The sequence below is a fragment of the Stutzerimonas urumqiensis genome (assembly GCF_003640395.1).
Classification (GTDB): Bacteria; Pseudomonadota; Gammaproteobacteria; order Pseudomonadales; family Pseudomonadaceae; genus Stutzerimonas; species Stutzerimonas urumqiensis.
This window is the reverse complement of the sequence record NZ_RBZQ01000003.1, coordinates 280883-336869: the sequence shown is the minus strand read 5'-3', so window position 1 is coordinate 336869 and position 55987 is coordinate 280883. Positions and strand designations below refer to the sequence as shown.

General features: G+C 65.7%; 51 protein-coding genes (1 of these 51 only partly in view). 21 read left to right on the top strand and 30 right to left on the bottom strand.

What is annotated here, in order from left to right; all coding sequences use genetic code 11:
- Window positions 1-11: 11 nt before the first annotated feature.
- Both D7325_RS07575 and D7325_RS19045 read right to left on the bottom strand, forming a co-directional pair.
- Window positions 12-719: a succinate dehydrogenase iron-sulfur subunit gene (locus D7325_RS07575; RefSeq protein WP_120994938.1), complete on the bottom strand. Its 708-nt coding sequence runs from the start codon at window positions 717-719 to the stop codon at window positions 12-14.
- A 104-nt stretch (window positions 720-823) separates the two neighbouring features.
- Window positions 824-964, bottom strand: coding sequence for a hypothetical protein (locus tag D7325_RS19045; protein ID WP_162988016.1), 141 nt, complete (start codon window positions 962-964; stop codon window positions 824-826).
- Here D7325_RS19045 and D7325_RS07570 point away from each other — a divergent pair.
- Window positions 963-1403: an HPF/RaiA family ribosome-associated protein gene (locus D7325_RS07570; RefSeq protein WP_120994937.1), complete on the top strand. Its 441-nt coding sequence runs from the start codon at window positions 963-965 to the stop codon at window positions 1401-1403. The genes D7325_RS19045 and D7325_RS07570 overlap by 2 nt on opposite strands.
- A 218-nt stretch (window positions 1404-1621) precedes the next feature.
- Here the strand turns inward: D7325_RS07570 and serA are convergent, their stop codons facing one another.
- On the bottom strand, window positions 1622-2851 hold the full coding sequence (serA, locus tag D7325_RS07565; RefSeq protein WP_120995117.1) for a phosphoglycerate dehydrogenase: 1230 nt from the start codon (window positions 2849-2851) through the stop codon (window positions 1622-1624).
- 191 nt (window positions 2852-3042) lie between these two features.
- On the opposite strand from serA, the gene D7325_RS07560 reads away from it, so the two are divergent.
- The 4 genes from D7325_RS07560 to D7325_RS07545 all read left to right on the top strand — a co-directional run bounded on the left by D7325_RS07560 (window position 3043) and on the right by D7325_RS07545 (window position 7132).
- Window positions 3043-4440 (top strand): FAD-binding oxidoreductase, encoded by a 1398-nt coding sequence (locus D7325_RS07560; protein ID WP_120994936.1) that lies wholly within the window; start codon window positions 3043-3045, stop codon window positions 4438-4440.
- A 103-nt stretch (window positions 4441-4543) separates the two neighbouring features.
- Entirely contained in the window at window positions 4544-5209 is a 666-nt protein-coding gene (locus D7325_RS07555) for a fumarylacetoacetate hydrolase family protein (RefSeq protein ID WP_120994935.1), read from the top strand.
- 41 nt (window positions 5210-5250) lie between these two features.
- Window positions 5251-6132, top strand: a complete 882-nt coding sequence (locus D7325_RS07550) for an SdiA-regulated domain-containing protein (RefSeq protein WP_120994934.1) — start codon at window positions 5251-5253, stop codon at window positions 6130-6132.
- Between the two features lie 88 nt (window positions 6133-6220).
- The gene (locus D7325_RS07545) at window positions 6221-7132 is read left to right on the top strand and encodes an SdiA-regulated domain-containing protein (protein ID WP_120994933.1); all 912 of its coding nucleotides are present in this window, start codon (window positions 6221-6223) and stop codon (window positions 7130-7132) included.
- Window positions 7133-7135: 3 nt separating this feature from the next.
- Here D7325_RS07545 and rpiA read toward each other — a convergent pair whose 3' ends face one another.
- The 8 genes from rpiA to D7325_RS07510 form a co-directional block, all read right to left on the bottom strand.
- Window positions 7136-7807 (bottom strand): ribose-5-phosphate isomerase RpiA, encoded by a 672-nt coding sequence (rpiA, locus tag D7325_RS07540; protein WP_120994932.1) that lies wholly within the window; start codon window positions 7805-7807, stop codon window positions 7136-7138.
- A gap of 170 nt (window positions 7808-7977) precedes the next feature.
- On the bottom strand, window positions 7978-8217 hold the full coding sequence (locus tag D7325_RS19040) for a hypothetical protein (RefSeq protein ID WP_162988015.1): 240 nt from the start codon (window positions 8215-8217) through the stop codon (window positions 7978-7980).
- A 283-nt stretch (window positions 8218-8500) separates the two neighbouring features.
- A complete protein-coding gene (locus tag D7325_RS19260; protein WP_245962040.1) occupies window positions 8501-9610 on the bottom strand; it encodes a DUF6708 domain-containing protein in 1110 nt (369 codons plus the stop codon).
- The gene (locus D7325_RS19255; RefSeq protein WP_245962039.1) at window positions 9603-10652 is read right to left on the bottom strand and encodes a DUF6708 domain-containing protein; all 1050 of its coding nucleotides are present in this window, start codon (window positions 10650-10652) and stop codon (window positions 9603-9605) included. Before D7325_RS19255 ends, D7325_RS19260 begins: the two co-directional genes overlap by 8 nt.
- Complete coding sequence (locus tag D7325_RS07525; RefSeq protein ID WP_177431781.1) at window positions 10645-14079, bottom strand: toxin VasX; 3435 nt, start codon at window positions 14077-14079, stop codon at window positions 10645-10647. Before D7325_RS07525 ends, D7325_RS19255 begins: the two co-directional genes overlap by 8 nt.
- Window positions 14080-14904 (bottom strand): DUF4123 domain-containing protein, encoded by an 825-nt coding sequence (locus D7325_RS07520; RefSeq protein ID WP_245962038.1) that lies wholly within the window; start codon window positions 14902-14904, stop codon window positions 14080-14082.
- 52 nt (window positions 14905-14956) lie between these two features.
- Complete coding sequence (locus D7325_RS07515) at window positions 14957-17005, bottom strand: type VI secretion system Vgr family protein (RefSeq protein WP_120994930.1); 2049 nt, start codon at window positions 17003-17005, stop codon at window positions 14957-14959.
- Between the two features lie 174 nt (window positions 17006-17179).
- The gene (locus D7325_RS07510) at window positions 17180-17695 is read right to left on the bottom strand and encodes an Hcp family type VI secretion system effector (RefSeq protein WP_120994929.1); all 516 of its coding nucleotides are present in this window, start codon (window positions 17693-17695) and stop codon (window positions 17180-17182) included.
- Window positions 17696-18091: 396 nt separating this feature from the next.
- Between D7325_RS07510 and ilvA the strand changes: the two genes are divergently transcribed.
- From ilvA to D7325_RS07495, 3 genes are read left to right on the top strand one after another with little or no spacing between them, the layout of a single operon-like run.
- Entirely contained in the window at window positions 18092-19606 is a 1515-nt protein-coding gene (ilvA, locus tag D7325_RS07505) for a threonine ammonia-lyase, biosynthetic (protein WP_120994928.1), read from the top strand.
- 3 nt (window positions 19607-19609) lie between these two features.
- Window positions 19610-20878: an SDR family oxidoreductase gene (locus tag D7325_RS07500; protein WP_120994927.1), complete on the top strand. Its 1269-nt coding sequence runs from the start codon at window positions 19610-19612 to the stop codon at window positions 20876-20878.
- The gene (locus tag D7325_RS07495) at window positions 20875-21345 is read left to right on the top strand and encodes a DUF2269 family protein (protein ID WP_120994926.1); all 471 of its coding nucleotides are present in this window, start codon (window positions 20875-20877) and stop codon (window positions 21343-21345) included. Before D7325_RS07500 ends, D7325_RS07495 begins: the two co-directional genes overlap by 4 nt.
- Before the next feature lie 18 nt (window positions 21346-21363).
- Here the strand turns inward: D7325_RS07495 and D7325_RS07490 are convergent, their stop codons facing one another.
- The gene (locus tag D7325_RS07490; protein WP_120994925.1) at window positions 21364-22017 is read right to left on the bottom strand and encodes a histidinol-phosphatase; all 654 of its coding nucleotides are present in this window, start codon (window positions 22015-22017) and stop codon (window positions 21364-21366) included.
- Window positions 22018-22196: 179 nt separating this feature from the next.
- Here D7325_RS07490 and D7325_RS07485 point away from each other — a divergent pair, with 179 nt between their 5' ends.
- Window positions 22197-22676: an RNA pyrophosphohydrolase gene (locus D7325_RS07485; protein WP_120994924.1), complete on the top strand. Its 480-nt coding sequence runs from the start codon at window positions 22197-22199 to the stop codon at window positions 22674-22676.
- 19 nt (window positions 22677-22695) lie between these two features.
- A complete protein-coding gene (gene ptsP, locus D7325_RS07480) occupies window positions 22696-24975 on the top strand; it encodes a phosphoenolpyruvate--protein phosphotransferase (protein ID WP_120994923.1) in 2280 nt (759 codons plus the stop codon).
- Window positions 24976-24977: 2 nt separating this feature from the next.
- On the opposite strand, the gene D7325_RS07475 is transcribed toward ptsP, so the two are convergent.
- On the bottom strand, window positions 24978-25718 hold the full coding sequence (locus D7325_RS07475; RefSeq protein ID WP_120994922.1) for an NRDE family protein: 741 nt from the start codon (window positions 25716-25718) through the stop codon (window positions 24978-24980).
- Window positions 25719-25847: 129 nt separating this feature from the next.
- Between D7325_RS07475 and D7325_RS07470 the strand changes: the two genes are divergently transcribed.
- From D7325_RS07470 to D7325_RS07460, 3 genes are read left to right on the top strand one after another with little or no spacing between them, the layout of a single operon-like run.
- Window positions 25848-26630 (top strand): sulfite exporter TauE/SafE family protein, encoded by a 783-nt coding sequence (locus D7325_RS07470; RefSeq protein ID WP_120994921.1) that lies wholly within the window; start codon window positions 25848-25850, stop codon window positions 26628-26630.
- Between the two features lie 9 nt (window positions 26631-26639).
- A complete protein-coding gene (lgt, locus tag D7325_RS07465) occupies window positions 26640-27440 on the top strand; it encodes a prolipoprotein diacylglyceryl transferase (RefSeq protein ID WP_120994920.1) in 801 nt (266 codons plus the stop codon).
- Window positions 27441-27474: 34 nt separating this feature from the next.
- Window positions 27475-28269, top strand: coding sequence for a thymidylate synthase (locus tag D7325_RS07460; RefSeq protein ID WP_120994919.1), 795 nt, complete (start codon window positions 27475-27477; stop codon window positions 28267-28269).
- Between the two features lie 4 nt (window positions 28270-28273).
- On the opposite strand, the gene D7325_RS07455 is transcribed toward D7325_RS07460, so the two are convergent.
- Entirely contained in the window at window positions 28274-29188 is a 915-nt protein-coding gene (locus D7325_RS07455; RefSeq protein ID WP_120994918.1) for a LysR family transcriptional regulator, read from the bottom strand.
- 90 nt (window positions 29189-29278) lie between these two features.
- Between D7325_RS07455 and D7325_RS07450 the strand changes: the two genes are divergently transcribed.
- Together D7325_RS07450 and D7325_RS07445 are read left to right on the top strand one after the other, a co-directional pair.
- Complete coding sequence (locus tag D7325_RS07450) at window positions 29279-30199, top strand: DMT family transporter (RefSeq protein WP_120994917.1); 921 nt, start codon at window positions 29279-29281, stop codon at window positions 30197-30199.
- An 87-nt stretch (window positions 30200-30286) separates the two neighbouring features.
- On the top strand, window positions 30287-31060 hold the full coding sequence (locus D7325_RS07445; RefSeq protein WP_120994916.1) for a ParA family protein: 774 nt from the start codon (window positions 30287-30289) through the stop codon (window positions 31058-31060).
- Window positions 31061-31131: 71 nt separating this feature from the next.
- On the opposite strand, the gene D7325_RS07440 is transcribed toward D7325_RS07445, so the two are convergent.
- From D7325_RS07440 to D7325_RS07410, 7 genes are all read right to left on the bottom strand, one after another.
- Window positions 31132-32151 carry a branched-chain amino acid ABC transporter permease gene (locus D7325_RS07440; protein WP_425452272.1) on the bottom strand — a complete coding sequence of 340 codons (1020 nt, stop codon included), beginning with the start codon at window positions 32149-32151 and terminating at the stop codon, window positions 31132-31134.
- 1 nt (window position 32152) lies between these two features.
- Window positions 32153-33040: a branched-chain amino acid ABC transporter permease gene (locus D7325_RS07435; RefSeq protein WP_120994915.1), complete on the bottom strand. Its 888-nt coding sequence runs from the start codon at window positions 33038-33040 to the stop codon at window positions 32153-32155.
- Window positions 33037-33747 (bottom strand): ABC transporter ATP-binding protein, encoded by a 711-nt coding sequence (locus D7325_RS07430; protein WP_120994914.1) that lies wholly within the window; start codon window positions 33745-33747, stop codon window positions 33037-33039. The genes D7325_RS07435 and D7325_RS07430 overlap by 4 nt, the downstream gene beginning before the upstream one ends.
- Complete coding sequence (locus D7325_RS07425; RefSeq protein ID WP_120994913.1) at window positions 33740-34534, bottom strand: ABC transporter ATP-binding protein; 795 nt, start codon at window positions 34532-34534, stop codon at window positions 33740-33742. The genes D7325_RS07430 and D7325_RS07425 overlap by 8 nt, the downstream gene beginning before the upstream one ends.
- Window positions 34531-35736: an ABC transporter substrate-binding protein gene (locus tag D7325_RS07420; protein WP_120994912.1), complete on the bottom strand. Its 1206-nt coding sequence runs from the start codon at window positions 35734-35736 to the stop codon at window positions 34531-34533. The genes D7325_RS07425 and D7325_RS07420 overlap by 4 nt, the downstream gene beginning before the upstream one ends.
- Before the next feature lie 562 nt (window positions 35737-36298).
- Window positions 36299-37672: a GTPase/DUF3482 domain-containing protein gene (locus tag D7325_RS07415; protein ID WP_120994911.1), complete on the bottom strand. Its 1374-nt coding sequence runs from the start codon at window positions 37670-37672 to the stop codon at window positions 36299-36301.
- A gap of 150 nt (window positions 37673-37822) precedes the next feature.
- A complete protein-coding gene (locus tag D7325_RS07410; protein WP_120994910.1) occupies window positions 37823-39223 on the bottom strand; it encodes a DUF2868 domain-containing protein in 1401 nt (466 codons plus the stop codon).
- Between the two features lie 188 nt (window positions 39224-39411).
- Between D7325_RS07410 and D7325_RS07405 the strand changes: the two genes are divergently transcribed.
- On the top strand, window positions 39412-39651 hold the full coding sequence (locus D7325_RS07405) for a DUF4282 domain-containing protein (RefSeq protein WP_120994909.1): 240 nt from the start codon (window positions 39412-39414) through the stop codon (window positions 39649-39651).
- Window positions 39652-39733: 82 nt separating this feature from the next.
- On the opposite strand, the gene D7325_RS07400 is transcribed toward D7325_RS07405, so the two are convergent.
- Genes D7325_RS07400 through D7325_RS07390 form a run of 3 tightly spaced genes read right to left on the bottom strand, consistent with a single transcriptional unit; the run spans window position 39734 to window position 42722 of the window.
- The gene (locus D7325_RS07400; protein ID WP_245962037.1) at window positions 39734-41206 is read right to left on the bottom strand and encodes a tripartite tricarboxylate transporter permease; all 1473 of its coding nucleotides are present in this window, start codon (window positions 41204-41206) and stop codon (window positions 39734-39736) included.
- Window positions 41207-41239: 33 nt separating this feature from the next.
- Window positions 41240-41734, bottom strand: coding sequence for a tripartite tricarboxylate transporter TctB family protein (locus D7325_RS07395; RefSeq protein WP_120994907.1), 495 nt, complete (start codon window positions 41732-41734; stop codon window positions 41240-41242).
- Between the two features lie 13 nt (window positions 41735-41747).
- Window positions 41748-42722: a Bug family tripartite tricarboxylate transporter substrate binding protein gene (locus D7325_RS07390; RefSeq protein ID WP_120994906.1), complete on the bottom strand. Its 975-nt coding sequence runs from the start codon at window positions 42720-42722 to the stop codon at window positions 41748-41750.
- A 207-nt stretch (window positions 42723-42929) separates the two neighbouring features.
- On the opposite strand from D7325_RS07390, the gene D7325_RS07385 reads away from it, so the two are divergent.
- The gene (locus D7325_RS07385; protein ID WP_120994905.1) at window positions 42930-44123 is read left to right on the top strand and encodes a CaiB/BaiF CoA transferase family protein; all 1194 of its coding nucleotides are present in this window, start codon (window positions 42930-42932) and stop codon (window positions 44121-44123) included.
- 482 nt (window positions 44124-44605) lie between these two features.
- On the opposite strand, the gene D7325_RS07380 is transcribed toward D7325_RS07385, so the two are convergent.
- Entirely contained in the window at window positions 44606-45763 is a 1158-nt protein-coding gene (locus tag D7325_RS07380) for a glycerophosphodiester phosphodiesterase (protein WP_245962036.1), read from the bottom strand.
- Window positions 45764-45911: 148 nt separating this feature from the next.
- Here D7325_RS07380 and D7325_RS07375 point away from each other — a divergent pair, with 148 nt between their 5' ends.
- Window positions 45912-46424: a dihydrofolate reductase gene (locus D7325_RS07375; protein ID WP_120994904.1), complete on the top strand. Its 513-nt coding sequence runs from the start codon at window positions 45912-45914 to the stop codon at window positions 46422-46424.
- Here D7325_RS07375 and D7325_RS07370 read toward each other — a convergent pair.
- The gene (locus D7325_RS07370) at window positions 46421-46891 is read right to left on the bottom strand and encodes a metallophosphoesterase family protein (RefSeq protein ID WP_120994903.1); all 471 of its coding nucleotides are present in this window, start codon (window positions 46889-46891) and stop codon (window positions 46421-46423) included. The genes D7325_RS07375 and D7325_RS07370 overlap by 4 nt on opposite strands.
- Before the next feature lie 121 nt (window positions 46892-47012).
- Between D7325_RS07370 and D7325_RS07365 the strand changes: the two genes are divergently transcribed.
- On the top strand, window positions 47013-47648 hold the full coding sequence (locus D7325_RS07365; RefSeq protein ID WP_120994902.1) for a YitT family protein: 636 nt from the start codon (window positions 47013-47015) through the stop codon (window positions 47646-47648).
- A 61-nt stretch (window positions 47649-47709) separates the two neighbouring features.
- Window positions 47710-48798 carry an NAD(P)/FAD-dependent oxidoreductase gene (locus D7325_RS07360; protein WP_120994901.1) on the top strand — a complete coding sequence of 363 codons (1089 nt, stop codon included), beginning with the start codon at window positions 47710-47712 and terminating at the stop codon, window positions 48796-48798.
- On the opposite strand, the gene D7325_RS07355 is transcribed toward D7325_RS07360, so the two are convergent.
- Window positions 48787-50163: a nucleobase:cation symporter-2 family protein gene (locus tag D7325_RS07355; RefSeq protein ID WP_120994900.1), complete on the bottom strand. Its 1377-nt coding sequence runs from the start codon at window positions 50161-50163 to the stop codon at window positions 48787-48789. The genes D7325_RS07360 and D7325_RS07355 overlap by 12 nt on opposite strands.
- Before the next feature lie 786 nt (window positions 50164-50949).
- Window positions 50950-52788, bottom strand: a complete 1839-nt coding sequence (gene ilvD, locus D7325_RS07350; RefSeq protein ID WP_120994899.1) for a dihydroxy-acid dehydratase — start codon at window positions 52786-52788, stop codon at window positions 50950-50952.
- Between the two features lie 481 nt (window positions 52789-53269).
- Between ilvD and D7325_RS07345 the strand changes: the two genes are divergently transcribed.
- Window positions 53270-54115 carry a poly(ethylene terephthalate) hydrolase family protein gene (locus D7325_RS07345; protein WP_120994898.1) on the top strand — a complete coding sequence of 282 codons (846 nt, stop codon included), beginning with the start codon at window positions 53270-53272 and terminating at the stop codon, window positions 54113-54115.
- A 66-nt stretch (window positions 54116-54181) separates the two neighbouring features.
- Here D7325_RS07345 and D7325_RS07340 read toward each other — a convergent pair whose 3' ends face one another.
- Both D7325_RS07340 and D7325_RS07335 read right to left on the bottom strand, forming a co-directional pair.
- Window positions 54182-55375, bottom strand: a complete 1194-nt coding sequence (locus D7325_RS07340) for a class I SAM-dependent rRNA methyltransferase (protein ID WP_120994897.1) — start codon at window positions 55373-55375, stop codon at window positions 54182-54184.
- Between the two features lie 175 nt (window positions 55376-55550).
- A protein-coding gene (locus tag D7325_RS07335; protein WP_120994896.1) for a type 1 glutamine amidotransferase domain-containing protein crosses the window boundary here: on the bottom strand, window positions 55551-55987 show its 3' portion. The gene runs 103 nt beyond the window's last position; 437 of the gene's 540 nt are visible here — the last part of the coding sequence; its start codon lies off the right edge, out of view — the gene reads right to left on this strand; the stop codon is at window positions 55551-55553.

Here is a 55987-nt window from a genome sequence, read left to right as displayed (position 1 = left end):
CGGGCATAGGGTCATGTGCCCTGCTGGGTGAGTTCGCGACGAATATGGCCGATCGCGCCCATCGGATTGAGGCCTTTGGGGCAGACCCAGCTGCAATTGCCGATGCTGCGGCAGCGGAACACGCTGAACGGATCGTCGAGATTCGACAAACGCTCGCCCGTTGCGGTGTCTCGGCTGTCAGCGATGAAGCGCCAGGCTTGCAGCAACCCTGCCGGGCCGATGTATTTCTCAGGATTCCACCACCAGGACGGGCACTGCGAGGTGCAGCAGCCGCAGAGGATGCACTCATACAGACCGTCGAGCCGAGCGCGCTCGGCGGGGGATTGCAGCCGCTCGATGCTTGGCGCCGGCTGGTCATTGATCAGCCAGGGTTTGACGCGTTCGTACTGCTTGAAGAACAGGCTCTGGTCGACGACCAGGTCCCGGATCACCGGCATGCCGGGCAGCGGCCGGATCACCAGCGTGCCGGAGTCATCCAGCGCCTCGGAAACGGGGGTGATACAGGCCAGCCGATTCTTGCCGTTGATGTTCATGCCATCCGAGCCGCAAACGCCTTCACGGCAGGAGCGGCGATAGGCCAGGGTAGGGTCGGTCTCACGCAAATATTCCAGTACATCCAGCACCATGCGCTCGCGAAACTCTTCGGGAACCGGCATCGATTGCATGACGGGCCTCGGATCCCGTTCCTCGTTGTAGCGATACACCCGTACGTCGAGCATGAAACCTCCTGCATGTTGCGCCTGTATCGACGCGCTCAAGTGCGCGTCGAGTTCCAATCCGCCAAGGGTTTTCCGGTAAACCTTAGCCGCTGACGGGGATTGCTTCAGTCCCGTCGTCGAGCGATGACCTGGATCAGTTGGCCTTTTGTGTCGATGACGGCGATCCAGTCAGAGAGACGCCGCTGAACCTCGGCGGTGCAGGCGCCTCGAATCCAGTAGGCGTCATCAATCAGGAGTAGCCGCATGCATGTTCAAGTCAACAGCCATCACATCCCCGGTAGCGTCGCGTTGCACGAGTGGGTAGGGGCGGCCGTGGAGGATCGGCTGGAGCGCTTCGACGATTTTCTTACGCGCATCGAGGTACACCTCAGCGACGAGAACGCACAAAAGGCCGGTGCCGATGACAAGCGCTGCCAGATCGAGGCGCGACCCAAGGGGCATCAGGCCATTTCCGTCACGCACAAGGCCGAGTCGCTGCAGTTGGCGGTGGAAGGCGCCGCGGAGAAGATGCATCACGCGCTGGACCATCTGACGGGCCGACTGGAGACCAAGGTGCTGTCCGGCGGCGAGCTCAACGATCCCTTGCTCGAGGAACAGTCCCAGGCCGCCAAGGACGCCATGCTCGAAGAGGACTTCCTGGCGAAACAGGGCGAGCTGGCGAAACAGGACGAGCTCGACAAGTGAGCCTTCCGGAGGACTGACCGCCCGACGCGGCCCCTGTCAGCGGGAAGGTGTGCCGGGCGAGCGCCATCGGCCAAAACACCAACAAAAAAGCCCCAGGTTTTCACCTGGGGCTGATCCGCTCTTTTGGGGCGGGGTTTGTCGTGCTTGCTCCGGTTCCCGTCCCCGCCGCGGTCCGCCGCGGGCGCTTGGCGAGCCTCGTCGAGGGCGGCTGCCTGTGCTTAGAACAGCACGCGGCTGCGGATGGTGCCGGTGACGTGCTGGAGTTTTTCCAGCGCCAGGTCGGAGTATTCCTTGTCGACGTCGATGACGACGTAACCGACCTTCTCGTTGGTTTGCAGGAACTGGCCGCAGATGTTGATGCCGTTGTCGGCGAACACCTTGTTGATTTCGCTCATCACGCCCGGGATGTTCTGGTGGATGTGCAGCAGGCGGTGCTTGCCCGGGTGCGAGGGCAGCGCCACCTCAGGGAAGTTGACCGAGGACACCGAGGTGCCGTTGTCGCTGTACTTGACCAGCTTCTCGGCCACTTCCAGGCCGATGTTGGCCTGCGCTTCGGCGGTGGAGCCACCGATGTGCGGGGTCAGGATGACGCGATCCAGGCCACGCAGCGGCGTCTGGAATTCTTCGTCGTTGGACTTCGGCTCGACCGGGAACACGTCGATGGCGGCGCCCAGCAGGTGCTCGTCCTTCACGGCCGCGGCCAGGGCATCCAGCTCGACCACGGTGCCGCGTGCGGCATTGATCAGGATGCTGCCCTTCTTCATCGCGCGAATTTCCTTCTCGCCGATCATCCACTGGGTTGATGGCAGTTCCGGGACGTGCAGCGTGACGATGTCGCATAGGCCGAGCAGCTCGTAGAGCGAGCCGATCTGCGTCGCGTTGCCCAGCGGCAGCTTGGTCACCACGTCATAGAAGAAGACCTGCATGCCGAGCGCTTCGGCCAATACCGAGAGCTGGGTGCCGATCGAGCCGTAGCCGATGATGCCCAGCTTCTTGCCACGGATTTCGAAGGAGTTGGCCGCCGACTTGATCCAGTCGCCGCGATGGCAGGCGGCGTTCTTCTCCGGAATGCCGCGCAACAGCAGGATCGCCTCGGCCAGCACCAGTTCGGCGACCGAGCGGGTGTTGGAGTAGGGCGCGTTGAACACGGCAATGCCGCGCTCGCGGGCGGCGTTGAGGTCGACCTGGTTGGTCCCGATGCAGAAGCAGCCGACCGCGATCAGCTTGCCGGCCGCATCGAAGATTTCTTCGGTCAGCTGGGTGCGCGAGCGGATGCCGATGAAATGCACGTCGGCGATCTTTTCCTTGAGCTCATCACCCGACATGGCGCCCTTGTGGTACTCAATGTTCGTGTAACCGGCAGCCTGGAGCGTGTCCACCGCATTCTGGTGAACGCCTTCGAGAAGAAGGAACTTGATCTTGCTCTTGTCGAGAGAGGTTTTGCTCATCTGCATACACCTATAGGCCAGGGGCTGACTGGCGTGTCCAGCGGCTTGCGGAGCGGGCGGAGCGCCGTTCCGAGGGGCTGCCGAGGCACGTCGAAAAGGGTGCGTATGCTAGCATACGGCCCCCGCTGGAAACCCCTTCCCTGAGCTGAAGCGTACTCAGGGTGACCATGAATCCTTTGAGAGTTCCGACGATGACCGATAGCGCCCTGATCGACGAGCTGAAGACCCTGGTCGAGCCTGGCAAGGTGTTGACCGACGCCGATTCGCTCACTGCCTACGGCAAGGACTGGACCAAGCAATACGCACCCGCGCCGAGCGCTGTCGTCTTCCCGAAGACGATCGAGCAGGTGCAGGCCATCGTGCGCTGGGCTAATCAGAACAGGGTGGCGCTGGTGCCGTCGGGCGGTCGCACCGGGCTCTCGGCCGCGGCGGTGGCGCCGAATGGCGAGGTGGTGGTGTCGTTCGACTACATGAACCAGATCCTCGACTTCAACGCGACCGATAGGACGGTCGTCTGCCAGCCGGGCGTGGTCACCGCGCAATTGCAGCAGTTCGCCGAAGACAAGGGGTTGTATTACCCGGTCGATTTCGCCTCGGCCGGCTCCAGCCAGATCGGCGGCAACATCGGCACCAATGCCGGTGGGATCAAGGTGATCCGCTACGGCATGACTCGCAACTGGGTGGCGGGGCTGAAGGTCGTCACCGGCAAGGGCGACGTGCTCGAGCTGAACAAGGACCTGGTCAAGAACGCCACTGGCTACGACCTGCGCCAGCTGTTCATCGGTGCCGAGGGGACGCTGGGCTTCGTGGTCGAGGCGACCATGCGCCTGGAGCGCCAGCCGACCAACCTCACCGCGATGGTGCTGGGCACGCCGGATTTCGATTCGATCATGCCGGTGCTGCATGCGTTTCAGGACAAGCTGGACCTGACCGCTTTCGAGTTTTTCTCCGACAAGTGCCTGGACAAGATCCTCGCGCGTGGCGACGTCCCCGCGCCGTTCGAGACCCGCGCGCCGTTCTATGCGCTGCTGGAGTTCGAGGCCACCACCGAGCAGCGCGCCGAGCAGGCGCTGGCGACCTTCGAGCACTGCGTGAACGAAGGCTGGGTGATCGACGGGGTGATGAGCCAGAGCGAGCAGCAACTGCAGAATCTGTGGAAGCTGCGCGAGTACATCTCCGAAACCATCTCGCACTGGACGCCCTACAAGAACGACATCTCGGTCACCGTCTCCAAGGTGCCGGCCTTCCTGGCCGACATCGATGCGATCGTGACGAGCAACTACCCGGATTTCGAGGTGCTCTGGTACGGCCACATTGGCGACGGCAACCTGCACCTGAACATCCTCAAGCCCGAGGCGCTGTCGAAGGACGAGTTCTTCGAGAAGTGCGCGTCGGTCAACAAGTGGGTGTTCGAAACGGTCCAGACGTACAACGGCTCGATTTCTGCCGAGCACGGCGTCGGGCTGACGAAGCGCGATTACCTGACGTACAGCCGCTCGGAGGCCGAGATTGCCTACATGAAGGCGATCAAGGCGGCGTTCGATCCCAACGGGATCATGAACCCGGGCAAGGTGTTCACGCTCGACTAAGCCTTAGGTCCAAGCGACAGCCAGCGCGGCGCGGCCTCATGCTCGCCGTTTGCCTCGCTGTGTATCGATCGCGGCCATTGCGCGGCCGCCTCAGGAGAAGCCGATGAGTTACCAGCACCAGTACACCGACGGTACGCCGATCCACTTTCCGCTCGGCAAAGCCGTGTGCATCGGGCGCAACTACGCCGAGCACGCCAAGGAACTGAACAATCCGGTCCCGACCGAGCCGCTGCTGTTCATCAAGACCGGTAGCTGCGCCGTACCCTTGGCCGGTGGCTTCAGCATTCCGCAGGACCGTGGCGGCGTGCATTTCGAGGCGGAAATCGCCGTGCTGATCGGCAAGCCGTTGTCTCGCAAGCCCAGCGAAGAGGAAGTACGCGACGCCATCAGCGGCTTCGCGCCGGCGCTGGACCTGACCCTGCGCGACGTGCAATCGCGCCTCAAGGAGAAAGGCCAGCCGTGGGAGCTCGCCAAGAGTTTTGACGGCGCGCTGGTGCTGGCGCCTTTCGTGCCAGGCGATGCGATTACCGACCTGACAGACATCGGAATCCGCCTGACCATCAATGGCGAAGTGCGCCAGGACGGCAACAGCAGCGACATGATCAACGCGATCCTGCCGCTGATTCAGCACATCAGTGCGCACTTCAGCCTGCAGCCCGGCGATGTGGTGCTCACCGGTACGCCGGCCGGCGTCGGCCCGCTGGCTAGCGGCGATGCGCTGACGATCGAGCTCGTCGGCATCTCCCGCTTCGACAGTCGCGTGTCCTGATCGCCAGCCGGGGCAGGGTCGCACCGCGCAGACGCCAGGTTTTGCGCGGGTGCGGCCTCTTCCTGGCGATAGCGGTGGCCATCGGGCTGGTGCGTTACCACCACCTCGACGATCGCCTCGGCTACCTGGTCGCCGAACACTTCACATCGGACGCCGAGCGCAAGGCCAGCATCTGGCTGCCGGGCTATCGCGCCGTGATTCAGGCCAAGCCATTGCGCGGGCTGGACGGCGACGAGCCCTCCGATCTCGCATACAACCCTCGCACCGGTACGCTGTTCACCGTCACCGGACGCGACCCTCAACTGGTCGAGCTGACCCGTTACGGGGAAGTGCTGCGCAGCATCCCGCTGATCGGGTTCGCCAATCCCGAGGGCGTTGCGGTGCTCGAGGATGGCCGGATGGCGATCGTCGACGAGCGCCGCCGTTCGCTGTCTTTCTTCACGCTCGATCCGCATACCGATCGCCTCAGCGTGTTCGACACCGTCGAGCACGATCTGGGTTTTCCCGAGGCGGGCAACAAGGGGTTCGAGGGCATCGCCTGGGACGGACGTAGCGGCAGGCTATTGCTCGGCAAGGAGCGCAACCCGCGCGGCTTGTTCAGCTGGGTGCCTGGCACGGACGGCGACAGTCTGCGGCCTCTGCAGGGGCCGGGCCTGGAAATGCGCAACCTTTCGGCGCTCAGCATCGATGGAAGAACTGGGCATCGCCTGGTGCTGTCGGCACAATCGAATCTGCTGCTGGAGCTGGATGAACGGGGCGAGCCCGTGAGCTTCATCAGCCTGTTACGTGGCTTCAGTGGGCTCAAGGCTTCCATTCCACGCGCCGAGGGCGTGGCGATCGACGAGCAGGGCACGCTTTACATTGTCAGCGAGCCCAACCTGTTCTACGTCTTCATGCGTGAAGACGCCGCCGATGAACCATGAGCCCGGTCCGCAGTCCCATGCGCGCCGTTCAGCTGCGGTTAAGGCCGTTCGGCGAGGCTACCCGCCACTCCCACATGGATATCGACCAATGATTCGCTCGCGCAAGCTTCGTTATTCGCTGCTTCTGTTGGGTTCGGTGATGGCCTTGGGCGCGATCATCGCCGAGGACCGTACCCGTCTGCTTGAGCGCAGCCTCTTCCAGGCCAACCAGGCACGTGAGGACAAGGCCCCCGACGGTTCCCTGTGGCTGGCCGATTACCACGCCGTGCGCCAGGCACAACCGATCGAAGGCATTTCCGACGACCTGTCCGCGCTGACCTACGACCCGCAAAGCAAGACGCTGTTCAGCCTGACCAACCAGCGCGAAAAGCTTGTCCAGCTGAGTCTGGATGGCAAGGTGCTGCGGACCATTCCGCTGAGCGGTTTCGATGATCCTGAAGCGGTCGAATACGTCGGTCCTGGCACGTTCGTGGTGGCGGATGAGCGCAATCTGCGGCTGCATCTGATCAAGGTTGGCGACGATACCCGTGCCATCGACGCGGCGCAGGGCCGGCAACTCACCCTGGAGGGCGACTCGGGCGGTAACAAGGGGCTCGAGGGCTCGGCTTACGATCCGTCGACGGACACGCTCTTTCTCGCGAAGGAGCGCGACCCGCTGCAGATCTTCGAGGTCAACGGCTTCACCCGCGACGGCCAGGCCGGGCAGGCGAGCGTAACGGCGAACCCGGCGCGCGACGGTGGGCTGTTCGTCAGCGACCTGTCGAGCCTGTTCTTCCACGCGCCGACCGGGCACCTGTTCGCGCTATCGGATGAATCGGGCGTGTTGCTCGAGCTGGACGAACACGGCCAGCCGGTGAGCAGCCTGTCGCTCAGCGAGGGCGAGCACGGCCTCGACGAAGACGTCCCCCAGGCTGAGGGCGTGACCATGGACGCTGAAGGCAATATCTACCTCGTCAGCGAACCTAACCTCTTCTACGTCTTCAGCAAGCGCCAGGGCTGAGGCTCAGCGACCGAGCCGCAGAACGCCCTGCTCGGTGCCCAGCAACAGCACATCGGCCGGCCGCGCGGCGAACAGGCCATTGGTCACCACGCCGACGATGTTGTTGATGCGCTCCTCGAGCTGGGTCGGGCTATCGATGCGCAGGTTGTGCACGTCGAGAATGATATTGCCGTTATCGGTGGTCACGCCTTCACGGTAGACAGGATCGCCACCGAGCTTCACCAGCTGCCGCGCCACATGGCTGCGCGCCATCGGAATGACCTCCACAGGCAGCGGGAAGCCGCCGAGCAGGTCGACTTTCTTGCTGGCATCGGCAATGCAAACGAACTGTTTGGCCACTGCGGCAACGATCTTCTCGCGGGTCAGCGCGGCACCACCGCCCTTGATGAGTTCGAGGCGCTCGTTGGCTTCGTCGGCACCGTCCACATAAAACTCCAGCTCGCTGACCGTATTGAGGTCATACACCGGAATCCCGTGCTGCTTGAGCCGCTGCGCCGTGCCTTCGGAACTGGCGACGGCGCCATCGAATGCCGTCTTGTGCTGCGCGAGCAGATCGATGAAGAAATTCGCCGTCGACCCCGTGCCGACCCCCACGATGCTCTTCTCGTCCAGATGCGGAAGGATGTAGTCGACCGCGGCCTGTGCGACGGCTTGCTTGAGCTGGTCCTGGGTCATGCGAGGCTCCGAGTCGGTAGAAGACAGGGTGCGGAGTATAGCGGGCGGCGGCGGGGTGGGTTGTCTGATAGGCATGGCGTGCTAAGGCTTTGGCTGGAAAGATTGCTTGGAGTAGCTTCAGATCAGGGGCTAGCTAGCCGACATGCTTGATTACAGATCCAGCCCTCACTTCAACTTAGATTGATCAATCGCGTCGTCTGGCCGCTGCGACGCAGGCGCTCAGGATAAGCTGAGGCCCTTGGAGCTTGGCTGGTTTCAGATGAACTCTGTAACCAGCTGAACAGTAAAAACATGTCCAGCAGTGAGGCCACATTTGTCCCGTTGAGATAGTTTTTTCCACCCGCCGCAGCTCTTCTCAAGTGCCCAGGGAAAGCTTGCTGGGTTTCAATATCGAATTTATTGAACTGCATGGGCTGAACTCCACGCTGAGCAAAAATGGCGCAAATAGATAGAAAAGTGGCTAAGGTGCGCTCACAACTATTAGCTTTTTGAAGTATTGCCAAACAGAAAAAATCCGATAACGAGAAGGGGCAATATATTCACTGGCGGTTTCTCGGCAACTGAAGTCGAGTTATCGCTTTCGTCCATATCTTTGTCAGTCATTAAGGGGCTCTGAGTCGGATACGTTAATCACGCTATATCTGTAAGCAGGCCAGCAAACGTTATTTTCATCACTCACCCATAGAATAATCATCAAGTGCCAGGCAGACTTTCGCGTACTTCAGGCTCGGGCTTGCTCAATGGCACCTTGAAGTACTCCAGCAGGGTTTGCCCCTTGGTGAAGGCTTTGCGGATGTCGGCGCTTTGTTTCTTCAGCTCTTCGCTGGGCACGGCCCATTGTTCGGGTGGCAGGGGTTGCGACCAATCCAGTACTTCCCTGGGGAAGCTGGCCTTGGGCCGGCGGTTGACCCAGGCGGAGATATGGCACGGCAGGTGCCAACCGCTGAAGAACTGGATGGCGAGGAAGCCGAACAGATAGCGCAGGTACGAGTGTTCCGTGCGGTAGACCTGCCGGCAGAGGTTGAAATAGGCCACGGTACCTTCCTCGTACTCTTCCGGCTGCGGCTCGGGCAGGGCCGAGGGGCCTTCCTCCATATAGGCGCGAATGGCCTCCCACTCGCTGACGGCCAGGCCCAAGGTGGCGGTGGGCACGGTGACCCAGAGCACGTCACCGGTGTTGGCATCGCGCAGGCCGATCATCAGGGCAAAGCTGGGGGTAACGGCGTACTGGGTGACGGTCTGGCCGACGGAGACGCAGGCGATCACCTCCTCCCAAGGGACATAGCGGGGAGCCTCGCCTTTTTTGAAGACGAAGGCGACTTCCCGACGCTGGCGGTTGAAGCGGATGGGGGGACGGATGCTGACCTGGCGGACGAAGTAAATGAAAATGCTGCCGTACATCGTTACCAGGAAACCTACGATTCCCCACATATACCAATTGGGAAGGACGAGGGTCAGGATGATCTCGAAGATCGGATCGCCGTATTGTATATGTTCCGCGACCCCCAAACCGAAGCCAACTAAGAAGAAGATCACAATGAACATGACTGAGCCGATACTTCCCCGTGAGGCGAACTCAAACGTCCCCCTGCTCACGGCATAATCTAGAAAAACTTCATTGCTTTCGCGGTGCAATTGCCGAGAGCTGAAAGCCGGCGTTCCTGTCGGAAACGGTTTGGGCGAGAGATAGAACACTTCCATCCCCGACTCGCGTTCGAAGTCTCCGGCCTGGGGCAACCGGTCGTATTTATTCTCAGGCATATATATGTTCGCCATCGCTTGCAGCGCAGGGCGCTCAAGCATCGGCTGGGGCTCCTTCCGCCTGGCTGAGCTGCACCTTGAAGTAGTCCAGCAGGGTTTGCCCCTTGGCGAAGGCTTTGCGGATGTCCGCGCTTTGTTTCTTCAGGGCTTCGCTGGGCGCGGCCCATTGTTCGGGTGGCAGGGGTTGCGACCAGTCCAGTACTTCCTTGGGAAAGCTGGCCTTGGGCTGGCGGTTGACCCAGGCGGAAATATGGCACGGCAGGTGCCAACCGCTGAAGACCTGGATGGCGAGGAAGCCGAACAGATAGCGCAGGTACGAGTGTTCCGTGCGGTAGACCTGCCGGCAGAGGTTGAAGTAGGCCACGGTGCCTTCCTCGTACTCTTCCGGCTGCGGCTCGGGCAGCGCCGAGGGTCCTTCCTCCATATAGGCGCGAATGGCTTCCCATTCGCTGACGGCCAGGCCCAGGGTGGCGGTGGGCACGGTGACCCAGAGCACGTCGCCGGTGTTGGCATCGCGCAGGCCGATCATCAGGGCAAAGCTGGGGGTGACGGCGTACTGGGTGACGGTCTGGCCGGCGGAGACGCAGGCGATCACCTCTTCCCAGGGGATATAGCGGGGGGCTTCGCCTTTCTTGAAGACGAAGGCTATTTCCCGACGCTGGCGGTTGAAGCGGATGGGGGGGCGGATGCTGACTTGGCGGACGGCGTAGAAAAATATACTGCCGTAGAGAGTGATTAAGAACACAATAAAGAGCCAATTGAAAGGCATTAGGAAGTAGTTGAACCAACTGGCCCAGAAGGGTTCTTGGTTCATTCGGATCCATGCAGCGAGGCCAGTACCGAGCAAGAAGAAAATCACTATAAAAATTACCGAGCCGATTCCCCCTCTCGACATAAATTCGAACGTTCCCCTGCCCACCGCGAAATCCAAAAAGACTTCATTGCTTTCGCGGTGCAATTGCCGAGAGCTGAAAGTCGGCATACCTGTCGGAAGCGGCTTGGGCGAGAGATAGAACACTTCCGTACCGGACTCGCGCTCGAAGTCTCCGGCCTGGGGCAATCGGTCGTATTTATTTTCAGGCATGCAGGTGCTCCGGTTTGACTTCTATCCATCTCAAGGGGGTGCCGCTGGGCTTTATTGAGGGCTCGCCTTTGGTGGACTTGGCGATGGAGGCCATCTCCAGTGGAATCCGATAGTACAGGTAAGCGTCGCTGGCCTTGAGGGGTTGGTTGGCGAGCTCCGGTTGTACGGCCAGTCGCAACATCAGCAGGCACTGCGAGCCGCACCAGTCGGCCGGCAGTTCCAGGGCCAGGGTCAGCGGCTGGGTTTCGGCGATCCGCAGGTTTTCGCTGATGACCGGGCCTACATCTTCCGGCGGGCGGCTGATCTGCGCATGCCATTCGGCCGTGAAAACCAGGGGGTGGTCACTCAAACTGGCCAAGGAGACGCCCGGCAAGGTCAATTGCAGGGTACGTACGGATTCACCGTCGCTGGCACGCGGGGCGAGGCCCTTGTCCTCAATGACCGGGCGCAGATTGGCTTCGGCCAGGCCTTGGGCATGGGCGGGCCAATCCCAGCCTTTTTCCTCCATTCCCCAACAGCAGCCGAGCATCCAGCGTTGCTGGTCATCCAGGTTGAAGTAGTTGTACAGCGCCTCGCCACCCAGTTGCAGCGCGGTGAAGGCCAGCCCCCAGGGACTAAGGCGAGCCGAGAAGTTCAGGAAGCGTGCTCCGCGAGTGGCCCACGCCATGCTCAAGGCGGCAGCTCTCTGCCCAGGCAGTGCCTTGTGATAATCCAACGCAATCCCACCAAGCTCCCAGAAGGCCTTTCCGGTTATGGCGGCATTTACGCTGGTAGCCCCCAGGTCGCCGGACACCACCATAAGCGCGCCGGCTTTCTCTTCGGCGGTGCCGGTGCGGAAGGCATCGGTCCACTTGCTCCAGTTATCCCAGACGGTACCCACTGAGCTGATACAGGCCAAGGGGGAAATTATCACTCCCAATCCCAGTCCTAACTTGCCCAACCTGACGGCGAAGAGCATGCCGCCTTTGCCGGCGGTGCTGGCGACGGTGGCTTGCAGGGCTTTATCCACCATGGAGATATGAGCAGTTTGATAAACCGACAGTGCTGCGGAAGCTGCTCCTGCAAGCGCACCTAAAAATGCCCCTAATTCTTTACCAGATGGACCTGATATTTTCCGCCAGTCCTCAATTGTCTCCTTCAAATTCCAAACTTGAAGCCCTACCGCCGCCAGAGGCAAAAGGCCACCCTTCAGCGCCGCCGTTTGCGTACCCGCAGTCCCATAACCGCCGCGCATACCTGCCCGCAGCCGACGAATTTCCTCGTTGAGCACGCTGTGCAACGCCGGGTCGAGTTTCAGCCGAGCGCCGACGAAGCCGGCCGGCAGAGTGCTGGTGGGCGTCAGGCTTTCCTGTAGCTGGTTGACCAGCGCGGTTCGCTGTTGGCGCACCACGCCGAGCTGCCGGTTGAGTTGCTGTTTTTCCAGCTTGGCGGCCTGGCGCTGGGCTTCGCTTAGCAGTCGGCGCCTGCTTTGCGCCTGGGCGCGATTGCGCGCCTTGATCAGCTCATCCTCGCTTTGTAGCAATTGATTCAGCTTGACCAGGTTCAAGCGGAAAAGCTGGGCGTCCTGTTCGCTGGCCACGGCGAGCGTGGCGCCTTCCTGTTTCAGGGCGATCAGGGTACCCAGGCGATGGGCGCGGTTGGTCTGGCTGGCGAGTTTATCCAGATGCTGGCGAAGGGCGGGGCCGTTGAGCTGGTCTTGCAGCCCCGCCAGCCAGTTTTCCAGGCGCAGGGCAATGGCCGGAATATAGGCGGCGTTGACGGCCTGGCTGGCACTGGCGGCCGCGGGGCTCAGGTTGAGGCTCCTGGTCCAATGGCTGCCCATCAGTCTCTCGACTTCCTGCAAGCGGGCCTGGGCATCCGTCAGTCCACTCTTGAAGTTGCGCAAGTCGTCGAGCCATTTGACCAGATCGTTGGATTTCTTGCCGAGGAAGGCGCCATCCAGACGGCCGGCGAACGCCGGCAGGATGTAATAGGGATACTTGTGGAAGTATTCGCCGACCGCCTTCAGGCTTTCCTCGGTCCGGCACAGGTCGCGCACGCAGTTCTGCTCGGTCACCAGCGCGGCCATGAGCTGGTCGGGACGCTCGGGGTCGAAGTACCAGGCGCTGCGGTGGAATTCGCCCTTGGTGAAGATGCTCAACCGGTCGGCGGTGATGCGATCCAGGCGGGCGGTCCAGCGCTTCAGGTGCACCCGCTCGTCTTCGAGGTACTTCTTCATTTCCTCGTGACGCACCAGATCGTGGATGCCGCGCGCGCCCCAGCCTTTGCCTTCCAGCGCCCCTTCATGCTGGTCTTCGAGCTTTTCGATGTCGTCTTCGAGGTCGTCGTAGAGGTCTTCGCCGAGGGCATCGATCATCGCCTGTTTCTGGGCTTCCATCTCCTGTTTGGCGGCGATGGTTCTCGGGTCGAGCACGACGTTGCGGGTGTAGTAGCCATTGACCTTCTGGGCGACCGGCAGGCGACGCCGTTCCCACAGCCATTTATCGCGCGCTTCGATGTAGGCGTAGACTTTTTCGCGCTGGGCGGGGGTGGTCTTCTTGAACAGCGCATCGCTGGCGCCGGCCTGGCGAGCGGTGCCGTCATTCGCCACCATCAGGGTTTCGATGTAGCTGCCAATGACGTACTTGAGCTCCTTGCGCTGCTGGCCCACCCAGTCGTCGATCCAGCCGACGACCTTGTCCTGTTCCTCGGCCAGGTCACGCATCACGCCGATGCTGTCCTTGAGCACCAGGTAGAAATGGTCGTGCTCGTAAGCCGGTGCCAGTGCTTTCTTGATCTCGCCTAGCTGGGTGCGTCGGTACAGCGGCTGGTGTTCCCAGCAATAGTCCTTGCCTTCCTCCGGATGGGCGCCTGTCGGTTGAGCGGTTTGGGCCGGTTTTTCCGTCACCTCGGCCAGCCATTTTTCCGCCTGTTTGGCGGTCAGCAGGTGGGCGCCGACTTTTTCGCAGTCGGCCTTGCTGAGGTCGACCACCTGCATGAACAGGTCGCGTTCGGCCCGGCTCTTGAGCACTTGCGAGCACTTGAACGCGGTCCACTGTACTTCCGAGAAACCGACATGCAGGGTAGCGCCGCGCGGAAAGACCAATCGTGGTTCGGCCACATTGCCGAGGCGTTTGTCCTGCGCCGCCTCGTTGCCTTTCCAGAGAAACTTGGTGACCTTGCCTTGCTCGACGCGGTATTCGTGCAGATAACTGGTGCCGTTTTCGATCACATACAGCCACCCATCCCGCAGCAACCGTATGCCCAAGGGTCGCGATTTGAGCTTGTAGGGCAGGGCCAGTTCGGCGCTGGGGTCCAGGCGCTCGACCAGGCCATAGCGCAGCGGCAGCAGCTGCACCTTGTTCTTCATCAGGGAGCAGACGCCCATCGGGCTCTTGGCGTCGCTCCGGCTCTTGTCGGTGTGATTCGGATTCGTGCTCGTGGTCATTCAGGAAGTCCTTCCCGCTTGCGTGGCGCGGGCGTAGGCCAGGTCGGCGGCCTGCTCGATGTGCTCAGCGGGAACTAGCGAGGGGGAGGCGAGTAGCGCGGCAATATCCGGATGAGTCTGCAGAGCGTCTTCGCCTAGGAATCCGAAAATGTTGGCAAAGAGCGTGATGTCGTGTTCGCTATCGAAGCCCTTGCTGTAGGCGCTGTTGGCCAAGTCCTGCAGGTATGCCCAGCGCTCGTGGCCCTGCCGGGGCCGCGCATGGTCCGGAAAGTGTTCGCTCAGATGTTCATCCAGGCGAATCAGCACGCCCCTGAAGGCAACCTCGCCCAGCCGCTCGAGCTGCTCGTTTGAGAGGATGTAGGGCTTGTCCCGGTTGGTCTTGGCGACCGGGCCGGGCCGTTCGAGCCAATGCCACTGCTCTTCCAGACGATCGCCTGCGAGCACTTGTTCGATCGGGCCGAACAAGGTGGCATCCCCTATGTCCATCGACTGCTTGAGCAGCGCCTGGGCTACGGCGGGGTCGGCCAGGCGCAGCAGGACCTCTTCTCCGGAAGGATGCAGGACGCTGGTCAACCAGCGCAGGTGGGCCAGCAGGTCATCCCGTTCGGCGTCGCTGAACAGCAGGTAGCCCCACTCCTCTTCAGCCTGGGCGAGAAAGGCGGCCAGCGCCGGGTCATGCGGCCCCTGCAGGGTCACCAGGCAGGGCGATAGGTCTTTCAGTTCGGCCCAGTGGGTTTCCAGGTACAGCACCTCGAACGCCGGGTCGTCATGCCATTCATAGAGCCGTCGAGGCAGCGCTTCGACGGTGACGCCATCTAGCAGCAAATAGGCCTGCTTACTCCACGGCAGCTCCGACGGTAGAGCGCGGAGGGACAGATCATTCTGCACGAGCTGCCTCCTGCTTCGCCGCCTCGCAGATCGCGCACAGCGGTTGCTTCTGCAGCAGTGCCTGTCGCTGGGCAGAGATCAGCAGCTTGCCCGCCTTGTCCGCATCCGCCGGCTTGACCTGCCCCGGACGGATCGGCGCTGCCCCTGAGCCGATGCCTGGGCTGCCGCCTGAATTTACCTTGATCACCGGGCCCACCAGCGTTACGCCGCTGGCGTCGAGTTTCACGAAGCTGCCGGCGGCCTTGAAGGTCAGTTCGCTGCCGGCTTCGAGTACGACCTTCAGGCCGCTGGAGAGGTGGATTTCCTGGCCAGCTTCGACGAACTGCCCCGTACCGATCTTCACGTGCTGGCTGTTGCCCACGGTCAGGTGGTCGTTGGCGCGGACTTCGGTCTTGCGGTCGGCGTGGGTGGTGCGGTGTTCCTCGGCCTTGAACTCGCTATAGCTGTTCGCTTCGACCGTGTCGTGGCGCTCGTGACCGACGCGGATCTTCTGGTCGTGCTCGATGTTCTCGTCCCAGTCGCGCTGGGCGTGGACATAGATCTGCTCGGCGCCCTTGCGGTCTTCGATGCGCAGTTCGTTGTAGCCGCCGCCTCCCGGTGAGCTCAGGGTCTTGAACAGGGTGCGGGTCTTGTTCGCCGGCAGGTCATAGGGCACGGCATGCTCGGCGTGGTACAGGCAGCCGGTGACCAACGGTTGGTCGGGGTCGCCTTCGAGAAAGGTCACCAGCACTTCCATGCCGACCCGCGGGATGGCGATGCCGCCGTAGCGGTCGCCGGCCCAGCTACTGGAGACGCGCAGCCAGCAGCCGGTCTTGTCATCGGCCTGTCCCTCGCGATCCCAGTGGAACTGTACTTTCACCCGACCGTATTCGTCGCAGTGGATTTCTTCGCCAGCGGGGCCGGTGACCACCGCGGTTTGGCTGCCCAACACTTTGGGTTTTGGATGGCTCAGGACGGGACGGAAAGGAATATCCCAAGGCGTCGCAGTGAACCGGTTGCGATAGCCCTGGGTAAAACCGTCCCGCACCTGCGTGTCGCTGGTAACCGACTCCTCCAGCACCTGCGGTTGCTTGCCCTCGTGAACGACCTCGTTGAGCAGCCAGAGCTGATTCCAGTCGGCCCTTGGATGCTCGGTCAGCTCGAGGAAGTGACCGCTGACCAACAACGGCTGATCGCTTTCACCCTCGGCCCGTTCGTAATCGTGGCGATGGCGCTCGAGCGCCCGCTGGGCCAGATGCTTGCCGCGGCTGCGGTCGACGAAGCGGCCGGGGTAGTCGTAATCCTCCAGGTCCGGCTGGAACTCGCTCTGAAATGCCGCCTCCATCGTCAGCCTGGGCTTTTCGAAATCGTAGTCGCGATGGGTAACGCGGCTGGTGCGGGTTTCCATGCGCAGGCCGAAGCGCTTGACCACCGGCCGATCGGCGACCAGCCCCGAGCCCTGCTGATAGGCCACCGGCGACAGCGTCGGGAAGACCGTCTGGTCATCGCCGAACACCAGCAGGTGGCCGTCCGGGCTGTGCTGGAAGTGGTAGTGGATGCCTTCCTCTTCACAAAGCCGCTGGACGAAGTGCAGGTCGCTCTCGTCGTACTGCACGCAGTACTCACGCTCGGGGTAGACCACCGGGCCGAGGTCGAAGCGATGGCCGACGCCGGCGAGGATGCCGTGCTCCTCCAGCACCTGGGCGACGATCTGCGGCACGGTCAGGTGCTGGAAGATGCGCTGGTTGGTGCGGTGGGCGAGGTAGGCCAGCTGCGGCACCAGGGTCAGGCGATAGCGGGTCAGGCGCTTGCCGGAATCGCCCTGGGCGATGCGGTACACCTGCCCGTGAATGCCGCCGCCATGCGGGGCGAAGGCGAGGAAGGCCGGCTGGTGCAGCAGCGCTTCCAGCGCGAGGTCAGGGCGCTCGCTGACCAGTTCGACGTCGAAGGCGAAGGGCGTCGAGAGCGCTTCGCGACCGCGGAATTCGAGCACTTGCAAGTCGTGCTCGATGCCGGGCAGCTGCAAGCTGAAATGGGGGTGGTTGGCCGGGTTGAACATCCAGATTCCCTTTTGTCAGTCCATTGACGAAGGCGGCTCTTTTTACCGAGGTCTTCTGCGGCCCCGTGTGTTCTGGTCGCGTTTTGCCGCGAGCCAGTGCGTGGCATGAGACATACCGCACGCGCTGAAACGAAGCGGCCGGGTAAACCCCGGCCGCTGGCAAGCTCATCGCGATCAGACGATCGGGGCGCGCCAGTCGTCCGAGCCCGAAGTGCCGGAGACTTCGTGGGTCCAGACGATCTTGCGGTAGGTGAAGTAGACGTCTTCGAGGTGGGTGAAGTGCGCCATGTTCGGGTCCTGGCAGTTCGGCATGCGCGATTGCACGTCGACGATCACGGCGTCTTCCAGTTCGATGGTGAAGTAATGTTCCTGGGTGCCGGTCGACGAGGTGCGGTACCACTCCAGGCGGCACTTGGACAGGCGCTCACCCGAGGTCAGGGCATTGAAGATCAGCGGGGAGGACTTGTCGAAGACCTTGGTGATCATCAGCGGCTTGTGGACGCGCTGGCCGGTCGGCTGGCCGGATTGCGGGTCACGCGGGATGATGACCTGGTGCTGGAACGCCTGAACCAGAACCTGGTCTTCATGGCCTTCCTGGAAGATGTTACCGACCGAATCCTCGGTGAAGGTGCCAGCGGTGATCAGGCCCTGCTTTTGGCCTTCGATAGTCAGATACGCGGGTGTTGGCACGAGAGCTCTCCTTTGCCTTTGGTTGATAAGCCGTCGGTTGCGGCGCCTTATCTTCAGCAGAAGACATGCCAGTAATACTTATTCCTTAATAATCAACAAGTTAAGAATTTATTCTGGAAACCCTGCCCATGTCCTGCGGGGTTCTTCACGAAAGACTGCGCAACAGGCTGCGCACCTTCGGCAAGTTGTTGCGCAGGCAGGCTCAACGCTAGGAAATCGGCTTATACAGCGCTTGCCCACAGGATTATCCACAGGGCGTTGCGCAAGAACTGGCGCAGGTGACGCCGGCTGTAAACGGCTTGTGCAGCTACGTTGGCCTGGCCGCCGATCGGTGGCCTCGGGTCGCTCGCGACGTTAGACTCGATCTCCCGCCCAGCCCGCCTGTGAAGCCGCCCGATGCTCGAACAGTACGTCAAGAAAATCCTTACTTCGCGCGTCTATGACGTCGCGGTCGAAACCCCCTTGCAGCCTGCCCGGCAGCTGTCCGAGCGGCTCGACAACCAAATTCTGCTCAAGCGGGAAGACTTGCAGCCGGTGTTTTCCTTCAAGATTCGCGGCGCCTACAACAAGCTTGCACAGCTCTCGCCTGACGAGCTGTCGCGTGGTGTGGTAACGGCGTCGGCCGGCAATCATGCTCAGGGGTTGGCGCTGGCAGCGCGCGAGCTGGGTATCGAGGCGACCATCGTCATGCCCCGCACGACGCCCGAGCTGAAGGTGCAGGGCGTGCGTGCACGTGGTGGCAAGGTCGTCCTGCATGGCGATGCCTTTCCCGAGGCGCTGGCTCATTCGCTCAGGCTGGTCGAGCAGGAAGGCTATGCCTATATCCATCCGTACGATGACCCGGACGTGATCGCCGGGCAGGGCACCGTGGCGATGGAAATACTGCGCCAGCGGCAAGGCTCGATCGACGCGATCTTCGTGCCGGTGGGCGGGGGCGGGCTGATCGCGGGAATTGCCGCCTACATCAAGTACCTGCGGCCCGAGATCAAGGTGATCGGCGTCGAACCGGATGATTCCAACTGCCTTCAACAGGCGATGGCGGCCGGCGAGCGCGTGACGCTGCCGCAGGTGGGGCTGTTCGCCGATGGCGTTGCGGTGGCACAGATCGGCCAGCACACCTTCGAACTCTGCCAGAACCATGTCGACGAGGTCATCACGGTCAGCACCGACGAGATCTGTGCGGCGATCAAGGACATCTATGACGACACCCGCTCGATCACCGAGCCGGCGGGCGCGCTCGGCGTGGCGGGCATCAAGAAGTACGTCGAGCGCGAAGGCGCCAGCGGGCAGACGCTGATCGCGATCGACTCCGGCGCGAACATCAATTTCGACCGGCTGCGTCATGTGGCCGAGCGGGCGGAGCTGGGCGAGCGCCGCGAGGCGATCATCGCCGTGACCATTCCCGAGCAGCCGGGCAGCTTCAAGGCCTTCTGCGAGGCCATCGGCAAGCGGCAGATCACCGAGTTCAACTACCGTTACCACACCGACCGGGAGGCGCACATCTTCGTCGGCGTGCAAACCCACCCGGAACACGATCCGCGCGCGGCGCTGGTGGCCAGCCTGCGCGATCAGGGGTTCCCGGTGCTCGACCTCACCGACAACGAGCTGGCCAAGCTGCACATCCGCCATATGGTGGGTGGCCATTCGGCGCGGGTCGATCAGGAGATGGTGCTGCGTTTCGAATTCCCCGAACGCCCCGGCGCGCTGTTCAATTTCCTCAACCGCCTGGGCGGTCGCTGGAACATCACCATGTTCCATTACCGCAACCACGGCGCGGCCGACGGTCGTGTGGTCGCGGGGCTGCAGGTACCGGACGATGAGCGCCACCTGGTACCGGCGGCGCTCGAGGCCATCGGCTACCGCTACTGGGACGAGAGCGACAACCCGGCTTATCGGCTGTTCCTCGGCTGACCGATGCGAATCCTGCTGGTAGGCGCCAGTGGATTCATCGGAAGCCGGCTGCTGCATGCCCTGCAGATGGCAGGCCACGAGGTGGTGGCCACGTCGCGCAGTGGAACCGGCCCCACGCTGCCATCGGTGCGCTGGTCGAGGCTGGATCTGGCCGAGCTGGCCGGCGGTACGCAGGGCTTCGTCTGGCCGGACGTCGAGCTGCTGATCAACGCGGCGGGCGTGCTCGATACGCATGCCGCGCGCGTCGAGCAGGTGCAGTTTCAGGGCCCGCGCGCGCTCTTCGAGCTGGCGGCCAAACACGGTGCGGCGGTGATGCAGCTCTCCGCGCTGGGCGCCGGGGAACATCCCGAGGTTCCGTTCCTGGCCAGCAAGGCCCGTGCGGACGCCTTTCTTCTCGGCCTCGGCATCCCTGCCGTGGTGCTCAGGCCCTCGGTGGTGGTCGGTGAAGGGGGCGCGAGCAGTGGCTGGCTCGCGGGGCTTACGCCCTGGCCGATCATTCCGGTGTTCGATCGACAGGCACGGCTACAGCCCCTGCATGTCGACGATCTTCTCGCGGCGATGCTGGCGCTGATTCGCCAATGGCCTGTGGCGCCGGGTGTGATTCCGGTGGTCGGGCCTGACGCGATGACCCTGCCCGGCCTCATCGACCGGCTACGCGCGCACCAGGGCTGGGGCCCGGCGCGTTACCTCGGCATTCCACACTCCCTGGCCCGACTGGGCGCCCGTATGGGTGACCGCTTGGGCTGGCGGGCCTTGAACACTCAGCTGCTTCGGCTGGCCCGGCACGATAACCTCGGCTCGGCCCAGCTACTTGCCGAAGCCTGTGGCTACCGGCCTGCGTCGGTCGAGGCGCGCCTCCACGGCTGGCCTCGGCGCACCGCCAGCGTCACCCAGGCGATGCGGCCGGTTCTGATTGCAGCGTTGGTGCTGGTCTGGCTCGGTACGGCCGTCGTGTGTCTTGGCCCCGGATACGCCTGGGGCTTGGCGATCATGGCCGAAATAGGGGTGAGTGGCGGGCTGGCTGCCTTCGCAGTCGTCAGCGGTGCCCTGCTCGACGCGCTATTGGGGATCGGGCTGCTGCTCGGCCGCTGGCGTCGCCGGGCATTGCAGGCGCAGATGGTCCTCATGCTGACCTACATGACGATCCTTGCCGTCGCGCTTCCTCGCTACTGGGTCGATCCTTTCGGCTCGGTATTGAAGAACCTCGTCCTGCTGGCAGCGTCCCTCTGGCTACTCTGGACGGAGCCTGCAACAAGGCGGGTGGACCGATGAGCCTGTATCTGCTGATCAAGACGCTGCACATCCTGTCGGCCACCGTGCTGTTCGGCACAGGCCTGGGCTCGGCGTACTACAGCCTGCGAGCCTGGATGACCGGGCGCGTCGAGGTGATCGCGGTGACGTTCCGCCATCTGGTGTTCGCCGACTGGGTGTTCACGGCCACGACCGCCGTTTTCCAGCCCTTGTCAGGGCTGGCCTTGGCGCACCTGGCCGGTTTCCCGCTGAACCAGCCGTGGCTGATCTGGAGCCTTGCGCTATATGTGCTGGCCGGCGCCTGCTGGCTGCCGGTGGTGTGGCTTCAGATACGCATCCACAGGCTCGCCGAACAGGCCCTGCGCGATGGCACGCCGTTGCCGGCTGCGGCGCATCGCTACATGCGCTGGTGGTTCGTGCTGGGCTGGCCGGCGTTCGGCGCGTTCGTGGTGATCTTCTACCTGATGGTCGCCAAAGGCGCCGCCTGAGGCGGTCGGCCAGGCACATCAGCGTAGCGAGATCACCTGCCAGCCGCGGGCTTCGGCAATCTGCCGCAGGGTCGGGTCCGGGTCGACCGCGACGGGATGACTGACGCGCTCCAGCAGCGGCAGGTCGTTGCGCGAATCGCTATAGAAGTAGCTGCCTTCCAGGCTGTGTCCCGTTTCCTCGAGCCAGCGTTCCAGGCGAGCGACCTTGCCTTCCTGAAAGCAGGGAATGTCCGTCATGCGGCCGGTATAGCGCCCGTCGAGCATCTCGCATTCGGTCGCCAGCAGGATGTCGACACCCAGGCGCGCGGCGATCGGCGCGGTGATGAAGCGATTGGTGGCCGTGATGATCACCACCTGGTCGCCCTGTTCATGATGCCGGCGAACCAGGGCCTCGCCCTTGGCCAGGACCATGGGTTCGACGAAATCGCGCATGAACTCGGCGTGCCAGGCAGCGAGCTGTTCGGGTTCGCTGCGGCCGAGCGGCTCCTGGCAGAAATCCTGGTAGGCGCGCACGTCGAGGGTGCCGGCGAGGTAATCCTGATAGAACCCATCGTTGCGCGCGCGGTAGGCCTCGGCGTCGACGAGCCCGCGGTCGCACAGAAAGGTGCCCCAGGCGTGGTCGCTGTCACCCGCGAGCAGGGTGTTGTCCAGGTCGAATAATGCCAGGCGCACGGCGTGTTTCCTCGGTCGAAAGGGGAGCGCCAGCATACCCGTTCGGGCGCGTGCGCGGCAGCCGGCAGGGCCGGCCTGGCCCGTGGCTGCAGGCCGCGCCGAGCGGTCTTTCTCCGCGCTTTCGAGGCTGCGTCTTTTTGTGGAACAATGCCGCGACATGCGTTTGCGAGGTTGTAGCGGTGATCGATTCCGATGGTTTTCGCCCGAATGTCGGCATCATCCTGACCAACGATGTCGGCCAAGTGCTGTGGGCGCGGCGGATCAATCAGGATGCGTGGCAGTTTCCGCAAGGCGGCATCAACGCACGCGAGACGCCGGAAGAGGCGCTTTTTCGGGAATTGAACGAGGAAGTCGGGCTGGAACCGCCGGATGTGCGCATCCTGGCCTGCACCCGCGGCTGGTTGCGTTATCGCCTGCCGCAGCGGCTGGTGCGGACTCACAGCCAGCCGTTGTGCATCGGGCAGAAGCAGAAGTGGTTCCTGCTGCGCCTGGTTTCCGATGAGCAGCGGGTACGCCTGAACCTGACCGGCAAGCCGGAGTTCGACGGCTGGCGCTGGGTCAGCTACTGGTACCCGCTCGGCCAGGTCGTCACCTTCAAGCGCGAGGTCTATCGTCGCGCCTTAAAAGAACTCGCCCCGCGCCTGCTGGCGCGGGACTGACGGGAGAACGCCTCTGAGCATGCTCGGCACGCTGCGCAAGATCGTCCAGGAAGTCAACGCCGCGAAGGACCTCAAGGCGGCGTTGAACATCATTGTGCAGAGAGTCAAAGAGGCGATGGGCAGCCAGGTCTGCTCGGTCTACCTGCTCGACCCGGAGAGCGGCCGCTTCGTGCTGATGGCGACCGAGGGCCTGAACAAGAAGGCCATCGGCAAGGTCAGCATGTCGCCCAACGAAGGCCTGGTCGGCCTGGTGGGCAGCCGCGAAGAGCCGCTGAATCTCGAGCACGCATCCGAGCATCCCCGTTATCGCTACTTCGCCGAGACCGGCGAGGAACGCTACGCCTCCTTCCTCGGCGCGCCGATCATCCACCATCGCCGGGTAATGGGCGTGCTGGTCATCCAGCAGAAGGAGCGCCGCCAGTTCGACGGAGGCGAGGAAGCCTTCCTGGTGACGATGAGCGCCCAGCTCGCCGGCGTCATCGCGCATGCCGAGGCGACCGGTTCCATCCGCGGCCTCGGGCGGCAGGGCAAGGGCATCCAGGAGGCGCGCTTCGTCGGTGTACCGGGATCGCCAGGTGCGGCGGTCGGGACCGCGCTCGTGGTGCTGCCGCCGGCCGACCTCGATGTGGTCCCGGACAAGCCCATCGATGACATCGATGCCGAGCTGGTGCTGTTCGAGAACGCGCTAGCCTCGGTGCGCGCCGACATGCGCGAGCTGTCCGACCGGCTGGTCAACCACATGCGCCCCGAGGAGCGGGCGCTGTTCGATGTCTATCTGATGATGCTCGACGACTCGGCGCTCGGCGGCGAGGTGCGCAAGGTCATCCGTACCGGGCAATGGGCGCAGGGCGCGCTGCGCCAGGTAGTGAAGGACCACATCAACCGCTTCGAGCTGATGGACGACGCCTACCTGCGCGAGCGCGCCTCGGACGTCAAGGACCTCGGCCGCCGCCTGCTCGCGTACTTGCAGCAGGCCCGCCAGCAGGCGCTGGTCTATCCAGACCAGACCATCCTGGTCAGCGAGGAACTGTCCCCGTCGATGCTGGCCGAGGTGCCGGAAGGCAAGCTCAAGGGCCTGGTATCGGTGCTCGGATCGGGCAACTCTCACGTCGCCATCCTGGCGCGCGCGATGGGCGTGCCGACGGTGATGGGCGTGGTGGACCTGCCGTACTCGAAGGTCGATGGCATCCAGCTGATCGTCGACGGCTATCGCGGCGAGATCATCACCAACCCCGGCAGCGTGTTGAGCGAGCAGTACAAGGCCCTCGTCGAGCAGGAGCGCCAGCTGTCGCAGGGGCTGGACGTGCAGCGCGGCCTGCCGTGCGAGACGCCGGATGGCCACCGCTTGCCCTTGTGGGTCAACACCGGGCTGCTGGCCGACGTGGTGCGCGCCCAGGAGCGCGGCGCCGAAGGGGTCGGGCTGTACCGCACCGAAGTGCCGTTCATGATCAAGGACCGCTTCCCCAGCGAAAAGGAGCAGCTGGCGATCTATCGCGAGCAGTTGCAGGCCTTCCACCCGCTCCCCGTGACGATGCGGACGCTGGACGTCGGCGGCGACAAGTCGCTCTCGTACTTCCCGATCAAGGAAGAGAATCCGTTCCTCGGCTGGCGCGGGATCCGCGTGACGCTCGATCACCCGGAGATTTTCCTGGTGCAGACCCGCGCCATGCTCAAGGCCAGCGAAGGGTTGAACAACCTGCGCATCCTGCTGCCGATGATCTCCGGCCTGCAGGAACTGGAAGAGGCCCTGCACCTGATTCACCGGGCCTATGGCGAGGTGCGCGACGAGGGTACCGATGTCGAGATGCCGCCGGTTGGCGTGATGATCGAAATACCCGCCGCGGTCTACCAGACCCGCGAGCTGGTGCGTCAGGTCGACTTCCTCTCGGTGGGCTCGAACGATCTGACGCAATACCTGCTGGCCGTGGACCGCAACAATCCGCGCGTCGCCGACCTCTACGATTACCTCCATCCCGCCGTGCTGCAGGCGTTGCAGCGCGTGGTGACGGACGCGCATGCCGAGGGCAAGCCGGTCAGCATCTGCGGCGAGATGGCCGGCGACCCGGCGGCGGCCGTGCTGCTGATGGCGATGGGTTATGACAGCCTGTCTATGAACGCGACCAACCTGCCGAAGGTGAAATGGCTGTTGCGCCAGATGCCGATGACCACCGCGCGTGAATTGCTCGACAAGGTCATGCGCATCGACAGTCCGCACGTGATTCATAGCGTCTTGCAGCTGTCGCTGAGCAAGCTGGGCCTGACGCGGATGATCAATCCGGCCGCTGCCGTGAAGGGCTGAGGCTACAAGCGGGTTTCACCGAGCGGGATACCATTCGGACCGAAGCGGCGCTCCAGCCCCTCGAAACGGCCCTCGGCATCGCGCCGCAAGACCAGGCTGGAGCGTGTGCCGTACAGCGGTCCGGCGATGAAGATGCTGGACAGCACGCGCTCCCAATCGACCGTGACCCCGGTTTGCGGCAACTGCCCGTCGGCCGCTTGCTGCCGGTCCGCCAGCAGCGCCAGCAGCCGATCGTCGGTCGGATCGTTCAGGGCGTCTTCCAGCCCGGCGCGGGCTTGCACGAGCTTAGGCCAGGGCGTGTCGAGGCGCGCATTGCACAGGCCGTACAGCCCGGGCTCAAGGGGCCGTGGCACGCCTTCTTCGGAATTGAAGTAGCACAGGGTGTCGCGGTCGCCGACCAGCAGATTGAAACCCGCATAGCGGCGGGTCTGGTCGACCAGATCGGCGAGGTAGTCGGCCGGCGACAGGTTGCCACGCAGGAACCGCTCGGGCAGCTCGCCGCGCGAGCGTTCACCCGGCGCTCGTGCCGGGCCACGGACGTTGGTCACCGTCGCGAAACGCCCGTCGTCGTCGATGCCCAGCCAGGTCCCGCCCGCTTCCAGGTCGCGGCCGGCGCGTATGGACGGCGCGTCCTCCCAGCGAGCGAGAGGGACGGTCGGGCGGGCGTGGAATTCGTCACGGTTGCTGGCGACCACCAGCGGCATGTCATGGCCCGGTCGCCAGGCGAATACGATCAGGCACATGGGCTGTCTCGTTCGGCTCGGTCCTGGCAGGCTAGCGGCCGGATGCCAGCACGGCAAGCGCCGGGTGCCGCGCCGGGTCACGCTTTTTTCGGCTACCATGCCGGCTTCTTTTTTACCGGGGGACGGCTCATGGAGTTTCTGCTTTACCTGGTCCTCGGTGCCTGTGCCGGTGTGCTGGCCGGGCTCTTCGGCGTCGGTGGCGGCCTGATCATCGTGCCGGTGCTGGTCATCAGCTTCACGGCGCAGGGCGTCGACCCCTCGGTGCTGACCCACCTGGCGGTGGGGACCTCGCTTGCCACCATCGTCTTCACCTCGATCAACTCGGTGCGCGAGCACCACCGCAAGGGCGCCGTGCGCTGGTCGCTGTTCGTCTGGCTGACCCTCGGCATCGTCGGCGGCACGGCCATCGGCGCATTCACCGCGTCGACCATCCAGGGCCCCATGTTGCAGAAGATCATCGGCGTGTTCGCCATCGTCATGGCGGTGCAGATGGCGCTGGACTACAAGCCCAAGGCCAGTCGCGACGTACCCGGAAAGCCGGGCCTGACCGTCGCGGGCGTGGTCATCGGCTGGGCCTCGGCGATCTTCGGCATCGGCGGCGGCTCGCTGACCGTGCCGTTCCTGACCTGGCGCAGCGTGCCGATGCAGCAGGCGGTCGCCACCTCGTCGGCGACCGGTATGCCGATCGCGCTGTTCGGCGCGCTGAGCTTTCTCTACCTCGGCTGGGGCCACGACGATCTGCCCGAGTGGAGCCTGGGTTACGTCTACCTGCCGGCGATGGTCGGCATCGCACTGACCAGCATGTTCTTCGCCCGTTTCGGTGCGCGACTGGCCCATCGCCTGTCGCCCCGCGTGCTCAAGCGTCTGTTCGCCTTGCTGCTGCTGGGCGTCGGTCTCAACTTCCTGATCTGAGGAACCTCGATGCTGCCCTACCCGAACATCGATCCGGTCGCCGTTTCGCTGGGACCCTTGCAGATTCACTGGTACGGCCTGATGTACCTCATCGGCATTGGCGGCGCCTGGTGGCTGGCGGCGCGGCGGCTGCATGCGTTCGACCCGAGCTGGAGCCGCGAGAAGCTCTCCGACCTGGTGTTCTGGGTGGCGATGGGCGTGATCGTCGGCGGGCGCCTCGGCTACGTGCTGTTCTACGACCTGGCTGCCTATGTCAACGACCCGACGCTGATCTTCCAGGTGTGGAAGGGCGGCATGTCCTTCCATGGCGGCCTGCTCGGCGTGCTGTTGTGCACCTGGATTTTCGCCCGACGCAACGGCAAGTCCTTCTTCGAGCTGATGGATTTCATCGCGCCGTTCGTGCCGATCGGCCTGGGCGCCGGTCGGATCGGCAACTTCATCAACGCCGAGCTGTGGGGCAAGGCCACCGACCTGCCGTGGGCGATGATCTTCCCGACCGATCCCTCGCAGCTGCCGCGGCACCCGTCGCAGCTCTACCAGTTCGCGCTCGAAGGCGTCGCGCTGTTCCTGATCCTGTGGGTCTATTCGAGCAAGCCGCGCCCGACGATGGCCGTCTCCGGGCTGTTCGCCGTCTGCTACGGCGTGTTCCGCTTCATCGTCGAGTTCGTCCGCGTACCGGACCCGCAGCTCGGCTACCTGGCGTTCGGCTGGCTGACGATGGGTCAGCTGCTGTGCCTGCCCATGATCTTCGGAGGGGCCGCCATGATGGTCTGGGCCTATCGTCACAACCCACGGCGGGCGGTCGCCTGATGGCGATCGCGGCCGTTCATCACCGGAACGACCGATGAAACAGTACCTCGACCTCATGCGCCACGTGCGCGAGCACGGCACCTTCAAGAGCGACCGCACCGGCACCGGGACCTACTCGGTATTCGGCTACCAGATGCGCTTCGACCTGGCCGACGGCTTCCCGCTGGTCACGACCAAGAAGTGCCACCTCAAATCCATCATTCACGAGCTGCTGTGGTTCCTGAAGGGCGAGACCAACATCCGCTATCTGAAGGAAAATGGCGTCTCGATCTGGGACGAATGGGCGGACGAGCAGGGCGAGCTCGGCCCCGTCTACGGCTACCAGTGGCGCAGCTGGCCGGCGCCGAACGGCGAGTCGATCGACCAGATCGCCAAGCTCGTCGAGATGATCAAGAAGAACCCGGATTCGCGCCGGCTGATCGTCTCGGCCTGGAACCCGGCCCTGGTCGACCAGATGGCGCTGCCGCCGTGCCATGCGCTGTTCCAGTTCTATGTCGCCGACGGCAAGCTCTCCTGCCAGCTGTACCAGCGCTCGGCGGACATCTTCCTCGGCGTGCCCTTCAACATCGCCAGCTACGCGCTGCTGACCTTGATGGTGGCGCAGGTCTGCGACCTGGCGCCGGGCGAGTTCATCTGGACGGGTGGCGACTGTCATCTCTACGCCAACCACCTCGAGCAGACCGACCTCCAGCTCTCGCGCCAGCCACTGCCGCTGCCGACGATGAAGCTGAACCCGGACGTGAAGGACCTGTTCGCCTTCCGCTTCGAGGATTTCGAACTGGTCGGCTACCAGGCCCACCCGCACATCAAGGCGCCGGTCGCGGTTTGATCGTTCACGCCTCGCCGAGCTGCTGCGCCAGGTAGTCGATCAAGACGCGCATGCTCGGCGGCAGCTGGCGGTTCGGGCGCCACAGCAGCCAGGCGGCGCCCTGGTAGGAGCCTGTGTAGCGCCAGTCGCCGAGCACCGTCCTGAGCGCGCCGGAGGCCAGCGCTTCGGCGGCGGTGAAGTGCGGCAGGCAGGTGATGCCGAAGCCCTCGCACGCCAGCAACAGCCGCGCTTCGCTGTGATTGCAGGCATAGCGCCCCCTGACCGCCACCACCTGCTGTTCGCCGTCGCGGCTGAAATGCCAGCGGTGGTCGTCCGCCGTTTCGGCGAGGAACAGGCAGCTGTGCCGTAACAGGTCTTGCGGATGGCGCGGCTCGCCGCGTTCGGCGAGATAGGCCGGGCTGGCGCAAAGCAGCTGGCGCACCTGGGTGATCGGTCGACCGGCCAGGCCTTCCGGTGGGCGGTCGCCGACCTGGATCACCAGGTCGAAGCGCTCGGCGATCAGGTCCGGCAGCTGGTCGCTCAGGCGCACTTCCAGATCCACATCCGGGTAGCGGCGCAGAAACCCCGGTAGCAGCGGGTTGATCATGAAGCGGCCGAGCGCCTTTGGCACGCTCAGCCGCACGCGCCCCTGCGGGCTTTGCATCATCCGCTCACCCACGGCCACCGCCGCCTGCGCCGCCTGCACCAGCTCGCGGGCATGGCGATAGACCTCTTCGCCGGCATCGGTCAGGCGCAGCTTGCGGGTGGTGCGTTCCAGCAGGCGCAGCGACAGGTGCCGCTCCAGCCGTGCGATCTGGCGGCTGACGGCGGACGCCGTGCTGCCGAGCTGGCGCGCCGCTTCGGAAAAGCTGCCGCTCTCCACGACGCGCACGAGCACGGCCAGCCCCGGCAAGAGCGTAGTGCTTTCGTCTGTTCCCATTGCGCACAAGTCCTTTTCCAGAGCGCTGGATTATCGCGGTGCAGGCAAGGTACGACAATGTACGCAGCGACCTTTCCTGCGGAGTGTGAGATGGCATCGATTGGAACCCGACAGGCCGCCGAGCTGGCGCTGCTCCTGGTGGCGATCGTCTGGGGCAGCAGCTATGCGGTGGCCAAGCAGGCGCTGGCCTTCTACCCGGTGCTGGGGTTCATCGCGGCACGCTTTGGCCTGACCTTCCTGCTCTTGCTGCCGACGTTGCGCGGGCAGGGGCGGGCAGCCCTGCGGCCGGGCTTGCCGCTCGGTGCGCTGCTGCTGGCGATCTTCCTCTGTGAAACCTACGGCGTGCTGCTGACCACGGCGAGCAACGCGGCCTTTCTCATCAGTACCTGCGTGCTGCTCACGCCGCTGGTCGAGTGGCTGGTGTTCGGGCGTCGCCCGCGCGCCCTGTTGATGCTGGCGTGCGGCGTGGCGGTCCTCGGCGTATGGCTGCTCACCGGTGGCGTGGTCGTCAGCCTCGGACTCGGTGATGGCCTGATGCTGGGCGCAGCGCTGCTGCGGGCGTTTTTCGTCTGCATGACCCAGCGGCTCATGGCGGGGCGGCAAATTTCTGCGCTGGCGCTGACCGCGGTGCAGAGCGGTTTCGTCGCCACCGGCTGCCTGACGCTCGGCTTGCTGTTGCCGGGCGGGCTGCCCCTGCCACCGGCGAGCGGCGCCTTCTGGCTGGCGGTGATCTACCTGGTGGTGTTCGCCACGCTGCTGGCCTTCTTCGCGCAGAATTTCGCGCTGCGCCACAGCAGCGCGACCCGGGTCTCGATGCTGATGGGCACCGAGCCCTTGTTCGGCGCGCTGTTCGCCTCGCTCTGGCTGGATGAGCGGCTTGGCTGGCTCGGCTGGGTCGGCGGCGTCTTGCTGGTGCTGGCTTCGCTCTGGGCTGTGCGATTGACGACGCCGGTCGAGCCACAGCCCGAGGACTCGCCACCGCAGCGGCCCGAAGTGTTGGAATTGGCCTGAGCGAAAAGCGCGCGGCCGGCCCGCATCGCCGCCCTGTCACCGAATGCCGTATAGACTCGGTCAGTCCGAACAGAAGGGAGCCAAGGCATGCGACGGGTCGTGTTCAATCAGAAGGGGGGTGTCGGCAAGTCGAGCATCGCCTGCAACCTGGCCGCCGTGAGCGCCGCGCAGGGGTATCGCACGTTGCTGATCGACCTCGACGCCCAGGGGAATTCCAGCCACTACCTGACGGGACTGACCGGCGATGACCTGCCGACCGGCATCGCCGATTTCTTCAAGCAGGTGCTCGCCGGCGGCGCGGCCGGCAAGAAGGCCCGGCCACCGATCAGCGAGACCCGTTTCGACAACCTTCACCTGATCGCCGCGACCGCCGAGCTGGCGGACCTGCAACCCAAGCTCGAAGCCAAGCACAAGATCAACAAGCTGAAGAAGTTGCTCGATGGCCTCGCCGGGGACTACGAGCGCATCTACCTGGACACGCCGCCGGCGCTGAACTTCTTCACCGTCTCGGCCTTGATCGCCGCCGACCGCTGCCTGATTCCGTTCGATTGCGACAGCTTCTCCCGTCAGGCGCTGTACAGCCTGCTCGATGAGATCGAGGAGTTGCAGGAGGACCACAACGAGGCCCTGGTGGTCGAGGGCATCGTGGTCAACCAGTTCCAGCCGCGCGCCGCGCTACCGCAACAGATGATCGACGAGCTGTTCGCCGAAGGCCTGCCGGTGTTGCCGGTATACCTGATGAGCTCGGTGCGCATGCGCGAGTCGCACCAGGTCTGCATGCCGCTGATTCATTTCGATCCGCGGCACAAGCTGACCCAGCAGTTCGTCGATCTGCACGGCCACCTCGAAGGCGCCGCATGATCGGCTGTGTCCCGGCACAACGCTGAAGTGCCGGGACTCGCCAGGCCGGCCAGGCGTGGCGAGTGGCCCGGTCAGCTACGCGGCGGCTCGTCCTCGGCGCAGTGCTCGGTCTTCGGCTGGCTCAGCCGGCGCCCCAGCCGCGACGCATAGAACTCGCCGATCACGCCGCGGCGGAAGACCAGCACGCAGACCATGAAGATCACGCCGGTCACCAGCGTCACCGGCAGCTGCGAGGTCGCGAAGTAGTTGCTCAGCGTGGTGACGAAGGCGGCGCCGAAGATCGGCCCGATCAGCGTGCCGATACCGCCGAGCAGCGTCATCAGCACCACCTCGCCGGACATGTGCCAGCTCACGTCGGTGAGCGTCGCGAACTGGAAGACGATCGCCTTCAGCCCGCCGGCGAGCCCGGTGAGCGCCGCGGACATCACGAATGCCGCCAGCTTGTAGCGGCGCACCGAATAGCCGAGGGAAATGGCGCGGCTCTCGTTCTCGCGCACCGACTTGAGGATCATCCCGAACGGCGAGTTGACGATGCGCCAGATCGCCAGCAGACCGAGCAGGAACACCGCCAGCACGAAGAAGTACATGTTCATCGACTCGGACAGGTCGATCAGCCCGAACAGATGGCCGCGCGGCACGCCCTGGATGCCGTCCTCGCCGTGGGTGAAGGGCGCTTGCAGGCAGAAGAAGAAAAACATCTGCGCCAGGGCGAGGGTGATCATCGTCGAGTAGATGCCCTGCCGGCGGATGGCCAGGAACCCGATCACCAGGCCCAGCACGGCCGCGCCCGCCACCCCGACGAGGATGCCGAGCTCGGGCGTCAGGCCCCATTCCTTGACCGCATGCGCGGTGAAATAGGCCGCGCCTCCGAAGAAGGCGGCATGGCCGAACGAGAGGATGCCGGTGTAGCCGAGCAGCAGGTTGAAGGCGCAGGCGAACAGCGCGAAGCACAGCACCTTCATCAGGAACACCGGGTAGACGTACAGCGGCGCCAGCACCAGTGCGAGCACGCCAAGGGCGATCAGCACGGTTTCGGCGTTGATCGCCTTGCGGCGGCGTGAGCGGGTGGTCGTGGTCATGATCGCGGCCATGTCAGGCCTCCCTCCCCATCAGACCTGCCGGGCGGACCAGCAGGATGATCGCCATGATGACGAAAATGACGATGTTCGACGCCTCGGGGTAGAACACCTTGGTCAGCCCTTCGAGGATGCCGAGCATGTAGCCGGTGATGATCGCGCCGAGGATCGAGCCCATGCCGCCGACCACCACCACCGCGAAGACGACGATGATCAGGTTGGTGCCCATCAGCGGGCTGACCTGGTAGATCGGCGCGGCGAGGATGCCGGCGAAGCCCGCGAGGCCGGCACCCAGCCCGTAGGTGAGCGTCAGCAGCAGCGGCACGTTGATGCCGAAGGCGCGCACCAGCGTGGGGTTCTCCTTCGCCGCGCGCAGGTAGGCGCCGAGCCGCGTCTTCTCGATCAGCAGCCAGGTGCCGATGCAGACGATCAGCGAGGCCACCACCACCCAGCCGCGGTACTTGGGCAGGAACATGAAGCCCAGGTTGTAGCCGCCCGACAGCGCCTCCGGCGTGGCGTAGGGCTTGCCCGACGCGCCGAACCAGTAGCGGAACGCCCCTTCCAGCACCAGCGCCAGCCCGAAGGTGAAGAGCAGGCCGTAGAGGTGATCGAGGTCGTACAGGCGCGACAGGGCGAGTCGTTCGACCAGCATGCCCGCCAGCCCCACCACCAGCGGCGCCAGCAGCAGCGCCGGCCAGTAACCGATGCCGAACCAGGTCAGCAGCAGGTAGCCGACGAAGGCGCCGACCATGTACTGCGCGCCGTGGGCGAAGTTGATGACGTTCAGCAGGCCGAAGATGATCGCCAGCCCGAGGCTGAGCATGGCGTAGAACGAGCCGTTGATCAGGCCGATCAACAGCTGGCCGAGAAAGGCCTGGATGGGAATATCGAAGATCATGCTCAGACTCCCAGCGCTTCGTTGAGCGCCGCCATGCGGTCGGGCAGCTGGTCGACGTGGAAGCTGTCGATGACCTGCCCGTGATCGATCACATAGAAGCGGTCGGCGACCTTGCTGGCGAAGCGGAAGTTCTGCTCCACCAGCAGGATGGTCATGCCGCGCGCCTTGAGCGTTTGCAGCACCTCGCCGATGCGCTGAACGATCACCGGCGCCAGCCCTTCGGTGGGCTCGTCGAGCAGCAGCAGCCGCGCGCCGGTACGCAGGATGCGGGCGATCGCCAGCATCTGCTGTTCGCCGCCGGAAAGCTTGGTGCCGGGGCTGTGGCGCCTCGCCTCCAGGTTGGGGAACAGCGTGTAGATTTCCTCGACCGACATGCCGCCTTCGGCGACCACTGGCGGCAGGGTGAGGTTTTCCTCGACCGAGAGGTTGGCGAAGATGCCGCGCTCTTCCGGCACGAAGCCGAGCCCGACATGGGCGGCCTTGTGCAGCGGCACCGGCATCATGTCCTTGCCGTCGAAGACGATGCTGCCGGTGCGCTTTTGCAGGATGCCCATGATCGCGCGCAGGGTGGTGGTCTTGCCGACGCCGTTGCGGCCGAGCAGCGTCACCGTCTCGCCCTGCTTCACGTCGAGGTCGATGCCGTGCAGCGCATGGCTTTCGCCGTACCAGGCGTTGAGCCCGCGTACCTGGAGCAGTGCCGTGGCGTCAGTCATGGTCGGTCCCCATGTAGGCTTCGCGCACGCGCGGGTCTTCGCTGACGCTGCGGTAGTCGCCGGAGGTGAGGATTTCCCCGTGCTGCAGCACCGTGACTTCATCGCAGAGGTCGGCCACCACCTTGAGGTTGTGCTCGACCATCAGCACCGCGCGCGTGGCGGCCACCTCGCGAACCAGCGCGGCGACCACCTCGACGTCCTCGTGGCCCATGCCGGCCATGGGTTCGTCGAGCAGCAGCACCTTGGGGTCGAGCGCCAGCGTGGTGGCGATTTCCAGCACCCGCTTGCGACCGTAGGACAGGTCGGCGGCGGGGCAGTCGTGAGCGTCCTGCAGGCCGACCGTTTCGATCAGCTGCATGGCGCGCTCGTTCAGGCGGTCCAGGCTGCGCAGCGGCAGCCAGAACTGCGTGGCCAGCCCGGCCGGTCGCTGCAGTGCGACGCGCACGTTCTCCAGCACCGTCAGGTGCGGGAACACCGCCGATATCTGGAACGAGCGCACCAGGCCCATCCGCGCTACCTTCGCCGGGTCGGTCCGGGTGATGTCGCGATCGAGCAGGCGGATGGTCCCGGCGGTGGGCTGGAGAAACTTGGTCAGCAGGTTGAAGACCGTCGTCTTGCCCGCGCCGTTGGGGCCGATCAGGGCGTGGACGCGCGCATGGCGCACGTCCAGGTCGACCTTGTTCACCGCGACGAAGCCGCCGAACGCGCGGCACAGCCCGCGCGCCGAGAGCACCACCGGCGCCTCGGCCGGCGCGGCGGCCGTCAGTTCATGTGCCGCGCCGCTCATGGCTTGGCCAGGTCGCAGCCGCTCTGGGCCGGGTCGATGTACGCCTCGGCGCCCGGCACCGTCGCCAGGACCTTGTAGTAGTCCCACGGCTCCTTGCTCTCTTCGGGCGTCTTCACCTCCATCAGGTAGACGTCGCTGATCAGCCGCCCGTTGGCGCCCACCTTGGCCCCGCGTGCGAAGAAGTCGTCGACCGGCATCTCGTGCATCACCTGGGCGACCGGCTTGGTGGCGTCGGTGCCGGCCTTCTCGATGGCTTTGAGGTATTGCAGCACGCCCGAGTAGGTCCCGGCATGGACCATGTTCGGCATGCGCCCGGTGCGCTCATAGAAGCGCTTGCCGAATTCGCGCGAGGCCTCGTCGCGGTTCCAGTAGAAGCTCTCGGTCAGGGTCAGCCCCTGGGCGGCCTCGAGCCCCAGGCCGTGCACTTCCGACAGGGTGAACAGCAGCGCGGCGAGGCGCTGGCCGCTGGCGACGATGCCGAACTCGGCCGCCTGCTTGATCGCGTTGGCGGTATCGAGCCCGGCGTTGGCCAGCCCGACCACCTCGGCACCGCTGGCCTGCGCCTGGAGCAGGAACGAGGAGAAATCGTTGGTGCCCAGCGGATGGCGGACGGACCCGAGGACCTCGCCGCCTTTCTGCTTCACGAAGTCGCTGGTCTGATCCTCCAGCGAGTAGCCGAAGGCGTAGTCGGCGGTCAGGAAGTACCAGGTGTCGCCACCCTGGGACACCAGCGCACCGCCGGTACCGACCGCCAGCGCGTGGGTGTCGTACGCCCAGTGGAAGCCATAGGGCGAGCATTGTTCACCGGTCAGTTCGGTCGTCGCCGCGCCGGTCACCAGGTCGATCTTTTCCTTCTGCTCGCTGATGTTGCGCACCGCCAGCGCCACCGACGAGGTGGTCAGCTCCATGATGGAGTCGACCTGCTCGGTGTCGTACCACTTGCGCGCGATGTTCGAGGCGATGTCCGGCTTGTTCTGGTGGTCGGCGTCGATGATCTCGATCGGCGCACCCAGCACCTTGCCGCCGAAGTCCTCGGCCGCCATTTTCGCGGCTTCCACCGACCACTTGCCGCCGAAGTCGGCATACACGCCGGACTGGTCGTTGAGGATGCCGATCTTCACCTTGCCATCGGAAATTTCCGCGGCGCCGGCCGGGAGCGTGGCGGCGGCCAGGACGGCCATTGCGATTGCTGAACGCTTCATGCGTTTCTCCTCCTTGGGGACGAAGCCGCAACGGCCGGCCGGATAGGTCGGTCTGTGCGGACGGAACGATGGATTGACGGACCGTGAACGCCGGCGGCGGATGACCGCGCGGCGAGTGTCTGGGCGTACAGGAATGCCGGCGCCGAGGCGGCGGCGGGGCGAACAAGCGGTGAGAAAAGGCTTTCGGCCGTCGGACCGAAGCATTCGGCGCGCGGCAGCGAGGGGCGGGCAGTGCGGATCGGGTCCTGACTGCGGGGCATGGGGTCGCTCTTGTTCTTATCGTTATACGACTAAACGTAGCAGGGGATCGGCAGCCGGCAACCGCGACCCACGCAGAGCGTTCGGTTATCGCCTACAACCGCAGCGGTAAAGCGCCGCGTGCATTCATGCACGGCGCCTCTGCGCAAAAGCACGCTACCGGCGCTTGGCGATTACGCGCTGCCTGGCGGATCGTTCGCTGCGTTTCTTAACGCGCCCTGGCTGTCGCCGCGGCGGTCACTCGCCGGGTGCATTCGCGAAGCCATGCACCGCCCGGTTCGGACGGAGCGATGGCCGGCGGCGCTCAGTCGTCCAGGATCGCCCGGGTGAGCGCGTCGAGGGCGCGGGTGCGGTCGGCGTCGTCGAGGCGTGCGCGCGGGGTGAGGCTGGACCACGTCGGGTGAGCACGGGCACGCAGCAGCGGTTCGGGCAGGCGGCCTTCGCGCCAGGCCTTGTCCTGCGGCGTTTCCAGGCGGATGGCGTCGGTCGCCGCGTGGCCCCGGGCCGCCAGGGCCTTGAGCAGCTGACGTTGGCGCAGCGCCAGCAGACGCAGCACGGCGTCGTCGACGGTCAGTTCGCGCTGGCCCTTGAGCTTGCCGAGCAGGCGCTCGCCGTAGTGGCGCGCAGTCTGCGCGCCACCGCCAGCCAGCGCACCGATCAGCGCGGCCGCGCCGAGCGTGATGCCGCCGACCAGCAGGTCGACACCGGCACCGGCCGCCGCACCGGCCGCCATGCCGCTGCCGACCCGCACGCCCAGCTGGCGCAGGGTTTCCGGGTTGAACAGGTCGTCGCCCCAGCGTCCTTCGCTGAGCGGCAGGTCGGCGGCGACCGCATCGCCCGGACGAAAGGCATACAGCCGCAGCAGCGCCTCGACGCAGCGCTGCTCGCGGGCGCGCACCGCCTGGTGCAGTTCGCCGATGGCGAGGCGCTCGCGTTCGGGGTCGGCGCTGACGCCGTGACGCGTGGCCGCGACATCGAGCAGCAGGTCGGCGATCAGCCGGGCACCGGCTTCATGCCGCGCCTGGCCCTGCGCCTGATGATGCTCGATCAGGCGATGCAGGCGCGGCCGGGCGTGTTCCAGCATCAGCGCCAGGCTTTCGTACAGGCGTCGCTCGCCGTCGATGGGCGGTGCGACGGTATCGAAGCGCACCAGGGCATGCAGGCCCAGGCGGGCCATGGCTTCGCGCCATTCGTTTTCCCGCACGCCCGGCGCCTGCACGAAGTTGAGCACCGGCAGCAGCGGCTTGCCGCAGCCGGCCAGCACCGCCAGCTCGTCCCGGTACTTGGCCAGCACCGGCTCGCGGGCATCGATGACATAGAGCCCGGCGTCGCACAGGAGCAGTTGGCGCAGCACCTTCGCTTCCTGTTCGAACCGCTGCCGTGCTTCGGCGCCGTCCAGGAACCGCGCTAGCCGGGCGGGCCCGTCGAGCCGTTCGCCGGGCCGGTCGAGGCGCTCGAGGTAATCGAGCAGCGCGATCGCATCCTCGAGGCCGGGCGTGTCGAACAGTTCCAGCAGCGGCTCGCCATCGACCGACAGCCGGGCGCCCTCGACATGGCGGGTGGTGCTCGGCCGGTGCGACACCTCGCCGAAGCCGGCGTCGCGCGTGAGGGTGCGTAGGAGCGAGGTCTTGCCGACGTTGGTGTGGCCGACCACGGCGAGCTTCAGCGGCGCGGTCATGGCAGGCGCTCCCCGCAGGCAGGTCGCTCAGCTGCCGCACCGCGCCTGTGTTCGCCAATCCGTTTCTGTAGGAGCCCGCTTGCGGGCGATCTCTTGCCGTAGCGCGGGTTCTGCTCGGCAAGCGGGCGATCACCATGAATGGGATGCGGCTCAATCATGCCCGGTCTCCAGCCATTGCAATGGCGCAGCGGCCTGGTGGGCGATGCCCAGCCGGTCGAGCGCGTCGTGCCAGTCGCCGAGGCGCGCGCTGTCCAGCGCCTGCCCCGTCAGCGGTTGCAGCAGCCAGACGCGCGTCTGGCCCGCGCAGCGCGACAGTTCACCGATCAGCCCGAGCGTGCCGCGATCCGGCGAGCGGCGCGGATCGCAGGCGATCGCCAGGCGCTCGGGTGGGTAGCGGGTGAGCTGGTCGAGCAGGCGGTGGCGCTGCTCGCGCTCGTCGAGCACACCGGCGTCGGCGATGCCAGCGGGCAGTGCGGGCGGCCAGGAAACGTGAGGGTCAAGCTCGATGGCGACCAGCACGGCCCCCTCGCTACCGTCGAGCTGACGGCCGGAGGCCGGCGCATGCAGGGCTGCGGGGGCCGGATCGGCGATGCCGAGTCGTTCGCTCGAGGGTTGCAGCCGTTCGCGCAGCAGTCGGTAGGCCGGCAGCGACGGATCGAGCCGGAGCGCGGCCCGACCGCGTCGCCACCGCCAGCCGCACAGGGCGGTGAGCAGCGCGCGCGGTAGCCAGCCGTAGACCAGCGTCACGCCGACCAGCCAGCCGGCCCATGCATGCCGGGCATCGGGTGTGGCGACACCGCTGCTGGCGGCGATCTGGCCGGCATCCGGCGTGCTGAAGCCGAGCAGGCCGGGGACGACGCCGAGCGCCTGGGTCAGGCCGATGAAGGTGCGCTCGCCAAGGATGGTCGTTTCCCAGACGAAGCCGTACTGCCGGGTCGCCATCAGCGCCAGCAGCCCCAGCAGCGCCGCGCTCATTGCCAGCAGCCAGAAGCTGTTGGCGCCGCTGCCGAGCAGCCAGCGGCTCAGGCGGCGCTGTTCGAGCAGGCTGAGCAGCGCCGGCGCCAGGTGCGCCGCGCGGGCGTCGCGTGCCAGCAGGCGACTGAGCCACAGCCACAACCGGCCCAGCGCACCGTTGCCGTCGCCAGCGAAGACGAAGCCGGCGAGCCAGCCGAGCAAGGTCAGCAGGTTCAACCCGAGCAGGCTGCCCAGCGCCCAGAACACGTTGACCGGCCGCACGCCATCGCCAAGGGCCGAGTACGCCAGCCCGGCGCCGATGAACAGCGCCAGCGCTGCGAGCAGATAGCGCGCCAGCCGCGCGCCTTGCTGCCAGTGCCGCAGCGCCTGGTCCAGCCCGTCGCGCCGGGCCAGCCAGAGGGCCCGGGCCTCGATCAGGTCGGCCGCGTCGCCGCCCTGCTGGCGGGCGTGGCGGTTGGCTTCGCCGTCTTCCAGCGGGCCGGCGTGCTGTTCGCGCAGGCGCACGGCCTCGGTGAGCCACAGACGGTCGAAGGGCGATAGCGGGGTTGGCTGAGGTGCAGGCACGCGGTTTCTCATCGATGGGGTCGGCCTGAGAATAACCGTCCCGAAAGGTGATGGGAGTCCGCTCGTGCGATTTGGGTTCGGCTACTATCGCCGCCGCCGATCACACCGGTCGGCGTCGCACTTCTCAATCAGCCAGGGACAGGCCTATTCGCCGCGCAGCGCTTCTCGCTGTCCTGTGCATTTGCAAAAGGATTTCTGCCATGAAAAACGCTTTCTTCTTCGACGCCATGCTTACGCCAAAAATCATCGTGCTGCTGTACTGGGGCGGCATGATCGGCGTGGTCGTGGGTGCGCTGTTCAACCTGTTCAGCGGCGGCGGCATCTGGATCAGCCTTGCCATCCTGATCGGCGGCCTGATCGGAACGCGCATGTGGTGCGAGCTGATGATCGTGCTGTTCAAGATCAACGAGAACCTGCAACGGGTCGCCAGCCGCCAGTGATGTCTCGACGGGCCGCTTACGCGGCCCGTCTCGCATTCCCCTCCGAATTTCCCCCGTCCACCTGCCGATCGCCCCGCCTCGGTCAGGCCGCTGCCTGGCGCCGATCGAGCCAGTAGCGACGCAGCGCGAAGAACAGCGACAACACCGTCAGCACGATGAACAGCCAGGTGATCGGGCCGCGGAAGAAGATCATCGGATCGCCGTGACCGATCAGCAGCGTGCGCCGCAGGTTGTCCTCGAACATCGGCCCGAGGATGAACCCCAGCAGGAACGGCGCCGTCGCGAAGCCGGTGCGGTTGAACAGGTAGCCGACCACGCCGAACAGCAGCATCAGGCCGACATCGAACAGGCTGTTGTTCACCGCGAAGCTGCCGTAGACGCAGAACATCAGCACGATCGGCAGCAGGATCTCCTTCGGAATGTCGGCCACCAGCGAGAAGTAGCGGATCACGCCGCGGCCCACCACCAGCAGCACCGCCGAGCTCAGCATGATGCCGCAGAACAGCGCGTAGACCAGCGTCAGGTTCTCCTGGAACAGCACCGGACCGGGCGTGAGCCCGTGGATCATGAAGGCGCCAAGGATGATCGCCGTGATCACGTCGCCCGGAATGCCCAGCGACAGCAGCGGAATGAGCGTCGCCCCCGCCACGCCGTTGTTGCCTGACTCGGCTGCCGCCACACCGTCCAGCTCACCCTTGCCGAAGTTGGCGCGGTTGGGCGAGCGCCGCTTGGCGTCGCTGTAGGAAATGAACGAAGCCGCGGTGGCGCCCGTGCCGGGGATGGCGCCGATGATCACGCCGATCAGGCTGCCGCGCACGATGGTCTTGAGGCTGCGCTTGAGTTCGCCGCCGGTCAGGCCCTTGCCGGTATTGCTGGCGCGCACGTGTGGCGCGGCCTTCTTGAGGTAGAAATCGATCACCTCGGGTACGGCGAACAGGCCGATCAGCAGCGGGATGAAGGCCACCCGGTCCATCAGGTTGAAGTTGTCGAAGGTCAGCCGCTGGCTGCCGTAGACCATGTCCATGCCGATGCAGGACACGATCACCCCGAGGCTCGCGGCGATCAGCCCCTTGATCGCCGAGTCGCCGGCCACCGAGACGATGATCGTCAGCGAGAAGCAGATCAGCCAGAAGAACTCCGGCGGGCCGAAGTTGAGCGCGATCTTGGCCAGGTAGGAGGCGAACAGGATCAGCGCCAGGTTCGACAGCAGGTCGGCGATGCAGGACGAGTACAGCGCCATCTGCAACGCCTTGCCGGCCTTGCCCTGCTGCGTCAGCGGATAACCGTCGAGCAGGGTGCAGGCCGAGGCGGGCGAACCGGGCGTGTGGATCAGGATGGCGGTGATCGAACCGCCGTACATGCCGCCCTTGTAGATGCCGACCAGCAGCAGGATCGCGGTGATCGGCTCGAGCGAAAAGGTGAAGGGCAGCGCCAGCGCCACCGCCATCGTCGCGGTCAGGCCGGGGATGGCGCCGACGACCACACCGATCAGCACGCCGACGCCGATCGCGACGAAGTTGTCGACACTCAGGAACAGGGCCAGGACTTCTTGCATACCTTCCATAGGCGGACTCGCGTCGTGCGCCGGTCAGTCCCACAGCGTGCCGGACGGCAACGGGACGTTCAGCACGTGGATGAACAGCAGGCACACCAGCCACGGCAGCGCGATCGCCAGTCCGTAGAGCCAGACTGTGCGGACCGGATGGGCGGCGAACAGGATGAGCGTGGCGAGGATGCCTGTGGCGATCGCGCCCAGCAGTTCGAGCAGCAACCAGTAGGTGCCGAGCGCGATCAGCATCAGCAGGACGCGCCCTGCGCCGCTGCGCTCGCCCGCCGTCTCCGAGGCGGCGGCGGACAGGGGCCGCGTCAGCGCATCGGCGATCAGCCCCAGCGACAGGGCGACGATCAGCCACCCGGCCAGGCTCGGCAGCCAGCGCGGCGACTGCATCGGGTTCTCGACCATCGGCGCCTCGTCGATGTGGTTGGGCACCAGGTACAGCACGAACGCCAGCGCCGCCAGCAGCCAGAAGGCGCCGAGCCAGACGTCAGGATTGGCCCAGCGCGAGCGGGGAGCGTCAGTCATCTACGGCCACCGCTCAGTCGAGCTGCGCTGCGCCGGCCACGCGGCTCCAGCGCTGCACGTCGTCGGCAACGTACTGGCGGAAGGCATCGCCCGCCTGTTCCGCCGGCTCCCCGCCGAACTGCTCGATGAAGGTCAGGAACTGCGGGTCGGCGACGATCTTGTCGAGCGCGGCCTGGAGCTTCTGCACGGCCTCGTCGGGCATCGAGTCATCCGCGATCACACCGAACCAGGCGGTGGTGGCGAAGTCGCCGAGGCCCTGGTCGGCGGCGATCGTCGAGATCGGTTCGACGCCGGGAAGAAAGGGCGAAGCCTCCTTGGAGGTGACCGCCAGCGCCTTGAGCTTGCCGGACTGGATGTGCGGCAGCACGGTCGGCAGGTTCTCGAAGGACACGTCCACGTCGCCGCTGAGCAACGCCGGCAGCGCCTCGCCGCTGCCACGGAAGGGCACGTGGGTCATGTTGGTGCCGGTCAGCGTCTTGAACAGCTCGCCGGACATGTGGATCGAGCTGCCGACCCCCGCCGAGCTGAAGGTCATTTCCTTGTTCTTCGCCGCCTCGATGAACTCGCCGACGCTGTCGTACGGGCTGTCTGCCGGGACGACCATGACGTTCGGGATCTCGATGACGTTGCGAATGAAGCGGAAGTCCTTGACCGGGTCATACGGCAGGCTCTTGTAGATCATCGGCCCGATGGTGTGGCCGGGCGAAGCCATGACGATGGTGTGGTCGGCGCCGCGCCCGCCGCGCGCGAGCTGCGCGGTGGCCATGGTCGAGCCGGCGCCGGGGCGGTTTTCCACCACCACGGTGCCGAGCTCCTTCTGCAGCATGTCGGCGACCTTGCGCGAGAGGATGTCGGTGGTGCCGCCAGGGGCGTAGGGCACCACCAGGCGGATGTTGTCGGTCGGCCATTCAGCGTGGGCGAGGGTGGCGAGCGGGAGGGCGGCGCCCAGCAGGAGCGCCTGGAGGGCACGCTTGAAGGAGAGTGTCATTGCGCGGTTCCTTTTCTTCTAGTTGTCGGTGCGGCGCGGCCGGCACGAAGCGGCGACCGTTCGATCAGCATAGCCGGCATGCAGGACTCGCCACGGCGAGCGGCCGATTACCGCCCCGCTTGTTGCGTTCGCCTCCCTGCCACTCGGCCAGTCGCCGGCGCTTCGTCCATACTGGCCGTTCAACGGCGACCGCCAAAGGAGCATTTCGTGAGCATTCTGCAAGGCATCAAAGTCCTCGACCTGACGCGCATCCTGGCCGGCCCCTGGTCGACCATGACGCTGGCCGACCTGGGCGCCGAGGTGTGGAAGATCGAGCACGTCAACGCCGGCGACGACACCCGCATCTGGATGCCGCCGGCCAAGGCGGGCATTTCGACCTACTACCTCGGCGCCAATCGCAACAAGCAGAGCCTGGCGGTGGACATGCGCAAGCCCGAAGGGCGCCAGCTCATCCTCGACCTGGCGGCGCAGGCGGACATCGTCGTGGAAAACTTCCTGCCGGCCAGCCTCGAGCGCCTGGGGCTGGACTACGCGACGCTGTCAGCGCTCAATCCGCGGCTCATCCACTGCTCGATCAGCGGCTACGGGCGCAACAATCCGCTGGAGAACCGCCCGGGTTACGACTTCATCATCCAGGCCGAGAGCGGCTTCATGTCGATCACCGGCGACAAGGACGGCGAGCCGATGCGGCTGGGCGTCGCCTTCGTCGACCTGGTGACGGGCATGAACGCGGTGCAAGGCATCCTCGGTGCGCTGTACGAGCGGGAGAAGTCAGGCCTCGGCCAGTCGATCGACGTCGCCCTGTCGGACAGCGCCATGCACTTCCTGGCCAACGTCGCCTCGGGCTACCTCAACACTGGCAAGGTCCCCCAGCGCTACGGCAATGCGCACGCCAGCATCGTGCCGTACCAGCTGTTCAACACGGCCGATGGTTCCATCGCATTGGCGGTGGGCAACGACGAGCAATACCGCCGGCTGTGCGAGGCGGTGCTCGAGCGCCCCGAGCTGTACGCCGACGACCGCTTCGCGCGCAACGAAGGGCGCACGCGCAACCGTGAGGTGCTGCTGCCGATCCTGCAGGAGGCCTTCATGGCATGGACGAGCGACGCCCTGATCGCCGCGCTGCGCGAGCAGGGCATCCCGGTCGGCGAGGTGAAGAACCTGGAGCAGGCGTTCGCCTCGGACACCGCGCGCTACCGCGACCTGGTCATGTCGGTCGAGCATCCGGTCGCCGGCGAAGTGCGCATGGTCCGCAGCCCGCTGCGGTTCTCCCGCACGCCCACCGTCGAAGCGAAGGCGCCGCCGCTACACGGCGAGCACACCGACGCGGTCCTCGGGCGGGTGCTGGGCAAAGACGAGGCAAGCCTGAAGGCGCTGCGTGAGGCGGGCGTGATTCGCTGAGGCCGGCGGCGCCATGAACCTGGCGGGCCTACCGCACAGGGGAGTCCGTAAGAGCCAGCTTGCTGGCGATCAGGCCGTGCGGAAGGCCTGGGCCGTAGGGTGCATTCGCGAAGCAATGCACCGGCGGTTTCGTCGTTGCATGGCGCCAGACGGATTGTTCGCTTCGCTACTGAATCCGCCCTACGTCTCCCGTCCATGTACCGGGTGCTGGGGCTTGATGTAAGCCATGCGCCCGTGGCCCGGATCGCCCGCAAGCGGGCTCCTACAGGGAACAGCGCGGTGGTTTTGGTTTTCTCGTAGGAGCGAGCTTGCTCGCGAAGCGGTTGGGGTGGCGGAACGGCGGCCCGTAGAGGTGCATTCGCGAAGCGATGCACCGATGGTTCCGCGGTGGCGTGGCCTCAGGCGGATTGTTCGCTTCGCTCCTGAATCCGCCCTACGTGGCCGAAGCCGTCCTTGGCTGTTCAGCGCTTCGGTTCCGTCGGTCAGTCCTGCTGCTCGCGCAGGCGTACGGCGATGTCCGGGTGGTCGATGAACAGGCCGTCGATGCCGGCGTCGAGGAAGGCGCGGATTTCGGCCTCGATGTCGCCGCGTTCGTCCGGCTGGTCGCTGCTGCGCAGGTTGGCCGGCAGGAAGGCGTTCTCGGCGCGGAAGGTGTAGGGGTGGACTTTCAGCCCGGCCGCGTGGGCGTTGGGGACGAAGTCGGTCGGCGAGCCGAGGTTGCCGCTGGCGTCGCGCGGGATGATGTAGCTCTTGTCCGGGCCAACGCCGTCGGCGTACTGGGCGATGGCCTCGAGCCCTTCGGCGGTGGCCATCTTGGCGTAGGTCAGGTCGGTGCCGCGCACGGTCTGGTCGTACGGCTGGCCGCCGCCGAACAGCTGGACCAGGCGCAGGTCGGTCAGTTCGTTGAGCGTCTTGAGGTTATCCACCTCGAACGACTGGATGTACACCGGCGACCAGCGGCCCAGATAGCCGTTGCGCTCGAGGGTGCGCACCAGCGGGCGCTCCATGGCCAGGCCCAGCTGCTGGAAGTGCGTCGGGTGCTTGGTTTCCGGGTACAGGCCGATGCGCCGGCCTTCGCTCAGTTGCAGCGTCTTCACCAGGTCGATGATCTCCTGCAGGGTCGGGACCTCGAAGGCGCCGTCCATCCGCGCGTTGCCGGGGCGTACCTGCGGGATGCGCTCGATGGCGCGCAGTTGCTTGATCTCGGCCAGGGTGAAGTCTTCGGTGAACCAGCCGGTCAGCTCGCTGCCGTCGATCACCTGGGTGCGCTGGCGATCGGCGAATTCCGGGCGTTGCGAGACGTCGGTGGTCAGGCCCAGTTCGTTGTCGTGGCGCGCGATCAGGTGGCCGTCGCGCGTCATGACAAGGTCCGGCTCGACGTAGTCGGCGCCCTGCAGAATGGCCAGCGCATACGACGCCAGCGTGTGCTCGGGCACGTAGCCGCTGGCACCGCGGTGGGCGATCACCAGTGGCTTGGCGTCGGGCTTGCCGTTGAAGCCGGGGGCGCGACGTTCGGCCCAGTCGATGGCCTCGCGCACCGAGTCGTTCGGTCCGGCGGCCTGGGCGGCGAGGGGCGTGAGCAGGCAAGCGATCAGGGTGCCGATCATCGGCTGGCGCAGCGGCGAACGGAGGCGGGACATGGTGTTCTCCTTGTGGTGGATGCGCCAAAGGCTGCCCGCGGCGAGTGACGGTTTGTCGACGCTTCGACAACGAGTACGTGACGCCGCGGTGACAGCGACCGTTTTCTGACGGACGGTCGCTCGGCGGGCTCTGCTATGCTCCGCCGCCATGAATACACGACACCCCCTCAGCCTCATCGTGGCGGTCGCCCGCAATGGCGTGATCGGCCGCGACAACGCCATGCCCTGGCATTTGCCAGCGGAACTCAAGTACTTCAAGTCGGTGACGCTCGGCAAACCCACCCTCATGGGTCGCAAGACGTTCGAATCGCTCGGCCGGCCGTTGCCGGGTCGTCTCAACCTAGTGGTCAGTCGCCAGTCCGGCCTGCGGTACGAGGGCGCCGAGACCTTCGACAGCCTCGAGCGCGCCGTCGTGCGTGCCGATGAGTGGGCCGACGAGCAGGGCGCGAGCGAGCTGATGGTGATCGGCGGCGCGCAGCTGTTCGCCGAGGCCCTGCCGTCCGCCGCCCGGCTGTACCTGACGCGAATCGACCTCGCGCCCGAAGGCGATGTGTTCTTCCCCGACTGGACCGAAGCCGACTGGCGCCGGGTCTCGCGCATCGAGCATGCCGCCGAGGAAGGCCGGCCGGCTTACGCCTGCGAAGTGTGGGAGCGGCGCTAGCCGAGTGTCACCAGCTCCGCCTCGGCCCGGCCATCGTCGAGCCTCAGGTACGCCACGCTGATCGGCAGGCTGAAGCGCCGCGGCCCGGCGCTGCCGGGGTTCAGGTAAAGCACCGCGTTGCGCGTCTCGATCAGCGGCTTGTGCGAGTGGCCGGCGATCACTACCTGCACGTCGCGCGCCGCCGGGTCGAACGCCAGCTGCTTGCGGTCATGCAGCAGGTAGATGCGAACCCCCTCCAGCTCCAGGTCGAGCACGTCCGGCAGGTCGGCGGCCCACGGCAGTGTCTCGTCGTTGTTGCCGCGAATCACGTCCAGCGGCGCCAGTGCCGCCAGCGTCGTCAGGATCTCCGGCTTGCCGATGTCGCCGGCATGAATCAGCCGATCGCAGCCCCGTAGCGCGGCGATCGCTTCCTCACGGAGCAGGCCATGGGTATCGGCGATGACGCCGATCGTGAGTGGGCGGGACATGGGCTCTCCTGTTTCGAAGCTTTGGCCGCCGGGCGCGGCCGGTGTTCCCTCGTCTTGACGCAGGCCAATTTCGAGGTGCGGCGCAGTGCCTATCATGCCCCGACCCCCTCGGAGACTCGCCATGCGCACCTCGTCCCACCCCGATACCCTCGACCTGTCCAGCAGCCGTCACCTGCCGGTCGAAGATGTTCTGGCGCTCGTCTCGGGCACGGCGCTGGTCGCGCTGGGGATCAGCCTCTACGCACACGCCGGGCTGCTGACCGGCGGCACGGTCGGGCTGGCATTGCTGGTCGACTATGGGCTGGACTGGTCCTTCGGCATGGCGTTTTTCCTGGTCAACCTGCCGTTCTACGGCCTGGCCCTGTGGCGCATGGGCTGGCGCTTCACGCTGCGGACGGTCTGCGCCGTCGGGCTGGTGTCGCTGTTCGCCGAGCTGACGCCCGGCTGGCTGGCGATCGCCGGGCTGAACGACCTCTACGCCGCGCTGTTCGGCGGCTTCGTGATGGGGCTGGGCCTGCTGATGCTGTTCCGGCATCGGGCGAGCCTTGGTGGGGTGAACATCCTGGCGCTCTTTCTGCAGGAGCGCTTCGGCCTGCGCGCGGGGCTGTTCCAGATGGGCGTGGACGGCGGCATCCTGCTGGCGGCGATCCTGCTGGTGCCGGCCGACCGTGTGCTGCTGTCGATCCTCGGCGCCCTGGCGCTGAACCTCGTGCTGGCGATCAATCACCGCGCCGACCGTTACCGCGGCATCAGCTGAAGGCTGGCTCGGCGCCGGCGCGTTCGGCAGGCTGGTCACCCGGCAACGGCGGAGCGGATGAATGGAGCGGATCGAAAGCGTGGTCATCGGTGCCGGCGCGGTGGGCCTGGCGGTGGCACGCGCGCTGGCCCGCAGCGGTCGCGAGGTGCTGATGCTCGAGGCGGCGGACGCGATCGGTACCGGCACCAGTGCCCGCAGCAGCGAGGTGATCCATGCCGGGCTGTATTACCCGTCCGGCTCGCTCAAGGCGCGTCTGTGCGTGCAGGGACGCCAGGCGCTGTATGGCTTCTGCGACCGCCACGGCGTGCCGTACCGGCGCTGCGGCAAGCTGATCGTGGCGACCGATGCGGCGCAACTCGGCGAGCTGGATCGCCTGGAACGCCAGGCGCGGCACAATGGCGTCGACGACCTGCAACGGCTCGACGAGGCGGGGCTGCACGCACTGGAGCCGGCGCTCACCGGCGTCGCGGCGTTGTTCTCGCCGAGCACCGGGATTCTCGACAGTCATGCCTACCAGCTGGCGTTGCTCGGCGCTGCCGAAACGGCGGGCGCGGTGCTGGCGCTGAACGCTGCGGTGGTTTCGCTGCGGCCGGTGGGCGAGGGGATCGAGGTCGAGGTCGGTGGCGCCGAGCCGATGCGGTTGCACGCGCGCGAAGTCGTCAACTGCGCGGGGCACGAGGCGCCGGTCCTGGCCAGACGGTCCGGATTGCCGGCGCCGGATCGCCATTTCGCCAAGGGCAGCTATTTCAGCCTGACCGGCCGTGCACCGTTCGACCATCTGGTGTATCCGCTGCCTGAGCCGGGCGGCCTGGGCGTGCACCTGACGCTGGGCCTCGGCGGCCAGGCGCGCTTCGGTCCGGACGTCGAGTGGGTGCACGCGCTGGATTACCGGATCGATCCGCACCGTGCCGAGCGCTTCTACCCGGCCATCCGCCGCTACTGGCCCGGGCTGCCGGATGGCGCGCTGCAACCGGCGTATGTCGGCATTCGGCCGAAGATCAGCGTTCCCGGCGAGCCGGCGGCGGACTTCCGCCTCGACGGGCCCGCGCAGCATGGCGTAGCCGGGCTGGTGAACCTGTACGGCATCGAATCGCCAGGGCTGACGGCGTCCCTGGCGATCGCCAATGAGGTGGTGCGATTACTCGCCTGATTTGGCGGCCGCGGGCGATTCGGGCAGGAACCAGTTCATGATCAGCGCGCTGAGACCGCCGGTGGCCACGCCCGATTCCAGCACGCTGCGCAGGCCCGCCGGCAGGTTGGCGAGGAATTCCGGTACCTGCGAAAAGCCCAGACCAAGCGCCAGCGACACCGAGATGATCAGCAGCGCGCGGCGATCGAGCTGCACGCCCGCCAGGATGTTGATGCCCGCCGCGGCCACCGCGCCGAACATCACCAGCGCGGCGCCACCGAGCACCGGCTCGGGGACGGCCTGCAGCACGCCGGCAACGGCGGGGAACAGGCCGAGCAGCACCAGCATCACCGCGATCCACATGCCCACGTAGCGGCTGGCGATGCCGGTGAGCTGGATGATGCCGTTGTTCTGCGCGAACACCGAACTCGGGAAGGTATTGAACAGGCCGGCCAGCAGCGAATTGGCGCCGTTGACCAGCACGCCGCCCTTGATCCGTTGCATCCAGAGCGGCCCTTCGACCGGCTGGCGCGACAGCTTGCTGGTGGCGGTGATATCGCCGATCGCCTCGAGCGAGGTCACCAGATAGATCACCACCATCGGGATGAACAGGCTCCACGAGAAGCCCAGCCCGAAGTGCAGCGGCATCGGTACCTGGAACAGCGCCGCCTCGCGCATGCCGGTGAAGTCCAGCCGTCCGAGCCAGGCGGCCAGCGCGTAGCCGATGGCCAGCGCGATGATGATCGCGCAGCTGCGCATCCACACCACCGGCATGCGGTTGAGCACCACAATTGCCGCCAGCACCACGCCGGACAGCAGCAGGTTCTCGCCGCTGGCGAAGGTCCCGTTGCCCATGGCCGCAAAGCCGCCGCCCATGCTGATCAGGCCGACCTTGATCAGCGTGAGGCCGATCATCAGCACCACGATGCCGGTCACCAGCGGTGTGATCAGCCGCTTGACGAAGGGCAGCACGCGCGAGACGCCCATCTCGATGAACGAGCCCGCGATCACCACGCCGAAGATGGCCGACATCACCGCTTCGACCGGCATGCCCTCCTTGACCATCAGCACCCCGCCGGCGATCAGCGGGCCGACGAAGTTGAAGCTCGTGCCCTGCACGATCAGCAGCCCCGCGCCGAGCGGCCCGAAGCGCTTGCACTGCACGAAGGTGGCGATGCCCGAGATCACCAGCGACATCGAGACGATGATGTTGGTATCGCGCGGCGAAACGCCGATCGCCTGGCAGATCAGCAGACCCGGCGTGACGATCGGCACGATGATCGCCAGCAGGTGCTGCAACGCGGCGAGAAAGGTGATCCACGGCCGCGGCCGCTCATCGAGGCCATAGACGAGGTCGTTGGGAGTGTCGGGGGCGGTGTGGTTCACGGCGTCGCTCGCGGGTGTGAAAAAGAGCGCGAATCTTAAGGGCCGGATCGTTGGCGGGACAGTGCGCGATGGCGGAAGACGCGAGTTGGTTGTCGCGTTGCGTTGCTCGGCGACGGAACGCCGTCAGGGGGTGCATGGCTTCGCGAATGCCCTTACGGGACCCGCGGTCGCGTCCGCTTCGCGAGCAAGCTCGCTCCTACGAGAAGCCGAACCACCGTGCCGTTCCTGTAGGAGCCCGCTTGCGGGCGAACCGGGCAGCGAACGCACGGCTCACATCAACCCCAGCACCCGGTACGTGGACGGGCGACGTAGGGCGGATTCAGGAGCGAAGCGAACAATCCGCCTGAGGCCCACACCACGGCGAAACCACCGGTGCATGGCTTTGCGAACGCACCCTACGGGTCCATCGTTCGGGCCCGTTTCGCGAGCAAGCTCGCTCCTACGAGGAGCCGAACCACCGTGCCGTTCCTGTAGGAGCCCGCTTGCGGGCGAACCGGGCAGCGAACCCACGGCTCACATCAACCCCAGCACCCGGTACTTGATGAGCGACGTAGGGCGGATTCAGGAGCGAAGCGAACAATCCGCCTGAGGTCACGCCACGGCGAAACCACCGGTGCATGGCTTCGCGAACGCACCCTGCGGGCCCATCGTTCGCGCCCGTTTCGCGAGCAAGCTCGCTCCTACGAGAAGCCGAGCCACGTGATCTGCGGCGCCACGTCGCTGCGGATGGAAAACAAAGAGCCCGGCGGTGCCGGGCTCTTTTGATCATCACCAAGCGAGGCAGGCTCAGCCGTCCAGCATCGCCTTGTTGCGCACCGCGCCCTTGTCGGCGCTGGTGGCGAGGAGGGCGTAGGCCTTGAGCGCCGTGGTCACCTTGCGGGCACGGGGCTTGGCCGGCTTCCAGCCAAGCTTGTCCTGCTCGATGCGGCGGTGGGCCAGCTCTTCGTCCGAGACCAGCAGGTTGATGCTGCGGTTGGGGATGTCGATGAGGATCTTGTCGCCGTCGCGCACCAGGCCGATGGCGCCGCCCGAGGCCGCTTCCGGCGAGGCGTGGCCGATCGACAGGCCCGAGGTGCCGCCGGAGAAGCGGCCGTCGGTGAGCAGGGCGCAGTCCTTGCCGAGGCCCTTGGACTTCAGGTAGCTGGTCGGGTAGAGCATTTCCTGCATGCCCGGGCCGCCCTTCGGGCCTTCGTAGCGGATGATGACCACGTCGCGCGGCTTGACCTCGTCGTTCAGGATGCCCTTGACCGCGGCGTCCTGGCTCTCAAATACGCGGGCGTTGCCTTCGAACACGTGGATGGATTCATCCACGCCGGCGGTTTTCACCACGCAACCGTCCAGCGCGATGTTGCCGTAGAGCACGGCCAGGCCGCCTTCTTGCGAGTAGGCGTGTTCGACCGAGCGGATGCAGCCGTTGGCGCGGTCGTCGTCCAGCGTGTCCCAGCGCGTCGACTGGCTGAAGGCCGTCTGCGTCGGGATGCCGGCAGGCCCGGCGCGGAAGAAGGTATGCACCGCTTCGTCGGTGGTCTGGGTGATGTCCCACCGGGCGATGGCCTCGGCCATGCTCGGGCTGTGCACGGTCGGTACGTCGGTGTGCAGCAGGCCGCCGCGGGCCAGCTCGCCGAGGATGGAGAAGATGCCGCCGGCACGGTGCACGTCTTCCATGTGGTACTTCTGGATGTTCGGCGCCACCTTGCACAGCTGCGGCACCTTGCGCGACAGCGCGTCGATGGCGCGCAGGTCGAAGTCGAGCTCCGCCTCCTGCGCCGCGGCCAGCAGGTGCAGGATGGTGTTGGTCGAGCCGCCCATGGCGATGTCCAGCGTCATGGCGTTCTCGAAGGCGCGGATGTTGGCGATGTTGCGCGGCAGCACCGACTCGTCACCCTCGCCGTAGTAGCGCTGGCACAGCTCGACCACGAGGCGCCCGGCGCGCAGGAACAGCTGCTCGCGGTCGGCATGGGTGGCCAGCGTCGAGCCGTTGCCCGGCAGCGACAGGCCGAGGGCCTCGGTCAGGCAGTTCATCGAGTTGGCGGTGAACATGCCCGAGCAGCTGCCGCAGGTGGGGCAGGCGCTGCGTTCGTACTCGGCGACCTTTTCGTCCGAGGCGCAGTCATCGGCGGCGATGACCATGGCATCCACCAGGTCCAGCCCGTGATTGGCGAGCTTGGTCTTGCCGGCTTCCATCGGCCCGCCGGAGACGAACACCACCGGGATGTTCAGGCGCAGCGCGGCCATCAGCATGCCGGGGGTGATCTTGTCGCAGTTGGAGATGCAGACGATGGCGTCGGCGCAGTGGGCGTTGACCATGTACTCGACCGAGTCGGCGATGATCTCGCGCGAGGGCAGCGAATAGAGCATGCCGTCGTGGCCCATGGCGATGCCGTCGTCCACGGCGATGGTGTTGAATTCCTTGGCCACGCCGCCGGCCTTCTCGATCTCGCCGGCGACCAGCTGGCCGAGGTCCTTCAGGTGCACGTGGCCGGGCACGAACTGGGTGAAGGAGTTGGCGATGGCGATGATCGGCTTCTTGAAATCTTCGTCCTTCATGCCGGTGGCGCGCCACAGGGCACGGGCGCCGGCCATGTTGCGGCCGTGGGTGGAGGTTTTCGAGCGGTAATCGGGCATGACGGTTTCCTGGGGCTTTTCAGGTCGTTATGGACGTGAGCGCACGATGGGAGGGGCAGCGTCGCTGGCCGCGTATCGAGGGGGCGAAGGGGCGCGGGATCACCGCGAGCCTGGCCCGGGCTCACTGGCCCGCCGGAGGATGGATGGCGAGGGATGGCCGGGATTCTACGCCCGCTGTCCGCGGCGAGCCAAGGCGCGGCGATTGCCGGCGACCGGGCGCAGTCATCCCTGCGTTCGCCCCTTGGTGCGATGCCGTTCATCCCGATCTGCCCTTTGGGCGATGCCGGCGTGACGCGCCGGTCACGTAGGGTTCGTGTCGGGCGCACAGGCAGTCCGACGTTCGTCCGCACCGGGAGGGGCGGGGTCGGCCGGCGCCCGACGATCGCCTGCGAATGACCAGGGACGCGTGCAGTGCAGCCTGGCGCCTGGCGCCAGAGGGCGATGGCTCTTCTCACAAGCAGAAAAACAAAGAGGACACCACATGCTCGACCTTCGACTCGGGGCCCTTGCCGCCTCGCTCATGGCGCTTGGCGCCACCGCCGTGGCCGCACCGCTGCCCGATACCCCCGGTACGCCCTTTCCGGCTGTCTCGAACTTCGCGAATGATGGCCCCTACGCCACCTCCAGCGCCAGCGAAGGCCCGAGCTGCCGGGTCTATCGACCGCGCACCCTCGGCCAGAACGGCGTGCGTCATCCGGTCATCCTGTGGGGCAACGGCACCGGTGCCGGCCCCTCGACCTACGGCGGCCTGCTCACGCACTGGGCCAGCCACGGCTTCGTCGTGGCGGCGGCGGAAACCTCCAACGCGGGCACGGGCGAAGAGATGCTCGCCTGCCTCGACTATCTCGTGCAGGAGAACAACCGCACCTACGGCACCTACGCCAGCCGCCTGAACCTGGGCCGCGTCGGCACCTCCGGCCATTCGCAGGGCGGCGGCGGCTCGATCATGGCCGGCCAGGACGATCGGGTGCGTGTCACCGCGCCGATCCAGCCGTACACCATTGGCCTGGGCCATGACGTCTCGTCGCAGAGCAACCAGAACGGGCCGATGTTCCTCATGTCCGGCGGCGGCGACACCATCGCGTTCCCGTACCTGAACGCCCAGCCGGTGTATTACCGCGCCAACGTGCCGGTGTTCTGGGGCGAGCGGCGGTACGTCAGCCACTTCGAGCCGGTCGGCGACGGCGGGGGCTATCGCGGCCCGTCCACGGCGTGGTTCCGCTATCACCTGATGGATGACCAGAACGCGCGCGACACCTTCTACGGACGTTACTGCGGGCTGTGTACCGATCTGTTGTGGACGGAGGAGCGCAAGGGCATCGAGTGACGGTCACCCTCGCGCCTGCGGGCGCGAGGGTTTCTTCCGGTAACGCGGGGTTACCGTCGGTGCCGGTCAGCCCGGCAGCACGCGGCAGAGCAGGCTCTTGATGTAGCGCGTCTCGGGAATGGCCGGGTGCACGGGATGGTCCGGCCCCTGTGCGCCGCGCTCGATGAGCTGGCAGTTGCGGTCCAGGTGGCGCGCGCTGGAGAGCAGGATGTTCTGCAGGTCATCCTCGGGCAGGTGCATCGAGCAACTGGCGCTGACCAGCATGCCGTCCTTGTTGAGCAGGCGCATGGCCTGTTCGTTGAGGCGACGGTAGGCGGCCTCGCCGTTCTTCAGGTCCTTCTTGCGCTTGATGAAGGCGGGCGGGTCGGCGATCACCACGTCGAAGCGCTCATCGGCGGCCTTGAGTTCCTTCAGCGCCTCGAACACGTCGCCTTCGACGCAGGTCATGCGTTCGGCCAGGCCATTGAGTGCGGCATTGCGCTCGACGCCGTCGAGGGCAAAGCCTGAGGCATCGACGCAAAACACTTCACTCGCACCGAACGCTGCGGCCTGCACGCCCCAGCCGCCGATGTAGCTGAACAGATCGAGCACGCGCTTGCCCTGCACATAGGGCGCCAGGCGTGCGCGGTTCATGCGGTGGTCGTAGAACCAGCCGGTCTTCTGGCCCTGCATGACCGGCGCCTCGAACCTCACGCCGTTCTCCTCCAGCGGCACCCACTCGGGCACCTCGCCGTAGGCCAATTCGACGTAGCGTTCCAGCCCTTCGGCATCGCGCGCGCTGGAGTCGTTCTTCCACAGCACGCCGGTCGGCTTGACGACCTGCACCAGGGCGGCGAGCACGTCGTCGCGGTGGCGCTCCATCGTCGGCGAAGCGAGCTGCACGACGAGGACATCGAAGAAACGATCAACGACCAGGCCCGGCAGGAAGTCCGAGTCGCCGTACACGAGCCGGTAGCAGGGCTGATCGAACAGCCGCTCGCGCAGGCTCAGCGCGACGTTCAGGCGGTGCACCAGCAGCGACTTGTCGAGCGGGTGCTTGAGATCGCGCGACAGCAGCCGCGCGCAGATCAGGTTGTTCGGGGACACGCCGACGATGCCCAGCGGCTTGCCGCCGGCCGCTTCGAGGATCGCCTGGTCACCGGCCTGCAACGCGTTGAGCGGCGTCGCGGCGACGTCCACCTCGTTGCTGTAGACCCACAGGTGACCGGCCCGCAGGCGTCGATCGGCATTGGCTTTGAGGCGCAGGCTGGGCAGGGTCATGGAGGCGCTCCGGGTGAGGGGGCGGGCATTCTAAACGAGTGGCCTCGACAAGCCGAACTGGCGGGACAACCAAGGCGTGGCGACCCTGTGATCGCAAACGCCTGTCGCGAGGGCGGGCCTCCCGGTTACGCCGGACTGCCTGCGTGGGAGGCGCCCTCATGGCGATGGCCTGCCGTCAGGCCGCCAGCGCCTTGACCAGCGTCTGGCTGAAGGCCGGGATGTCGTCCGGCTTGCGGCTGCTGATCAGGTGACCGTCGACGACCACCTGCTGGTCGACCCACTCGGCGCCGGCGTTCTTGAGGTCATCGGTGAGCGACGGCCAGCTGGTCATCTTCTTGCCCTTGACCAGGTCGGCAGAGGCCAGCAGCCAGGCGCCGTGGCAGATCACGGCGATGGTCTTGTTCGCCCGCGCCGCGTCGCGCACCAGTTCCTGGGCCATCTCGTCCATGCGGATGGTGTCCGAATTGACCACGCCGCCGGGCAGCAGAATCGCGTCGTAGTCTTCGCTGTGGATACGGTCGAAGGTGTTGTCCACGGTGAACTCATCGGCCGGTGTGGTGTGGTTCCAGCCTCGGACCTTGCCGGTCTTGGCGGAAATGATCTCGGTCCTGG

What these genes read in the sequence shown, in the direction of transcription:
- D7325_RS07555 (WP_120994935.1), top strand. Translation starts at nt 4,544, where the DNA reads ATGAGTTACCAGCACCAGTACACCGACGGTACGCCGATCCACTTTCCG.
- lgt (WP_120994920.1), top strand. Translation starts at nt 26,640, where the DNA reads ATGCTGCCCTACCCGAACATCGATCCGGTCGCCGTTTCGCTGGGACCC.
- D7325_RS07425 (WP_120994913.1), bottom strand. Translation starts at nt 34,534, where the DNA reads ATGAGCGGCGCGGCACATGAACTGACGGCCGCCGCGCCGGCCGAGGCG.
- D7325_RS07375 (WP_120994904.1), top strand. Translation starts at nt 45,912, where the DNA reads ATGAATACACGACACCCCCTCAGCCTCATCGTGGCGGTCGCCCGCAAT.
- D7325_RS07545 (WP_120994933.1), top strand. Translation starts at nt 6,221, where the DNA reads ATGATTCGCTCGCGCAAGCTTCGTTATTCGCTGCTTCTGTTGGGTTCG.
- D7325_RS07415 (WP_120994911.1), bottom strand. Translation starts at nt 37,672, where the DNA reads ATGACCGCGCCGCTGAAGCTCGCCGTGGTCGGCCACACCAACGTCGGC.
- D7325_RS07525 (WP_177431781.1), bottom strand. Translation starts at nt 14,079, where the DNA reads ATGACCACGAGCACGAATCCGAATCACACCGACAAGAGCCGGAGCGAC.
- D7325_RS07420 (WP_120994912.1), bottom strand. Translation starts at nt 35,736, where the DNA reads ATGAAGCGTTCAGCAATCGCAATGGCCGTCCTGGCCGCCGCCACGCTC.
- D7325_RS19260 (WP_245962040.1), bottom strand. Translation starts at nt 9,610, where the DNA reads ATGCTTGAGCGCCCTGCGCTGCAAGCGATGGCGAACATATATATGCCT.
- D7325_RS07445 (WP_120994916.1), top strand. Translation starts at nt 30,287, where the DNA reads ATGCGACGGGTCGTGTTCAATCAGAAGGGGGGTGTCGGCAAGTCGAGC.
- D7325_RS07370 (WP_120994903.1), bottom strand. Translation starts at nt 46,891, where the DNA reads ATGTCCCGCCCACTCACGATCGGCGTCATCGCCGATACCCATGGCCTG.
- D7325_RS07360 (WP_120994901.1), top strand. Translation starts at nt 47,710, where the DNA reads ATGGAGCGGATCGAAAGCGTGGTCATCGGTGCCGGCGCGGTGGGCCTG.
- D7325_RS07455 (WP_120994918.1), bottom strand. Translation starts at nt 29,188, where the DNA reads ATGGGAACAGACGAAAGCACTACGCTCTTGCCGGGGCTGGCCGTGCTC.
- D7325_RS07400 (WP_245962037.1), bottom strand. Translation starts at nt 41,206, where the DNA reads ATGCAAGAAGTCCTGGCCCTGTTCCTGAGTGTCGACAACTTCGTCGCG.
- D7325_RS07430 (WP_120994914.1), bottom strand. Translation starts at nt 33,747, where the DNA reads ATGACTGACGCCACGGCACTGCTCCAGGTACGCGGGCTCAACGCCTGG.
- D7325_RS07410 (WP_120994910.1), bottom strand. Translation starts at nt 39,223, where the DNA reads ATGAGAAACCGCGTGCCTGCACCTCAGCCAACCCCGCTATCGCCCTTC.
- D7325_RS07395 (WP_120994907.1), bottom strand. Translation starts at nt 41,734, where the DNA reads ATGACTGACGCTCCCCGCTCGCGCTGGGCCAATCCTGACGTCTGGCTC.
- D7325_RS07575 (WP_120994938.1), bottom strand. Translation starts at nt 719, where the DNA reads ATGCTCGACGTACGGGTGTATCGCTACAACGAGGAACGGGATCCGAGG.
- D7325_RS07470 (WP_120994921.1), top strand. Translation starts at nt 25,848, where the DNA reads ATGGAGTTTCTGCTTTACCTGGTCCTCGGTGCCTGTGCCGGTGTGCTG.
- D7325_RS07340 (WP_120994897.1), bottom strand. Translation starts at nt 55,375, where the DNA reads ATGACCCTGCCCAGCCTGCGCCTCAAAGCCAATGCCGATCGACGCCTG.
- D7325_RS07450 (WP_120994917.1), top strand. Translation starts at nt 29,279, where the DNA reads ATGGCATCGATTGGAACCCGACAGGCCGCCGAGCTGGCGCTGCTCCTG.
- D7325_RS07495 (WP_120994926.1), top strand. Translation starts at nt 20,875, where the DNA reads ATGAGCCTGTATCTGCTGATCAAGACGCTGCACATCCTGTCGGCCACC.
- rpiA (WP_120994932.1), bottom strand. Translation starts at nt 7,807, where the DNA reads ATGACCCAGGACCAGCTCAAGCAAGCCGTCGCACAGGCCGCGGTCGAC.
- ilvD (WP_120994899.1), bottom strand. Translation starts at nt 52,788, where the DNA reads ATGCCCGATTACCGCTCGAAAACCTCCACCCACGGCCGCAACATGGCC.
- D7325_RS07390 (WP_120994906.1), bottom strand. Translation starts at nt 42,722, where the DNA reads ATGACACTCTCCTTCAAGCGTGCCCTCCAGGCGCTCCTGCTGGGCGCC.
- D7325_RS07345 (WP_120994898.1), top strand. Translation starts at nt 53,270, where the DNA reads ATGCTCGACCTTCGACTCGGGGCCCTTGCCGCCTCGCTCATGGCGCTT.
- D7325_RS07380 (WP_245962036.1), bottom strand. Translation starts at nt 45,763, where the DNA reads ATGTCCCGCCTCCGTTCGCCGCTGCGCCAGCCGATGATCGGCACCCTG.
- D7325_RS19040 (WP_162988015.1), bottom strand. Translation starts at nt 8,217, where the DNA reads ATGCAGTTCAATAAATTCGATATTGAAACCCAGCAAGCTTTCCCTGGG.
- D7325_RS07475 (WP_120994922.1), bottom strand. Translation starts at nt 25,718, where the DNA reads ATGTGCCTGATCGTATTCGCCTGGCGACCGGGCCATGACATGCCGCTG.
- D7325_RS07460 (WP_120994919.1), top strand. Translation starts at nt 27,475, where the DNA reads ATGAAACAGTACCTCGACCTCATGCGCCACGTGCGCGAGCACGGCACC.
- serA (WP_120995117.1), bottom strand. Translation starts at nt 2,851, where the DNA reads ATGAGCAAAACCTCTCTCGACAAGAGCAAGATCAAGTTCCTTCTTCTC.
- D7325_RS07365 (WP_120994902.1), top strand. Translation starts at nt 47,013, where the DNA reads ATGCGCACCTCGTCCCACCCCGATACCCTCGACCTGTCCAGCAGCCGT.
- D7325_RS07405 (WP_120994909.1), top strand. Translation starts at nt 39,412, where the DNA reads ATGAAAAACGCTTTCTTCTTCGACGCCATGCTTACGCCAAAAATCATC.
- D7325_RS19255 (WP_245962039.1), bottom strand. Translation starts at nt 10,652, where the DNA reads ATGCCTGAAAATAAATACGACCGATTGCCCCAGGCCGGAGACTTCGAG.
- D7325_RS07440 (WP_425452272.1), bottom strand. Translation starts at nt 32,151, where the DNA reads ATGGCCGCGATCATGACCACGACCACCCGCTCACGCCGCCGCAAGGCG.
- D7325_RS19045 (WP_162988016.1), bottom strand. Translation starts at nt 964, where the DNA reads ATGCGGCTACTCCTGATTGATGACGCCTACTGGATTCGAGGCGCCTGC.
- ptsP (WP_120994923.1), top strand. Translation starts at nt 22,696, where the DNA reads ATGCTCGGCACGCTGCGCAAGATCGTCCAGGAAGTCAACGCCGCGAAG.
- D7325_RS07560 (WP_120994936.1), top strand. Translation starts at nt 3,043, where the DNA reads ATGACCGATAGCGCCCTGATCGACGAGCTGAAGACCCTGGTCGAGCCT.
- ilvA (WP_120994928.1), top strand. Translation starts at nt 18,092, where the DNA reads ATGCTCGAACAGTACGTCAAGAAAATCCTTACTTCGCGCGTCTATGAC.
- D7325_RS07515 (WP_120994930.1), bottom strand. Translation starts at nt 17,005, where the DNA reads ATGTTCAACCCGGCCAACCACCCCCATTTCAGCTTGCAGCTGCCCGGC.
- D7325_RS07570 (WP_120994937.1), top strand. Translation starts at nt 963, where the DNA reads ATGCATGTTCAAGTCAACAGCCATCACATCCCCGGTAGCGTCGCGTTG.
- D7325_RS07500 (WP_120994927.1), top strand. Translation starts at nt 19,610, where the DNA reads ATGCGAATCCTGCTGGTAGGCGCCAGTGGATTCATCGGAAGCCGGCTG.